Origin of the sequence: Sphingomonas sp. IC081 (assembly GCF_006874585.1) — a bacterium.
Lineage (GTDB): Bacteria > Pseudomonadota > Alphaproteobacteria > Sphingomonadales > Sphingomonadaceae > Novosphingobium.
Window position 1 is genome coordinate 696897 of record NZ_CP029761.1, and the last position, 57671, is coordinate 754567.

The window sequence follows — 57671 nt, forward strand, 5'->3', positions numbered from 1 at the left end:
CCAGGGCAGCCTGCCGGCCTTCGCGCGTGCCAGCGTGCTCCATCGCGGGCGTTTCTGGCGCATCGGCACCGAGCGGCTGGACGAGGTGAAGCGCATGTCGCCTGCGATTGCCCATCTTTTTGCCCGTTATGCCGACTGCGTGATGGCGCAGGTCTTCCAGTCGACCGCCTGCAATGCCGTCCATACCATCGAGCAGCGTGCCGCGCGCTGGTTGGGGATGGCGATCGACCGGATCGGGCGGAACGACGTGACGATGACGCAGGAGCAATTGGCCTCGATGATGGGGATCGGCCGCAGCTACGCCAGCCGCGTGCTCCAGCGCTTCAAGCGCGAAGGCATCCTGCGGACCCGTCGCGGCGGCATCAGCGTGCTGGATCGGCCGGGCCTCGATGCGCGGGCCTGCGGCTGCAACGATGCCGTCAGGGCCCATTTCGATGCGGTTCTCGCCGGGGTCTATCCGCCAGAGGTCTAAGTAGCTGCTTGAAAATAGGCCAAAAGGCGGCGGGTGGGACACGGGGCGGCTCTCCCAATGCCTGGCGGGTGTTTGAGGGGCGGCCGCCGCGAAGGCGCAAATCCGTGGCGCCGCGCGCCGAACGGGTATAAGGGCGCGCGGATGTTACGTCTTTCCGATCTTGCCTTGCCGCTGGACCATGAACCGGCCGACCTGGAGGCCGCCGTCTGCGCGCGCCTCGGTATTGCGCCTGAGGATCTTGAGCGGCTCACCGTCGTGCGCCGGGGCAACGACGCGCGGCGCAAGTCCGCGATCAAGCTGGTCTACACGCTCGATCTGGCGGTGAAGGATGAGGCTGCCGTGCTCGCCGCTCATCCCGGCGACCAGCACGTGCGGCCCACGCCCGACACCAGCTACAAGTTCGTCACCCATGCGCCCGTGACCTACGAAGGGCCACGTCCGGTGGTGATCGGCGCCGGTCCCTGCGGACTGCTGGCCGCGTTGATCCTCGCGCAGATGGGGTTCCGCCCGATCATCATCGAGCGCGGCAAGGCCGTGCGCGAGCGCACCAAGGACACCTGGGGCCTGTGGCGCCGCTCGGTGCTCGATCCCGAGAGCAACGTGCAGTTCGGCGAGGGCGGTGCCGGCACGTTCTCGGACGGCAAGCTCTACAGCCGGATCAAGGACCCGCGCCATTTCGGCCGCAAGGTCCTGACCGAATTCGTAAAGGCCGGTGCGCCCGACGATATTCTCACCGAAGCGCACCCGCATATCGGCACGTTCCGCCTCGTCACCATGGTGATCTCGATGCGCGAGACGATCGAGCAGCTGGGCGGCGAATATCGCTTCGGCACCCGCGTCGATGACTTCGAAGTGGAAGAGGACGCCGACGGCACCCGCCGCCTCAAGGGCATTCACCTCTCGAACGGGGAGTTCCTGCCCGCCAGCCACGTCATCATGGCGGTCGGCCATTCGGCACGCGATACCTTCGAAGTACTCCACAACCGCGGTGTCTATATCGAGGCCAAGCCCTTTGCCATCGGTGTGCGTATCGAGCATCCGCAAAGCTGGATCGACACCGCGCGCTACGGCCCCAATGCGGGCAACAAGATCCTTGGCGCGGCGGCCTATTCGATCGCCCACAAGGCCTCCAACGGGCGCACGGTCTACAGCTTCTGCATGTGCCCGGGCGGGCGCGTGGTGGCCGCCGCGAGCGAGGAAGGCCGCGTCGTCACCAATGGCATGAGCCAGTATTCGCGCGCTGAGTTCAATGCCAATTCGGGCCTTGTCGTCGACATCAATCCCGAAGAGGATTACCCCGGCGATCCGCTGGCGGGCATCGCGTTCCAGCGCAAGTTCGAGGAACTGGCCTTCAAGGCGGGCGGCTCCAACTACAAGGCGCCGGGCCAGAAGCTGGGCGATTTCCTCGCCGACCGGCCTTCGAGCGAATTCGGCGTCGTTACCCCCAGCTATCAGCCCGGTGTGCACCTGACCGACCTGAAGGAATGCCTGCCCGACTTCGTGGTCGAGGCGATCCGCGAGGCGCTGCCGGTATTCGGCCGCCAAGTGCCCGGCTACGACCACCCTGACGTGGTGATGACCGGCGTGGAGACGCGCACCTCCTCGCCCGTGCGCATCACCCGCGGCAAGGATTGCCAAAGCCTCAACACTCGCGGACTCTATCCGGCAGGCGAGGGCGCGGGCTATGCGGGCGGCATTCTCTCCGCCGCTGTCGACGGCATTCGCGTGGCCGAGGCGCTGGCGCTGGAACTGGTTCCCGCCGCACAATGACGTCGCTTCATGGCCATGAGCCTTACGACGCCGTCGTGCTGGGTGCCGGTGCGGCGGGTCTGTTCTGCGCGGCGACGGCGGGGCAGCGCGGCAAGCGCGTGCTGCTGCTCGACCATGCCGAGCAGCCGGGCAAGAAGATCCTGATTTCCGGCGGCGGGCGCTGCAACTTCACCAATGTCGATACCGCGCCCGACCGCTATCTTTCCAGCAACGCCCATTTCGCCAAGTCGGCGTTGAGCCGCTACCGACCAGCCGATTTCATCGCAATGGTGGAAGCCTACGGCATCGCCTGGCACGAGAAGACGCTGGGCCAGTTGTTCTGCGACGGCTCGGCGCGCCAGATCGTCGCGATGTTGCTGGAGGAATGTGCCAAGGGTCAAGTCGAACTGGTCTGCGGCGAGGCGCTGGGCGAGATTGGCCATGATGGTGCGCTCTACCGCGTCGATTTCGGCCAGCGGAGCGCGATGGCAAAGGCGCTGGTGATCGCCACTGGCGGGCCGTCGATCCCGAAGATGGGGGCGTCCGGGTTCGCCTACGATCTGGCCCGCAAGTTCGGCCTCAAGGTCGTCCAGCCGCGCCCGGCGCTGGTGCCGCTGACCCTGCCGGGCGAGGAAGCGCTGTTCCGCGATCTCTCGGGCGTTTCCACCGAAGTGATCGCACGCGTCGGCAAGGCGGCGTTCCGGGAGGCCGCGCTGTTCACCCACCGGGGGCTTTCGGGCCCCTCGATCCTCCAGATCTCGAGCTACTGGAAGCGCGGCGACACCGTCACCACGCAGTTCCTTCCGGATCGCGGCGAGGGCTGGCTGATGGGTTTGAAGCGCGAACGTCCGCGCGCCACTTTGCGCAAGGTCTTGTCCGAAGGCCTGCCGGAGCGGCTGGCCGATGTGCTTTGCGAAAAGCTGGGCCTGGCCGGAGAGCTGGGGGCGATGACCGACAAGGCATTGGCCGCCGCCGAAGCCCGGCTGGCGCGCTGGCCGTTCCTGCCCGATGGCTCGGAAGGGTTTGCCAAGGCGGAAGTCACCGCCGGCGGCATCGACACCGCCGGACTGTCCTCGAAGACGATGGAAGCCCGCAAGGTTCCCGGTCTCTTTGCCATCGGCGAGGCGGTTGACGTGACCGGCTGGCTCGGCGGCTACAATTTCCAGTGGGCCTGGGCGAGCGCGCATGCGGCGGGGCTGGCGATCTAACCCGTGTAAAGCGCGGGGAACTGGGCCTTCAGTTGGGTGAGGCGCGGCTTGTCCCAGCGCTGGATATAGCTGTTGTCGGGGTTCCTGCGCATGAAATCCTGATGCCAGGCTTCGGCGGGGTAAAATGTCCCGTCCTCGATCCTGGTGGCGATGGGGCGGGGGAAGGCACGGGCCTTGCCGAGCTGCACGATATAGGCGGCGGCCAGCTGGCGCTGCGCCGGGTTTTGCGGGAAGATCGCCGAGCGGTAGCTGGGGCCGCGGTCGGGGTACTGGCCGTTGACCTCAGTCGGGTCGTGCGCGGCGGCAAAGAAGATCTGCAGCAACTGGCCGTAGCTGATCCTTGCGGGGTCGTAGACGATGCGCACCGCCTCGGCATGACCGCTGGTCTCGCTGGAGACAGCCGCATAGTTCGCCTTGTCGCGCGGGCCTCCGGCATAACCGGAGGTTACCGAAATTACCCCGCGGACATGCTCGAACACGCCTTCCATGCCCCAGAAGCAGCCGCCCGCCAGAACCGCGACCTGTCGTCCCGCGGGCCGCAGTGCCTCGGCAGGAGGCGCCGGTAGCGGGGCCGCGGCCGCGGGCTCGCTACGCGGCGCTGCGAATGTCAGCGCAAGCGCGGCAAGCGGCAGGGCGATAACGGAAACGAACTGGGCAGGACGAAACGGCATCGCAGCGACTCCCGGCTTCTGCGTCACCGGAATTCGCGTGGCTCGGCCATCCGGTTACAGATGGCCTAAAGCGTCTGGAGGATCTCCCGGCGGTCGCCGCCCTTCCAGTTCATCTCCTTCCAGTCCAGCGTCGCATCGAGCAGGGCGATGGACACCGCGCAGCGATTGGCATTGGTGCCCCGGCCCTGCATCGCGGCGGCCACCTTGGTCTGGGTGAGGCCGGTTGCCTTGATGACCCTGCGGATCAGCTCACCCGGTACCATCGCAGTGCGCTGTCGGGACTTCGCCGGCTGGATGAGCTTGTTTTCCTCGGCCATGCGCGCGGAAAAGACACGCTCGGCCTCGCGCTCGCTGGCGGAAAGCGGCAGGGCGCCGTCGAACCAGCCGGAATCGCCCAGTTGCTGGCAAGTGCTTTCGCCATGCTTCTGGGCCGCACGCAACTGGGCCAGCCGCAAGTGCATGGTCTGCTCGAACAACGGCCCGTCCAGTTCGCGGCCGTTCAGGTAGCCGCGCAGGCGCACGATCGCGACGGTCTTGTCGACGATGGTCGCGGGATCCTCGTCGGCCCGCAGCCCGCTCATCACGTTGGCGGTGAAGGTCTGCGCCAGTTCGGGCTGGGTCTTCCACAGCCAGGCCGGGTCATGACCCGGCCCGAAGGCTTCCTGGACAGAGGACTGCATCACGTTGCGGGCGGGCCCGTCCTGAGGCTCGTTTTCAGCCTCGAGCGGGGTGCTCTGCTGCGCGGGCGAGGCGGAAGGTGAGGGCGACTTGCTGTCGGCAATGGCGACGATGATGGCAAAGGCGATGATGCCCAACAGTACCAGCAGGCCGGTGAGCATCGGATTTCCGCCTTCCCACGAGGCCACGCGTTCCGGTGCGAAGTGCGATTCCAGTTCGGGGAAATGCTTGCGCACGCCGCGCAGCAGGGCGTCGACGTCGCCCTGCGCGGGGCTGCCGAGCATACGCAGCGGGCCTGCCTTGCCGGGGCGGACCAGTTCGTTCCAGGCCTTGTGGAACTTGTGGCCGGGCTGCAGCACGTTCTGCTGGAAGCGGTAGCCGCGCAGCCTTGCGCCGAGGAACTGCACGGCGGGGCGGGCATCGTGGGCGCTCCATTCGCGTTCCCAGCCGAAGGCCTGGTTGGCATCCTCGAGCAGCGGCGCCGAACGCGGCCAGCCCCGGGCGAGGATCTCGGCCAGCCAGTCTTCGATCTGCTGCTGGCGGGTGATATGCGCGTGGGTCGCTTCGTCGAGGATCGCACGCAAGGCGCGGGTGGCCTGGCGGGCCTCCGATTCGCTCAGCGGTTCGCCGGCATCCTCGCGCTCTGGATCGAGCAGGATGGAGAGGCGTTCGGCCGGCGTTTCGCCGGGGCGCAGGCCCAGTGCATCGTCGCCGACGAGGCTTCCCGACAGCAGCGGTGCGGTGAAGGGGTCGATGGTGGTGAGCGGGATGCCGGCGCCGCTGACGCCGCCGTGTCCGGCCTCGCGCGCGGCGGCAGCGGCCCAGGCCATGCGTTCGAGCATCGTCGAGGCATCGGGCCCGGCCGGGCGGGTGGCGAGCGATGCGGCGGGGAAGAACGGATCTTCCTGCCAGGCGCCGGGCAGCTCCGGCGCCGCAAACGTCCAGCGTGCCGGAGCGGCGGTCGCTTCGGGCGCATCGGCTGCGGCTTCCTCAATCCCGTTGTTGTCGTCGTTGCCGGCGGGTCGTGCGTCCCCATCCGGTTCAATCTCCTCCAGCGTGCGCGCCAGCCGCAAGGCGAGGTCGCGGGCCTGGCGCAGCTGCGCGAAGCCGGAAACGTCGGCATCGACGTCCATTGCCTTCAGCTTGTCGGCATAGGCCTTGCGGATCGCGGACGTATCGGCCGTCGGTCCGATGCCGAGCAGGGACCAGGGATGGCGGCCGCTCATAACGGGGTGACGCTTTCGACTTCGTCGAGACGGCTGGCCAGCATCGCCCCGGCATCGGCGATGCGGCGCGGGTCCTGGCTGTCGAGCGCGCCGAGGAACTGGGTGATCCAGTGGCCGATTGCCTGCCGGACATCGCCGATGTGGTCCTCGTAGCAGCGTTCGGCGCGGGCGATCAGGGCGACGTTGGCGGCTTCTTCGCGTGGATGGTGCTTGAGCGCGGCCAGCGCGGCGCGGCGTTTCTCGATTTCCTTGCGGTCAGGCCGGTCTTCCTCGTCAACGATCACGAGATTGCGCGATGCGCCGTTCTCTGGAACGTGGACGTCGATCTCCAGCAGGCCGGAACTGTCGTAGGAGAAGCGCACTTCCACCGAGATCGCGCCGGCCGGACGCGGCGGCACCGGGATGCTCATGTCACCCAGCTTGACGTTGTTGCGCACTTCTCGCGCCTCGCCTTGGTAGATGCCGAATTCCAGCTTCTTCTGGTTGTCCGCCAGCGTCGAATAGGTGTTCACGCGCGAGACCGGCACCGGTGTGTTGCGTTCGATGATCGGTGAGAACAGGCCGCGCTGGAGACCGCCGTGGCCGTCCTGTTCGGCCACTTCGATGCCCAGCGTGAAGGGGCAGACGTCGGTGATGCGGATCTCGTCGAGCGCGGCATCGCGCGCGGCAAGTCCGGCCTGGATCGTCGCCCCGAGCGCCACCGCATGGTCGGGATGGACCGAGGAATTGGGGAAGCGTCCGAAGAGGCGGGTGATCGCGCGGCGCACCACCGGCATGCGGGTGGCACCGCCGACCAGCACGATCTCGGACAGTTCGGCAGCGTCGATCGCGCAGTCGCGCAGGGCCCGCACCACCGGTTCGCGCAGCCGCCGCAGCAGCGGCTCGCAGGCCGTCTCGAACGCGGCCTCGGTTACGCTGGCGGTAAGCCGGCTGTCGCCAACCACCACTGTGAATTCCGCCTCGGCAGCCGTGGTGAGTGCGCGCCGGCAGCTCTCGGCAGCGCGCTTGAGCAGGGTGTCGCGGTGGTCGGCGGGGAGGGTGGCGAGGCGTTCGTCGGGATCGAGTCGCGGCAGGACATGGGCGATCAGCGCTTCGTCGAAATCGTCGCCGCCGAGGCGATTGTCGCCTGCCGAGGCGCGCACTTCGATGATGCCGTCGAACATCTCGACCACCGAGACGTCGAACGTTCCGCCGCCCAGGTCGAACACCAGGAACGGTTCGCGGTCACCCTTGTCCTGCAGGCCGAAGGCGAGTGCGGCGGCGGTCGGCTCGTTGATCAGGCGGCGCACGGTCAGTCCCGCCAGTTCACCGGCGCGGCGGGTGGCCTTGCGCTGGCGGTCATTGAAATAGGCAGGGACGGTGATGACCGCCTCGGTCGGCTTCTCGCCGGTCAGCGCCTCGACATCCTTGACCAGCGCTTCGAGCACCAGTGCCGAGAGATCCTCAGCGCCATAGTCCTTGCCGCCGAGGCGGGTGCTGGCGGCAGTGCCCATTCGGCGCTTGAAGCTGGTGGCGGTATCTTCGGGCGAGGTCGCCAGCCGGTCGAGCGCGGCGCGGCCGATCCACACCTGGCCGTCCCGCGCGATGCTGACGGCGGAAGGGGTCAGGAGATCGCCCAGGGCATTGGGCACCAGCTGCGCTTCGCCGTCGCGCCAGATTGCCACTGCACTGTTGGTCGTCCCGAGATCGATGCCGATCAGCATTGCGCCTCGCCGCCAAGGTCCCGAGTCACGCTCGTCCTTCCCTCTATGTCGTCATTTCCCGGTTGCCTTGCCCGGCACGGCCGCCAAGCCGCAGCGGGGGCGCCCGCCCTCATCCGAAATGCTTAGCGGCAAGGTTGGAGGTTCGAAAGAGGCAAGTGGCGAATTCCTGCAAGCACACTGAAAAGGCGAACGAAAATGACACATTCGACGGGTGCGTAAGCGGCTCTTACCCGCGCGTGCTGGCCCTGCGCACCAGTCGGGGTTCCATGACGAGGCTGTGGGCATCTTCGCCTTCGATCCGGGCCTTGAGCCGTTCGACCATGCGCCGGGCGCCGAGCGCGATTTCCTGCCGGATGGTGGTGAGCGGCGGCATCGTCTGCGCGGCGAGCGGGAGATCGTCGAAGCCGATGATCTGGACATCGTCCGGTACGCTGCGCCCGGTTTCATGCAGCGTGCGCAGCGCCGACATGGCGATAAGGTCGGTAGCGGCGACGATCCCGTCGATGCCAAGGTCCATTTCTGCAAGCGCGGCGCGGATCTGGGGCCCCATCTCCTCGCCCGCCAGCCCAGCCGAGACATGCGATAACGGCACGCCGGCCTTCTGGGCGGCGGCGGCGGCGCCGCGAAAGCGGGTGGCGATTTCGATCCCGGAGGTGTCGCCCAGGAAGATCAATCGCCGTGCGCCAGCCTCGATCAGGTGGCTGGCGGCAAGGCGCCCGCCCGCCTCGTTGTCGGTGCCGACCACGCAGTGGGTCTGGCCCTTGCGGCAGTGCCCCCAGACCACCAGCGGGCGATAGGTGGCGGCGACCTGTTCGATCACATCGAACTGGTTCGACTGGCCGATGATGATGACCCCGTCGACCATGCCAGAACCGGTCATGCGTTCCAGCCAGTCGCTTGTCCCGTCGGGGATCGCGCGGCTCAGCATGAGGTCGTAGCCGCTTTCGGTCAGTTCGTCGGCCAGATGGCCGAGCAGGGTGAGGAAGAACGGATCGGAGATGTGCTGGCGCTTTTCATGGCCGAGCGGGATCACCACGCCGATCACGCCGGTGCGGCGCGAGCGCAGCTTGCTGGCCATCTGATTGGGGCGGAAGCCGTGCTGGCGTGCCAGCGCGCGAATTCGTTCGCGGGTTTCGACATTGACCAGCGACTTGCCGGCCAGCGCACGCGACACCGTGCCCGCGGATACGCCGGCCAGCCGCGCGATGTCGGCCAGAGTGCGCACTTCGCCCCGAGCGCCGGTTTCCGCGCGAGGTGCGTCGTTCCGACGGTCGCGATCGTTGTGTCCTGCCATATCCCCCAATTTTCCGTATAGTTCGATCTTAACAGCTTGAAACGCCGCCCGGAAGAACTTCCGGCGGTTGTTCAGGCCTGGTGTCGTTCGGCTGGATCCGGTTTCGTGCCTACGAAACGCATCGCCAGCGCCCCGGCAAGCAGGAGCAGCCCCGCCAGAACCAGCACCTTGCGAGGATCCCCGCGCAGGACCGGCTCGTAGAGCAGGGGCAGGGTCACTGTCTCCAACAGCATCGGGAGGACAATTAAAATATTGCAAAGACCCATGTAGACCCCGGTCCGCCGGGCCGGGACCGCGGCGGCCAGCAGGACGTAGTTGTTGCCCATCATGCCTGCCCAGCCCAGGCCGATACCCAGCATCGGGGCGATGAGCCACGCCGGGGAGGTGATCGCCGGCAGCGCCAGCATGCCCAATCCCGCAGCGGCCAGGCAGATGGTCTGGACGCCGCGCGCGCCGTAGCGGCCTACCGCGGGGACCATGGCCAGCGCGGCGGCGAAGGCGACCAGATTATACAAGGCGCCGAGTTGCTGGGCGGTCATCACGGCGGCGCGGAAAGCCGGGGAATGCGCATCCGAAGTGCCGTGAAGCGCGCGCGCCAGCGCGAAGGGCACATATTGCCAGTAGGCAAACATCGCATACCATTGAAACAGCATCGCAAGCGCCAGTTGCCGCAGTGCGGGCGGCATCTCGCGCAGGGCGTCGGCGATCTCGGCCAGCAGCGGGCGCCAGGTGGCTTTCATGTCGTTCGGCGGTACCGGCGCCGGCAATTCGGGCACGCGCCATACGGAATAGAGGGCGCTCGTCAGCGAGATCAACGCGCCGAGCCCGAACGCCAGACGAACGGCGGTGGGAACGCCATTGGCATCCAGCAGTGCACGGTCGAGCAGTGCGGAAAGCAGGGACGGGGCGAGATAGGCCAGCGTCTGGGCCAGTCCGGTAAAGGCGCTCTGGGTGAGGAAGCCGAGCGCCTGCTGTTCCGCGTCGAGCCGGTCGGCGACATAGGCGCGGTAGGGCTCCATGGTGATGTTGTTGCCGGCATCGAGCAGCCACAGCAGCCCCGCCGCCATCCATAACGCAGAGCTGTAGGGCATCGCGAAAAGGCAGGCCGAACAGATCGCCGCGCCGAGCAGGAACCAGGGTGCTCGCTTGCCGAGCGGCGAGACCGTACGGTCGCTGAGCGCGCCGACGAGCGGCTGGACAAGCAGGCCGGTTATCGGGCCCGCCAGCCATAGCAGCGGCATCGCCGCCTCGCTGGCGCCGAGATAGGCGTAGATCGGCCCGATGTTGGCCTGTTGCAGCCCGAAACTGAATTGCACGCCGAAGAAGCCCAGGTTCATTTCGAGAATGCGCAAAAGGGGAAGGCGGGGCTTCATCGTGCTTCCCTGCCAGAAAACCGTCAGCAGCGCGCTCCTTGCGTGCTAGGTGGAGATGCGGAAGAGGCGCGGTTTCACGCGCCTGCTCGTAGGGTGGCTTGTGAGCGGGCGCGGACGCTGGCAGGAGCGCGGGCATGACAGGTATCAATGCAGAGCCGGGCCGCGTGGGTCCGGTCGCCGGAATCGAACTGGGTGGCACCAAGACGGTCGTTGTGCTTGGCTGTCCCGGGGCGATCGAACGGCGGATCGAATATCCGACCACTACGCCGGAGGAGACGCTGGGCCGTGCGATCGAGACGATCCGGCCATGGTGCGAGGCGGGGCAGGTTTTTTCCTTGGGCGTCGCCAGTTTCGGGCCGATCCGCGTCACCCGCGAGGCGCGCGACTTCGGTTTCATGCTGGAAACTCCGAAGCCGGGCTGGGCGGGGACGGATATTGCCGGCGTGCTGCAGCGTGCGCTCGGCTGTCCGGTCGGTCTCGATACCGACGTCAATGCCGCGGCGCTGGCGGAGTACCGTTTCGGCGCGGCGCGTGACTGTCCGACGGCAGCCTACATCACCGTGGGCACCGGGGTCGGCGTCGGGGTGCTGGTCAATGGCGCGCCGGTCCACGGACTGCTCCATCCCGAAGTCGGCCATGTGCGCCTGCGCCGTGCAGCGGGCGATGGGTTCGCCGGGGCCTGCCCGTTCCATGGCGACTGCATCGAAGGGCTGCTGAGCGGTCCGGCGCTGGCGGCGCGGTTCGGTCGCCATCCCGGCGCGGTTGGGCCTGACGATCCGGCATGGGCGGCCGCGGCCAGTGACCTGGCGGAGCTTCTGACCATGCTGGTGCTGACGCTTTCCGCGCAGCGCATCGTTGTCGGCGGCGGCGTGGCCAATCGCCAGCCGCATCTCCTGCCTGCGGCCCGGGCGCTGATGCCGGCGCTGCTGGGCGGTTATCTGCGCGATTGCACGGCCGAGGCGCTGGAACGGATCTGCGTGCCGCCGGCACTGGGCGACGATGCCGGGCCGATGGGCGCGCTCATCGTGGGGGCGGCAGCCTGATTCGCCTCGGGGAAGGGGCGAATGGTGTCCAGCGGTGCCAAATATGTCCGTAACGGAGGTTGCCTGGATTTCCGCGCTGGCGGCAGCGCCATGCTGCCGTGCAGCAATCTATGCGGCGGGGCTTGGTTGGAAAGTTGGCTGTTAGCCTCAATTCGGATGAACTGTCGATTGAGTCGTTTCCACGCTTGCCGATAGCTTTTGTGCCTGAGGGCTGAAAAAGCGGAATTCCATTCAGGGATTTACTTGGCGTGTTCAGCCCGTCTTCGGCGGGGGCGGTTCGTTGAAAGCTGTCATTCTTGCAGGCGGACTGGGCACGCGACTGGGGGAGGAAACCGTCGTCAGGCCCAAGCCGATGGTCGAAATCGGCGGCATGCCGATCATCTGGCACATCATGAAAATCTATTCGAGCTTCGGTGTCGATGATTTCATCATATGCCTTGGTTACAAGGGCTATGTGATCAAGGAATTTTTCGCGAATTACTTTCTTCACGCCTCGGATGTGACGATAAACCTCGCGAACAACCATGTGGCCGTGCACCGCAACTGGTGTGAGCCCTGGCGGATTACCTTGGTCGATACCGGCGCCCATACCCAGACCGGCGGCAGGCTGCGTGCCGTGCGCCACTACCTGGAGGATGAGGAACCGTTCTGCTTCACGTATGGTGATGGTGTCTCCGATGTCGATATCGGCGCGCTGATCGATTTTCACCGGACTCATGGACGCCGGGCCACGATCACCGCCGTGGCGCCGCCGGGACGCTTCGGTGCGCTGGAATTCGATGCTGCGCTGGGCAGTGCGCGCGTCACCGGTTTTCGCGAAAAGCCCGAAGGGGACGGCGGGCTGATCAATGGCGGCTTTTTCGTGTTGCAGCCCGAAGTGATCGACCTGATCGATGGCGAGGACACCTTGTGGGAGCGGGAGCCGCTGGAAACGCTCGCCCAGGATGGTGATCTTGCCGCCTATGTCCACCGCGGCTTCTGGCAACCGATGGATACGCTGCGCGACCGTCAGACGCTGGAGGATCACTGGCAGAAAGGTGCCCCATGGAAGCGCTGGTGATGCCATCGGCGTGGCACGGCCGCCGGGTTTTGGTGACCGGGCATACCGGCTTCAAGGGCACCTGGCTGGCGCTCTGGCTCGATGCGATGGGGGCGAAGGTTTCCGGCTTTGCGCTGCCGGCGCAAGGGGACGCGCTGTTCCGGCAGGCGGGGCTGGAAAGTCGGATCGATCATGTCGAGGGTGACCTGCGCGACCGCGAGGCGCTTGGCATGGCCTTGCGCACGGCAGATCCGGAAGTGGTGTTCCATCTCGCCGCGCAGCCCTTGGTGCGCGAAAGCTACCGTACTCCCGTGGAGACATGGGCCACCAATGTGCAGGGCACCGTTCATCTGCTCGACGCGTGCCGTGATCTTCCTTCGCTGCGTGCGGTACTCTGCGTGACGAGCGACAAGTGCTACGAGAACAATGAGTGGCCCTGGCCCTATCGTGAAAACGACGCGATGGGCGGACACGATCCCTATTCCAGCAGCAAGGGCGCCGCCGAACTGGCGATCTCGGCGTGGCGGCGCAGCTTTTTTGGCGGGGAAAGTGCGGCAGGTCTTCAGGTGCTGGTCGCCTCGGCGCGGGCCGGCAATGTAATCGGCGGCGGCGACTGGGCGCAGGACCGGTTGGTGCCGGACATCTTGCGTGCTCTGGCGGCGGGACGGCGGCCGATGATCCGCAACCCGGCGGCGATCCGGCCGTGGCAGCACGTGCTCGATGCGCTGCACGGGTACCTGATCCTTGCCGAAAGGATGCTGGCAGGGGACGCGCAGGTGGCGACGGGATGGAATTTCGGTCCGGCAGAGACCGATGTTCGCCCGGTTGCCTGGGTGGCGGATCGCCTGACCGAGCGCTGGGGGGCGCCGGGCTGGGACACGCCCATAGTAGCGGCGGGCACCACGCCGCACGAGGCGGGGGTGCTCAAGCTCGACTGTGCGCGGGCGCGCAGCGAACTAGGCTGGCATCCCCGGCTCGATCTCGCTGCGGCACTGGATTTCGTGGTGGACTGGCACCGTTTGGTGTGGGGCGGCGGTGATGCCTGCGAGATCATGCTGGGGCAGATCGAGAGCTTTTGCCGCCATTCCGGATTGCCCGAGGGGAAGGTTGCCCCTGTGCCCAGCCTCGAGACTGTTCCCGTAACTGGCCCCGAAACTGGCAGCGTGCCCGAGAGTGCGCACGGCGGGGGCGAAGCGATCGTGGAAGGATACTTGTCATGACCGATCCGCTGACGGAGCCCGTGAACGACCTGGCGCGTAGCGATGGCACAGCGATATCCGGGATGTTTTTTGCCGAAGAAGGGACGCGTTGCGAAGTGACTTCGCGGGATGCGGAGCGTGTCGAGGCGCGTGTTGAGGGGGGGGGCGATGAAGGCAATGACGACGGGGGTGATGGCGGCGGCAATGAAGCGGAACTGCGCGCGCGCATCCTTGCCCTCACTGGCGACTATGCCCGCCGCTTCCATGCGCCGCGTCCGTTCGTTCCCGGACAGAGCCCGGTTCCCGTTTCGGGCAAGGTCTACGGAGCGCAGGAGATGCAGTTCCTTGTCGAATCCGCGCTCGACTTCTGGTTGACGACCGGACGGTTCAACAGCGCCTTCGAGGAACGTCTGGCCAGGCAACTGGGGGTGGCTCATGTGCTCACGACCAATTCGGGCTCCTCGGCCAACCTTCTGGCACTGTCCAGCCTGACCTCGCATTATCTGAGGGACGAGGCACTGAGGCCCGGTGACGAAGTCATCACCGTTGCCACCGGGTTTCCGACCACGGTGAACCCCGCATTGCAATATGGGCTGGTGCCGGTCTTCGTGGACGTTGACGTGCCGACCTACAACGTCCTGTCGGAACGCATCGAGGCGGCGGTCAGCGACCGCACCCGCGCCATCATGCTGGCGCATACGCTGGGCAACCCTTTCGACCTCGATGAAGTCATGCGGGTGGCGCGCAAGTACGGGCTTTTTGTCGTGGAGGACTGCTGCGATGCCCTGGGCGCGACATGGCATGGAGACGGCCTGAAGGAGCAGGGGCGCGGGGTCGGTACCTTCGGCGATATCGGTACACTCAGCTTCTATCCCGCGCACCATATCACCATGGGCGAGGGCGGCGCGGTGTTCACGCAGAAGCCCCGGTTGAAGCGGGTGATCGAATCCATGCGCGACTGGGGACGTGATTGCTGGTGCGCGCCGGGCATGGACAATACCTGCGGCAAGCGCTTCGCGCGCCGGCTTGGCAGCCTGCCGGCGGGATACGACCACAAGTATACCTACAGTCACGCGGGCTACAATCTGAAGATCACCGACATGCAGGCGGCCGTCGGGCTGGCGCAACTGGATCGGCTCGACGATTTCATTGCCGCGCGGCGCGCCAATTTCGCGCTGCTGACCGAAATGCTCACGCCCTTCGAGGATGTCTTCATCCTTCCGCGCGCAACGCCGGGCAGCGACCCTTCGTGGTTCGGCTATCCGATTACCATTCGTCCGGAAAGCGGCGTGGCACGCGATGACCTGGTCAAGCATCTCGACGCGCACCGGATCGGTACGCGGCTGCTGTTCGGCGGCAATCTGCTGCGGCAGCCTTACATGAAGGATCGGAATTACCGGGTCTCGGGCAGCCTGGCGAATGCCGATCTCGTGACCACCAATTGCTTCTGGATCGGCCTCTATCCCGGGCTTGAACCGGCGCACCTCCATTACACCGTCGAGACCATGGCGGCTTTCCTGCGCGGCTGCGGGAAGGTTGCCGGCCCATCGCGACGGGGCCGCCAAGCCCACGACGAGAGGAGAGCACAGTGAACCAGACCGAAAGAGCGATGTTCGAAACCCTCAAGGCGGCGCGCGACTATGGGGTCGTCGCGGTCAAGGCGGAGTTTGAGGCCGAAGGCACCCGCAGTGATGAATTGCTGCGGCTGCTGGAGATCGCACGGCGGGCGGACCTGGGTGTCGGCCTCAAGATCGGCGGCTGCGAAGCGGTGCGCGACCTGATCGAGGCGCGACAGTTCGGCGTCGACTACGTGATCGCTCCCATGGTCGAGACGCCTTATGCGCTGTCCAAGTACATCGCTGCCAAGGACAGGGTCTTCGCGCGCGACGAACAGGCCGACACCCGCTTCCTGTTCAATGTCGAGACCCGCTACGCCTTCGGCCATCTCGACGAGATCGGCGCCAAGGCGGAAGTCGGCCGGGTCGGCATGGTGTTCGGACGGGTCGATTTTGCCGGGTCGATGGGCTTCAAGCGGGACTTCGTGAACAGCGACGAGATGACCCGCTATGTCGTGGAGGTCGCCGAGGAGGCACGGCGGCGCGGGGTGGAACTGGTGGTCGGGGGCGGGGTCAACCCAGAGGCGATCGAGCCGCTGCGCCGGGTCCGCGAGGTTCGGCTGGACCGCTTCGAGACTCGAAAGGTCATCTTTGACGCGGCCGTTCTCGACGGACGCGATGCGGCGCGCGGAATGGAACTGGCGATCGCGTTCGAGCTCGATTGGCTTCGCAACAAGCGGGACTTCTACGGCACGATCGCCGGCGAAGACCTCTCGCGCATCGCCATGATGGAAGCGCGCCAGGCGGCTATCCCGGGCGAACCCCAAGCCGTGCCCGTGGCTGGCCTGCAGACCGGACCGCTGGTTGCTCCTCGTTCCGCGGTGGCCTGAACCATGGGGCAGGTCCGCGTTGCCGATCTGATCGCCCGCCTGCTGGTCGAGCATGGTATCGCCGACATGTTCATGCTCACCGGCGGGGGGGCGATGCACCTCAACGATGCTTTCGGGCGGGCGCCGGGGCTGTCCTTGCATTTCTGCCATCACGAGCAGGCCGCGGCGATCGCGGCGGAAAGCTATTGCCGGCTTTCGGGACGTCCAGCTGCACTGAATGTCACGACCGGCCCGGGCGGGGTCAACGCGCTTAACGGGGTCTATGGCGCTTATGTCGATTCCATCGCGATGGTGGTCGTCTCGGGGCAGGTGAAGCGCGAGACATGTGCGGATCGCTATCCGGTCGCGCTGCGGCAACTGGGCGATCAGGAAGTCGACATCGTTTCGATGGTGCGGCCGATCACCAAGTTCGCGGTGCGGCTCGACGATCCCCTTCAGACCCGCAAGGTCGTGGAAAAGGCGCTGTATCTGGCTCGGCGGGGGCGGCCGGGGCCGGTCTGGATCGATGTGCCGATCGACGTTCAGGCCGCTCCCGTCGATCCCGATGCGCTGGTCGGATACGATCCGGCCGAGCAGGAAGACTGGGGAGAGGCGGCCAATACCGCATCCGAATGCGGTGCCTTGCGTGGGGAACCGCTGGAACGCGAGGTGGAGGCAGTGCTGGAGGAACTGCACGGGGCCGAGCGGCCGGTCGTGCTGGTCGGAAGCGGCGTGCGCATCGCCGGTGTGCACCGGGAATTCCTTGAGTTCGTGGAGCAACGCGGGATGCCGGTGGTGACCGGCTGGAACGCGCATGATGCGGTGCCCGACGACCATCCGTTCTATGTCGGCCGGCCGGGTACGGTGGGAGACCGGGGCGGCAACTTTGCGGTGCAGACGGCAGACTATGTTCTGGTGCTTGGCTGCCGTCTCAACATTCGCCAGATCAGCTACAACTGGAAGGCCTGGGCGCGCCACGCGCGCGTGGCCATGGTCGAGATCGACCGCGCCGAACTGGCCAAGCCCACGCTTTCCCTGCACCGCCCGGTCCACGCCGATCTGCGCGACTTTTTTGCGGCGGCAGCGCGCATCGGCCTGCCGGAGCCGGGCCGTCAAATGGACCGCAGTGCCGAGCGGGCGCGGTTCCTGAGGTGGAGCCGTGAACGGGCCGCGTGCTACCCGGTGGTCTTGCCTGGGTATCGGGACCGGCAAAGCCCGATCAATCCTTACGTCTTCACGCAAACTCTGTTCGAGGAACTGGCCGGGGACGAGATTGTGGTGACTGCCGATGGCACGGCCTGTGTCACCGTGTTCCAGGCCGCGCGGCTGCAGACGGGGCAGAGACTGTATACCAATTCGGGCTGCGCCTCGATGGGCTACGACTTGCCGGCGGCGATCGGCGCCTGCGTCGCCTCCGGTGCGCGGCGGGTGGTCTGTCTGGCCGGAGACGGCTCTATCATGATGAACCTGCAGGAATTGCAGACGATTGGCGGGCTGCGCTTGCCGATCAAGCTCTTCGTGCTCAACAACGAAGGGTATCATTCGATCCGCCAGTCGCAGCAGAACCACTTCCCGGACCGGGTGGTGGGCTGCGGGCCGGACAGCGGCCTGACTTTCCCCGACTTCCCCCGCGTTGCAGAGGCGTTCGGCATCTCCGCGCGGCGGGTGGACAGCCATGGCGCGCTTGCCGGAGCGATCCGTGCGGTGCTGGAGGAGGATGGGCCGCAATTGTGTGAGGTCATGCTCGACAAGCGACAGGACTTTGCGCCGAAATTGTCGTCGCGCCGTCTCGCCGACGGGACGATGGAATCGCCTGCGCTCGAAGACCTCTCGCCGTTCCTCCCGCGCGAGGAACTGGCTCTTGCCATGGGCCTGCATGCGCCGCTGGCGGAGGGCGCGGCATGATCCGCCATGTGATCTTCGACCTGGATGGAACGCTTGTCGATTCCTGCCGCGCCTGCATGACCATCGTCGAGCAGATGCTGGCCGACCGCGGCGTGCCACGCCGCCTCGATGAGCGCCGTGCGCGCACCCTGATCAGTCGTGGCGGCAAGCCGCTGGTGCGGGGGCTGATGGGGGATGCCTGCCTCGACGCCGATGCCGATCTCGCCGAATTCCGCAGCCGCTATGCCGATTCCCGCACGCCGGAAACGGATCTCTATCCGCAGGTTCGGCAAGGGCTGGAGCAACTGGTCCAGGCCGGGCTGTCGTTGGCGATCTGCACCAACAAGCCGCAGAACCTGTGCGATGCGGTCCTGCGCGATACCGGAATAGCGCCGCTGTTCGATTGCGTGGTGGGCGGGCGTGAGGGACTGCGTGCCAAGCCCGAGCCCGACCTGCTGGGGTTGGCGCTCGACCGGCTGGGGGCAAGTGCGTCGCAGTGCCTGTTCGTGGGCGACAGCGAGGTCGATCACGAAGTGGCCCATGCGCTGGCGATGCCGTTCCTGTTTGCCGCCTGGGGGTATGCGCAGGAGGGGTGGAATCCACATCCGAGCCCGCGCTTTGCGACTTTCGGCGATGTGACGCGGGCCATCATCGCACTGCTCGAGCCGGAGGACGCACGGCGCTATGGCTGACTTCGTGCCGGCTCCCCGCGTGTTCCCGGGGCTCGACATGGCCGCGGCCGAAACGCTGCTGGCGAGCGGGCGGCGGATCGTTGTGACAGGGGCGGGCGGATGGCTCGGACTGGCTACGCTGGAACTGCTGGAAGCGGCGCTGGGCGGGGCCTTTGCGGGACGCGTACTGGCCTTCGGCTCGGGCAGGCGCACACTGACATTGCGCAGCGGGCGCAAGGTGACGCAACTGCCCTTGCGCGCTCTGACCACGATTGCCTCGCAGCCCACCTGGTTGCTGCACTATGCCTTCCTCACGCGCGAGCGGGCCGAGGCGATGTCGGCGCAGGATTACCGCGCGGCCTGCCGCAAGATCACCGGGATGGTGCTGGGCAGCCTTGATGCGATCGGCTGCGAAGCGGTGTTCGTGGCAAGTTCCGGTGCGGCCGGTCTGGCTGCCGCCGACGCGGAAGGGGAAAGCCCGCTCGGTCTCTACGGGGCGATGAAGCGGGAGGAAGAGGAGCGCTTCGTGGACTGGGCCTTTGGCCGCGGACCGCAACCGGAGCAGGATGCGCCCCAGCGTCGCCGAGCGGCGATCGCGCGGATCTTCAGTCTTTCCGGGCCCTACATCAACAAGCATGATCGTTACGCGCTTGCGGGGCTGATCGGCGATGCGTTGGCGGGGCGGCCGGTGGTGGTGCGCAGCCCGCGCCTGGTGGTCCGTTCTTATGTCGCTATTCGCGAGCTGCTGTCGCTGGCCATCGCCTTGCTTGGCGACACGCGGGGGGCAGCGGTGACGGTGTTCGAAAGCGGCGGCGAGCCGTGCGAGCTGGAAACGGTGGCGCGTACGGTGGCCTCCGGCTGGCCAGGGGTGACGTACCTGCGCGCGCCGGTCACTGATCCCGCGGTGGATCGCTACCACGGGGATGGGGCCGCCTACACGCATCTTCTGGAGCATTACGGCGTGGCGGTCGTGCCGCTCGCGGAACAGGTGGCCGAAACGGCGGACTGGCTGGCGCGCCATGGCAGCGCGGCCACGCCCGGGGGGAACGTGGCGTTCTCCGGGCACGGACGGTAGCGGGCAAGGGAGGGGAATGGGTCGATGAGCGAGGGTGGCTGGCGAGGGTGCGGCTTGGCCGCAAGCGGCTCCATGCGTCCGCTGCATGGGGACTGGCGAGCAGGCTGCCTGGCGCTGGCGGTGCTGGTTGCGGCGCAACCGACGGTTGCAGCGTGGGCCCAGACTACGCAGGCGGCAACCAGCGTACCATCGGGAAGCCCGCTCGATTCCGATCTTGGGACCTATGGCGTGGGCAGCGGGGCGATCGATACGATGCGCCTGCGCCGAAGCGATATGGTGACGCCGCAGGCCACCGGCGAAGGCCAGCAAAGCCCCCAGTGGCGCCCGGATTCGATTGGCAGCACTTCATTGCGCGCTTACGGGAGCGATGAACTGCTGCGTGCCGAACTCGGCCTTGATGCTGCCCGCCGCATGAAGGCCCCGCCCAAGCCCGGTGAGTTCGAGGATTTCGTGCAGACCCTGGTGGGCCGCAAGCTTGAGCGGTACGGCGCCGACCTGCTCCTGCCATCTTCCCGTGAATTCGCTCTTCCCGCCACCGCCACGGTGCCGCCCGATTATCTGATCAACGTGGGCGACGTGATCGCGATCTCGCTCAAGGGCTCGATCGAGGGCAGTGTCGAGCGGCGGGTGGACAGTTCGGGCAACATCGTGCTGGCGCAGGTCGGTCCGGTCCATCTGGCAGGCGTGCGTTTTGCCGATGTGAAGGACCGGATTTCGGCCGCGATCGGTACGAGTTATCGCGATTACGGGGTCGCGGTCGAGCTCAAGGATATGGCGGGGATCCGTGTCTACGTGACCGGGTTTGCCAACAACCCCGGGCAGTTCACCGTCAACAGCCTGTCGACGATGGCCAGTGCCGTGTTCCAGGCGGGCGGCCCGACTGCCGGCGGCAGCTTCCGCCGTATCGTGCTGTACCGTGACGGCCGCGTCGCCGGCGAGCTTGACCTTTATGACCTGCTGCGCGGCGGCAACCGCGTGGGCGACGCCGTGCTGCGCAACGGGGACGTGCTGTTCATCCCGCCGGCGGGTGAGCAGGTGGCGGTGATCGGCAGCGTCCAGCACGAGGCGATCTATGAAATGAAGCCGGGCGAGACGGTGGAGCAGGCACTTGCAGTGGCGGGAGGGCCCAATACGCTGGCAGACGGCAGCAGGCTTATCCTCTATCGCAATGTTCCCGGCACGCCGCCCGGCCCGCGCGAGGTCTCGCGTCAGGCTGCGGCCACCATGGCGGTGGAACCGGCGGACATCCTGCAGGTGCTGTCTGGCGCCAGCCTGGTCCAGCCGATGGACCGCCAGTCGGTCGTGGTGCGGATCGAAGGGGAGGTTACGCACCCCGGCAATTACTTCGTCGCGCCGGGAACGCCGATGGAGCAGGTGCTGGCGATGGCTGGCGGTCTCACCGCGCGTGCCTTCCCGTTCGGCGCCCGGTTCGAGCGACAATCGGTGCGCCAGCAGCAGCGGCAGGGTTTCGAGGAAGCGGTCGATCAACTGGAGCTGACCATCGCCTCGGCGCCGCTCACTGCCGATGGCATGGGCAGTTCGGATCGCAGCACGGCGGAACTCGCCAGCGCCCGCGCGGTGCTGGACAAGCTGCGCGAGGCTCAGCCTGACGGGCGCGTCGTTCTCGACATCGGCCCGCTGGACTCGGCGCTGCCGGGAGCGATCCAGCTGGAGAACAACGATCGCATCTACATTCCGCCGCGCGCTACGACAGTGGGCGTGTTCGGAGCTGTCTACCGTCCGTCCTCGTTCCTGATCAGCGGTGAGCCGGTACGGGTGAAGGATTATATCCAGCAGGCCGGCGGGCCGCAGCGCGCGGCGGACTTGTCCCACGCGTTTGTCGTGCGCGCCAATGGACAGGTTTTGACCCGCAAGGCCGGTGGAATGGACGAAAGGGCGTTGCCCGGTGACGTGATCTTCGTTCCGGTCAAGACCAGCAATTCCAGCTTCTGGTCGAAGCTGCGCGACATTTCGACCGTAGTGTTCCAACTCGGCATCACCGGTGCCGCCGTCGCGGCGTTGGCCAACTGATGCCCTCGCTGATCGGCATGCTCGCCGCCTCGCGGGTGTTGGCCACGGCCTGGGCGCGTGCGGCGCTGTTCGGGACGCTGTGCCTTGCGGCCGTCTTGCTGGCGCTCTTTCCGCAGCGTTACCTGGCCACGGCTTCACTGACGCCGACCGATCCGGATTCGCTGGGGCTTGGCGGAACGCTGGGACAGCTCGGCGCGATCAACAACGTCTTTGGCAACCAGGCCGCCATCGAGGTGGCCCTAAGGGTGGGGCGCAGCGTATCGGTGCGTGACCGGGTGATCGCCCGGCTGGGCCTGGTCGAGCGGATCGACCTTGGGGATCGCATTGCCGCGCAGCGCTGGCTGGAACGGCGGGTGACGGTGCGTTCGCTGCGGGGGGGGATCATCCTGGTCTCGCTCGACGATGCGGACCCCCGGCTCGCGCAGGACGTGGTGGGGGCCTATGTCACGGCGATCCGTGACGATCTGGCCAAGATCGCCCGTCGGCAGACTGCCTACAAGCGACAGGTCCTGCTCGAACTGGTCGGCGCGGCCAACGATCGGCTGGACAAGGCGCAAGTCGCCTACGACCGCTTTCGCCTTGGCACCCGTGCGGCGATGCCCGACGTGAAGGCTGCGCTGCTTTCCTCGCAAATCGCCGACATCGAGGCGACGATCCAGGCGCGCACGGTTGAACTGCAGACTGCGCGTCAGACCTACACCGACGATCACCTGACCGTGAAGCGCCTGCGGGCAGAGATCGCGGCGCTGCAGGGACAGTTGGGAAGGCTGCGCGCAACTGGCCAGGGGGGGGATGGCACGGTTGGCCAGGTCGTGGCGGAATCAAGCGAACTCTACCGGCGCGAGCGGGAGCTGGCCGTGGCCAAGACCTTGTACGAGGGCTACTTGCGCTATCTCCAGGGCACGGCGGTCGAGGACATGACTTCGACGGCGGCGGTGCGGGTGCTGGAGCCTCCGCATATCGAGACCGCACGGCAGGTCTGGTGGCCGGCGGCGGCGGCGGGGGGCGCGGCGCTGCTGGTTTGGCTGGCCATTGAATTTTACCGCTTGCGTCCGCCGCTCGCACCGCGTTCGCACAAGGCGGGCGAGCAGGAGGCGCACGGTGCATGACGCGCCCTTGTCAGGCTGCGCGGAGGGTGGCCTTGAACGTATTCCCGAAATTTCGGTCGTGATCCCGTGCCGCAACGAGGAAGCCAATGCCGAGGCCATAGCCCAGGCGGTGATCGCCGTTCTGGAGCCGCTCGTCGCCGATTTCGAGATCATCTTCATCGACAATGGTTCGCAGGACCGCACCGCGGCGATCCTGCGCGACCTTTGCCGGCGCGAGCCGCGCGTTAGGCTCATCATCAATACCCGCAATTTCGGGCAGATGCGCTCGCCGACATACGGGATCTTTGCGGCGCGGGGGCGGGCGGTCATCGGCATGTGTGCCGACTTCCAGGATCCGCCCGCCTTGCTTCCGGAATTTGTGGCGCGGTGGAGGGCGGGAACGGCGATCGTGCTGGGTGTGCGCGAGGCGGAGCGTGGCAACCCCCTGCTCGCGGCGGTGCGGGCTCTTGCTTATCGCACGCAGCGTGCCATTGCCGATCATCCGATCGTGCCCGGTGCGACCGGGTTCGGGCTCTACGACCGCCGCGTCGTGGCCGCGATCGCCGCGCTCAACGAGCCGGAGCCGTTCTTCCGCGCGCTGCTGGTGGAGACCGGCCATGACCTGGAGACGATCGGCTATGCGCGTCCCGCGCGCGCCGGCGGGCGTTCGAACAATCACCTCTTTGCGCTGCTCGACTTTGCGCTGAACGGGCTTGCCGCATCGTCCAAACGGCTGCTGCGCGCGCCGCTCTATCTGGCTTTCGCGATTGCCGTGCTGACCCTGTGCTCGCTGGGCGGCGCGGTATGGGCGGGGCTCACCGGGCATTCGGTTCAGCTCTGGCTCTTGGCAGCGGTGCTGGAAGGGCAGTCGGCGCTGCTGTTCCTGTTTCTTGGCTTGATCGGCGTGCAAGTCCAGCTGGTGTCCGATAGGACCCGCAACCAGCCTCTGGTGATCGAGCGTGAGCGGGTCAATTTCCCGCCGGTGCCATGATTTCCATGGACAAAAGGCACGGCTGCGGGCGGGGAGGCCGCATGACCCCTGCCGAGCGTGCTGAGTGGACGATGGCCGCGCTGATCCTGGGCGGCCTTGCCTATTGCGTGTGGCATGTGACGACCTTGGGTTACCTGCCTGCACCGTTTTTCTACGAGCCGAGCGACGTGTTCGCGGACTGGTTCAATCCGGCGATATGGGCCCGTAATCCAGGCACGTATGATGCCTGGTTATCGATCTATCCGCCGCTCTCCTTTGTGCTGCTCAAGCTGTTCGGGATCGATTCCTGCTACGCGATCCGCGGCGAGTGGGATGCCGGATCCGGCCTTGCCGCGCGCGATTGCGACTGGGTGGGGCTGGCGTGCATTTTCGGGCTCTACCTGCTGGATGTCTGGCTATGCTGGAAAAGTTTCGCGAAGATGGAGCCGCGCACCGCGATGCCGCGCACGATCTGCGTGGGGCTGGGCATGCCGATGCTCTGCGGGCTGGAGCGCGGCAACCTCATCCTGCTGGCGTTTCCGGCGATGGTGCTCGCCTTCGGCCCGGTGCTGCGCAATGTCAGGCTCAAGGCGTTTGCGGCGGGTTTCGCCGTCAATCTGAAGGTGTACCTGATCGGGTCGATATTCGGCTTGCTGCTGGTGCGCCGCTGGGCGCGCGCGGAGGCTGCCTTGCTGGCGGCGGTGCTCGTCTATCTTGTCAGTTATGCCATGCTGGGGCGCGGCAGCCCGGTCGAGATCGTTGAGAATGTGCGCAGTTTCGGCAAGCTGCAACCCGCCAATATCCTCGATGTCTGGTATTCGACAACGTACCAGACGTTTGTCGCCTTGCTCGAGGGGGACAACTTCCCGCTGGTCGGCATCCTTGGTTCGCGGGTGGTGGAGGGGCTGGCGATGCTACTGCCGTCACTGCAGCAATTCACCCAGTTGCTGATCGTGCTGGCGGCGGCGGCGACCTGGCTGCGGCCTGAGGCAGTTCCCCCGTTTCGCGCGGTCAACCTCGGCATGACGATGGCCCTGATCAGTTCGGAGCCGGGCGCCTATGCGCAAGTCCTGCTGCTCTATTTCGTGATGCTGGAGGCGCGGCGCGGGGTGGGTCGAAGCTGGGCGATCTTCATGTGTTACCTGCTGGCGGTGCCACTCGACATTCCGCTCGACCGCATGGCCGAAGTGCCCCGCGATTCCTATTTTACCGGCAGCACGGTGATGGTGACCTATCAGGTGGTGCTGGGCTCGTTCGTGCGGCCGCTGATGATCATGACCGTGGCATGGGGGCTTTCGGGCGAGACCATCCGGGCGGCGCTGGCAGACATTCGCGCAGGCGGTTGGGCTCAGCCGCCGCGGTTTGGGTGGCTGCTGTCTCGCGATCGGGCTGGCCGTTCATGAACAGGCCTGCCATGGGCCGCACCGGTGTGGCGGCGCTGACGGCGATCATGGTTCTGGCCTTTGGCCTGCGCCTGCGCGGCATTGCCTTCGGTCTGCCCGCGCTCAACGATCCGGACGAGTTGATCTTTGAGCTTGGTGCGCTGCGAATGCTGCGAACCGGGACGCTCGATCCCGGTTGGTACGGACATCCGGCAACCCTCACGATGTATCTGCTGGCGCTTGTCGATGCGGGGGTGCTGGCGGCCGGGCGGTTAAGCGGGCGCTTTGCCGATGCTGCGGACTTTGCGGGACAAGTCTGGCTCGATCCCGGCATCATCGTGCTGCCGGGACGGGCAGCGATGGCGCTGGTTGGCGGGTGGTCGGTCTGGCTGTGCTGGCAGTTGGGACGGGCGCTGGGCGGTATCGGCGCGGGCCTTGTCGCGGCACTGCTGCTGGCGATCTGTCCGGTCCATGTAACCTGGTCGCAAGTGATCCGCAGCGACGTGATGGCAGCCGCGTTCCTGCAGCTTGTTCTGCTGGCGAGCCTGCGCGTGGCGCAAGGCGGGGGGCGCCGGGATCTTGTCCGGACCACTTTCTGGCTGGCCTGCGCGGCGGCGACCAAGTGGCCCGCCGCGCTGGCGGCGACGGCCATTGCCGGGGCGGTGATTGCCTCCGGCCTGTCTCGCCGGGAAACTTGGGGCGGCATCGTCCGGCGGCTCGCCGGGGCGGGGGGGATGAGCCTGTGCTGCTTTGCACTGGTCGCGCCGGTGCTGGTGCTGGCACCCGCGCGGGTTCTGCGCGATCTCGGCGGCGAGGTGCAGGTGCGTCATCTCGAGGCGACCGGGCATGGGTTTTTCGGCAACCTCTTGTGGTATGCACAAGGCCCGTTGCTGGCGGGCTTCGGTGCGGTGGGGCTGCTGCTGGCATTTGCCGGCCTGGCGGCGCTGGCCGGATCGCAGGCTGGGTCGCTGGGCGATGCTGAGCGGCTGGCGCGCGGCCGGCGCGCATTGGCTGTGCTGGTGCCCTGCATGCTCGCACAAGGGCTGGCGCTGGGGTTTCAGGGACTGGTGTGGGAGCGCTGGGCGATCCCGCTGCTACCGGTGCTGGCCGCGCTGGCCGGACTGGGGACGATGGCGGTGCTGTGGGGATTTCGCGATGCCCCCTCGTTTTCACCCATGCGGCCGACGAACAACCCGACTGCCGTGTGCGCCACCGTGGTGATCCTCATCGCGGCCTGCCTTGCGCCGATGCTGGCGATGACCGAACGGGCGCGTGAGCGGGCGGACGATACGCGCCAGCGCGCCACGGCCTGGGCAATCGCGCATATCCCGCCGGGCCGCACGATCCTCGTCGAGCACTTTGCGTTCGACATGCTGCGCCAGCCCTGGGCCGAGCGGTTTCCGATGGGCGAAGCGGGTTGCATCGACGTGCGAGCGCGGCTCTCGGCGCGGATGGACTACCGTGCGATTGCGGCGGCGCGCGGCGGCCGCAGCAATCTCGATTACGGCACGATGCCGGCGGACCTTCGCGCGACCTGCCGCGCCGACTATGCGATTCTCACCCAGTACGACCGTTACGCCCGGGAATGCGCGCGCTTTGCACAAGCTTGCCGGGCTTATCGGGCCCTTCTGGCACAGGGGCAGGTGGTGGCGACGATCCGGCCGGAGCCGGGCGAAATCGGCGGACCCGTCGTGCGGATCGTGCGGTTGTCGGTGCCGGGATCTGCGGAGCCGGTTGTTGGTGCAAATTATGCAATTTCCTCCCGTTAATCGAATATTGCGCAACTGAGAAACCCCGTTACAACGCTGGGTCTGCGTTTCCGGGCTCGCGACCGGTCGTCCGGAACGCGGCGATGCTGCATTGCATCGTTGAAAGGGCCCAACCTTTCCCTGCGTGAATTTCCGGGGGAAGATGGATGCCGGAAAGCATGACCGGTCCTATATGTCGAAGGCAGGCGCTGCGCGCCCCATCGAGCGCAGACGCCGCAAGCCGTAAGGAATGCGGGAGCACGTTATGAGCGCAGATGAAGTGAAGATCGCAGCACAGGCCCGAACGGACGAAGGGCCCGGAGGGGCGGCACTTCACGCGGCGATCGTATCGCGCATCAGCGATTCCCTGCTACCCGGCGATGCCCCGGTGGACGACCGCGCCTGGGTCGACGAGGCCGCGCGGGTACTCCTGGAAACCGCAGCGACGCGCCAGCCGGGCGAGGCGGTGATCGAGCTGGTCTCGGCCAGCGAGGACCGTCGTTACCTGCGCATTGCGCTCATCAACGACGACATGCCGTTCCTGGTCGATTCGGTGGCCGCCGCCATTGCCGAGGCCGGTCTCGTGATCGACCGTCTGGCCCACCCGGTCGTCACGGTCGAGCGTGACGGCGAAGGGCACCTGGTTGCCCTGCCCGAAAACGGTGTCGAAGGTGCGCTGCGCGAATCGATGATCTACATCGAGACCGCCCGCATCGATGCGCGCCAGCGCGGCGAACTGCAGCGCATGCTGGAAACCACGCTGGCCGACGTGCGTGTTGCCGTCGCCGACTGGCCGCAGATGGTTGCGGCGATGACCGCCGATTCCGCGCTGGTCAGCGACGCGGAAGGTTCCGAACTGCTGCGCTGGTTCGCCGGCGGCATGCTCACCCAGCTTGGCCATGTCACCCAGCACCGCGACGGCAGCCATTCGGGCCTGCTTGGCGTCTGCCGCCGCGATCAGCGCGATCTGCTGTCCGAGGCCAGCTACGCCCTTGCGTTTGCGGCCTTCGATGCCCAGCTGGCCGAAGGCGCGGTGCGCGCGCCGATGGTCATCAAGGCCAACCGCATCGCCACCGTACACCGCCGCGTGCCGCTCGACCTGTTCCTCGTGCCGCTGGTCGAGGATGGCAAGGTCACCGCGCTGTCGGTCCATGCCGGTATCTGGACGAGCGCCGCGCTGGCCGCCACGCCCGACCGGGTTCCCCGCCTGCGCACGGCGATGGCGGGGCTGGCTGGCAAGCTTGGCTTTGACCCCAATGGCCACACCGGCAAGGCACTGGCCCATGCCCTGACCAGCCTGCCGCACGACCTCGTGCTGGGCTTTCCGGACGACGATGTAGAGCGCCTCGCGACGACGATGACCGGCCTGGTCGACCGTCCGCGTCCGCGCCTGATCGTCACCACCTCGCCGCTTTCGCGCCACTTGTTCGCCTTTGTGTGGATCACCCGTGACACCCTTTCCACGCAGATGCGCAAGCGTATCCAGGCGATGATCGAGGAAGCCGCGCAAGGCGTCACGCTGGACTGGGCGCTCAGCGTCGAGGCGGGCAACCTGGCCATGCTGCGCTACACGCTCGACATCCGTGAAGGCGCAGGTTCGCTCGACGAGGCCGCGCTCGACCACCGTCTGCAGGTCATGCTGCGCGGCTGGGGCGAGGCGGTGGAAGCGGCGCTCGCGCAGTCGTTCGAACCGGCCCGCGCGGCCGCGATCGCCTCGCGTTATGCCGATGCCTTTCCGATGGTCTACCGCAGTGATTACGGCCCCGCCGAGGCCGCTGTCGACATCGCTCACATGCGCAAGCTGGTGGTCGAGGAAGCGGGCGGGAACGACCGCACGCAGGCGCTGCGTGATGTGCGCCTCTATGGCAACGACGGCGACGAGGCCGGGCACTTGCGCCTCAAGATCTACCAGGCCGAGGGCAGCCTGCCGCTGTCCGACGCGGTACCCGCGCTGGAGAATTTCGGCTTCCGCGTGATCGCGGAAATGCCGACCCCGCTCGAAAAGGGCCGCATCGGCACGATCCACGACTTCACGCTGGCGCTGCCCGCCGGCCGCGATGCGGGTGACGTGCTCAAGCTGGCGCCGATGATCGAGAATGCGCTGGTCGGTGTGCTCAATGGCCGCAGCGAGGACGATCCGTTCAACCGCCTGGTTCCCGGCCTTGGCTTGTCCAAGCGCGAGGCGAACTGGCTGCGCGCCTGGTATCGTTATCTGCGCCAGGCCGGCATGAACTTCGGCATCGCCACCGCCGTGGACGCCTTGCAGGGCGCGCCGACGGTGACGCTGGGCCTCATTGATCTGTTCCGCGCGATCCATGATCCGGCCTACACCGGCGATCGCGGCAAGGCCCGCGCCGCTGCGCAGGAGGCGATCCGCACCGGCCTCGCCGGGGTCAGCGCGATCAACGACGACCGTCTGCTGCGTGCCTATCGCGATCTGGTCGGGGCGATGCTGCGCACCAATGCCTTTGCCGAGGCAGGGCAGCTGGCGCTTGCCTTCAAATTCGATTCCGCGCTGGTTCCGGGGCTGCCCAAGCCGCTGCCCTGGCGCGAGATCTTTGTCTATTCGCGCCGCGTGGAAGGCATTCACCTGCGCGCTGGTCCGGTCGCGCGTGGCGGCCTTCGCTGGTCTGACCGTCGCGACGACTATCGCACCGAAATCCTTGGCCTGATGAAGGCGCAGCGCGTGAAGAACGCGGTGATCGTGCCGACCGGCGCGAAGGGCGGTTTCTATCCCAAGCAGCTTCCCGACCCCGCGCTCGACCGGGCGGGCTGGGCCGCCGAAGGGCAGGCCAGCTACGAGATCTTCATCGGCACGCTGCTGTCGATCACCGACAACATCGTGGCCGACACGGTTGTCCATCCTGACGGCGTGACGATCCTCGACGGCGAGGATCCGTACTTCGTGGTCGCAGCCGACAAGGGCACGGCCAAGTTCTCCGACGTTGCCAACGGCATCGCCGAATCGCGCGACTTCTGGCTCGACGATGCCTTCGCCAGCGGCGGTTCCAACGGCTACGACCACAAGGCCATGGGCATCACGGCCAAGGGTGCCTGGCTCTCGGTTCAGCGCCACTTCCTGGAACAGGGCGTGGACGTGCAGGTCGATCCGGTTCGTGTGGTCGGTTGCGGCGACATGTCGGGCGACGTGTTCGGCAACGGCATGCTGCTCTCGAAAGCGCTCAAGATCGTCGCTGCCTTCGATCACCGCCATATCTTCCTCGACCCCAATCCCGATCCGGCGGCCAGCTGGGACGAGCGCAAGCGCCTGTTCGACCTGCCGCATTCGAGCTGGGACGACTATGACAAGTCGCTGATCTCCACGGGCGGCGGGGTGTTCTCGCGCAAGTCCAAGTCGATCCCGTTGAGCGCCGAAGTGCGGGAGGCGCTGGGTATCGGCCTTGAGGAAATGGACCCGGACTCGCTGATCTCGGCGATCCTCTGGGCCAAGGTCGACCTGCTGTGGTTCGGCGGCATCGGTACTTATGTGAAGGCGTCGAGCGAGAACAACGCCGATGTCGGCGATCCCGCCAACGACGCGCTGCGTGTCAGCGCCAACGAAGTGGGCGCAAAGGTCATCGGCGAGGGTGCCAACCTTGGTGTTACCCAGGCCGCGCGCATCGAGTTTGCCGCACGCGGCGGGCGCATCAATGCCGACTTCATCGACAATTCGGCTGGCGTCGACTGCTCGGACAACGAGGTCAACATCAAGATCGCGCTGGCTGCCGCCAAGCGGGCCGGTGTGCTGACTGAAGAACAGCGCGTCGAACTGCTGCGCGACATGACCGACGAGGTTGCCCACCTCGTGCTCGAGGACAACCGGGTGCAGGCCCTGGCGCTCTCGATCGCGGAGCGTGGCGGTGCGGCGGCGATCCCGGCGCAAGTGCGCCTGATCGAGACGCTGGAGGAAGGCGGCAATCTCGACCGCAAGACCGAGGGCCTTGCCGACAACGAGGCGCTGGCCCGCCGCGTGCAGGACGGTCGCGGGCTGACCCGTCCCGAACTGGCGGTGCTGCTCTCCAGCGGCAAGCTGGTGCTGCAGGACGCCATCGAGAAGAGCGCGCTTGCCAGCGATGCCAGCCTGCAGGCGCTGCTGCTGGCTTCGTTCCCGCAGCCCATGCAGGAGCGTTTCGCCGCATTCATCGAAGGCCACCGTCTGGCCCCGCAGATCGTCGCGACCAAGCTTGCCAACCGCATCGTCAACCGCCTTGGCATCGTCCATCCCTTCGAACTGGCCGAAGAGGAAGGTGCCGAACTGGCCCATGTCGCAGCGGCCTTCGCGCTGGCTGTGCAACTGTTCGATCTCGACGCGCTCTGGGGCCGTCTCGAAACCGCGCCGATGAGCGAAGAGGCTCGCCTTGCGCTGTTCAGCAAGGCGGCGGGTGCGGTGCGCAGCCACATGGCCGACTTGCTGCGCGCCGGTGCCGGACGCAACACGCCGTCGGAAGTGATCGCCCGCATCGGCGGCCAGGTCGCGGCGCTTTCGGTCGATACCGAGGAACTGCTGGGTGAGCGCGTGGCGCAGCATTCGCAGAAGCTGCGTCAGGGCCTGCTCGAACTGGGCGCGCCGGAAGCGGAAGCGGCGCTGGTGGCCAACCTCTACGATCTCGACGGCGCGGTCGGCATTGCCGATCTCGCGGCGGAGACCGGGCTCGATGCCCGCCGTCTTGTCGGCGCCTTCTCGCGCATCGGTGCGGGGCTTGGCCTCGACTGGGCGCAGGCCAATGCGGCGACGATGAACCCGTCCGATCCCTGGGAGCGCCTGCTCGTTGCCGGGCTCGCGCGGGACTTCCAGCAGATGCGGCTCGACTTCCTCAAGGCGCTTTCGCGCACCGAGGCGGGCAAGGCCGATCCGGCTGCCGCGGCCGAGGAGTGGGCCCGTGCGCACACGGCCGCGATCCGTACTTTCCGCTCCATGGTGCAGCGCGCGGAGAAGACGGTGCCGCTGACGCCGGCGATGCTCGCGCAGATCGCCAGCCAGGCGCGTAACCTGCTCGGCCGCTGATCGGCGTCGCAAGATGATGGGGAGGGGGCCTGCGGGCCCCCTTTCTTGTTGAGGGGCTCAGACCGAGCTGCGTTGGGCTTGCCTCACTGCAGCCTGGTATCAGGCGATCCGGGGCCTTGCGGTCATTCCAGTGGCAGTCCGTGCGCTTCCTTCACCGCTTCCAAAACGATGATCGACTTCACGTCGCGCACGCCGGGAATGCGCAGCAAGGTCTTGAGCGTGATCTGCGAAAGGTGATCTACGTTCCGCGCGACCACGTGGACCAGATAGTCCATGTCGCCCGTCACCGCATTACAGGCGATGACGTAAGGATGCTCGCGGATCGCCTGTTCGAAGCGCTGGATGATCTCGTCGACATGGGCGTTGAGGTTTATCAGCACATAGGCTTCCAGTTCAAAACCCAGCTTGCGCGGGTCGAGCACCGGCACATAGCCGCGGATGACGCCCTCATCCTCCAGCCGCTTGATGCGGCGGCTGACCGGGGTGGCGGAAAGCGCGGTGCGCTCGGCGACTTGCGCTACCGGCATGCGCGCGTCTTCCTGCAGGGCCGCGATGATCTTGCGGTCGAATGCGTCGATCTGCATGAATCCCCTGTCCGTTTTTCAATTCTTAGTGGAAGTCACCAATAGCACGGCAAATGACGGGTGCAATCGCACGGAACTGACGTGCCGGTCGTGCTATTCTTCCTCCACATGAAGACGCCGTCCACCCAGACAACCACGAGCGGCCTTCGGGGAGAGTATGAAGACGCGGGCGACGACTATACCGTCGGCCAGCACTGGCATGCCTATACCCCTGAGATGCACGATCGCTGGCGCCGCCTCTACGAGCGGCAATCGGCACTGGTCGAGACTCACGCCTGCGCGGCTTTCCGTGAGGGCTTGAAGCGGCTCGACTGCGCCGAGGGCATTCCCCGCTTCGAGGATGCCAATGCGATCCTCGAAGCGGCGACGGGCTGGACGCTGGTGGGGGTGCCCGGGTTCATTCCCGATGCGGTGTTTTTCGATCACCTTGCGCATCGCCGCTTTCCGGTGACGCGCTGGCTGCGCGAGGAACACGAACTGGACTATCTGGTCGAGCCGGATGTGTTTCACGACTTCTTCGGCCATGTGCCGATGTTGCTCGATCCCACGATCGCCGATTTCCTGGAGCTTTACGGCAAGGCCGGAGCGCGGGCGATGGCAATGGACGCGCTGCCGATGCTGGCGCGGATCTACTGGTACACGATCGAATTCGGCCTCGTGCGCGAGGATGGCGGTTTGCGTGTGTTTGGCGCGGGGATCATCTCGTCCTCGGGCGAAACCCGCTATTCCCTGGAAGATCGCGACGTGCTGCGCCTGCCTTTCGATGCCGAGCGGGTGATGCGCACCGGCTACATGATCGATGCCTTCCAGAAGACCTATTTTGTCCTCGAAAGCCTGCCGCAGCTGATCGAGGACCTTGTCGGGCTCGATTTCGGCCCGGTCTACGAAAACTGGCGCGCCGAGGCGCCGATCCCCGCCGGAGCGCTGCTGTCCGGTGAAGCCCCCTTCGGAGAAACGACCCCATGACCGAGCCGACTTCCGACCTCTTCGACAACCCCATCGGCCTCGATGGCTTTGAATTCGTCGAGTTCTCCGCCCCCGAAAAGGGCGTGCTGGAGCCCGTGTTCGAAGCGATGGGCTTCACGAAGATCGCCCGTCACCGCTCCAAGGACGTGGAACTGTGGCGTCAGGGCGGGATCAACTTCATCACCAATTACGAGCCGCACAGCCCCGCGTGGTTCTTCAGCCGCGAGCATGGCCCCTCGGCCTGCGGCATGGGTTTCCGGGTGAGGGACGCGCGCGCGGCCTATGCCGAATTGCTCGCCCGTTCGGCCGAGCCGGTGCAAGTGGCGACCGGGCCGATGGAACTGCACCTTCCCGGCATTCGCGGCATCGGCAATTCGATCATCTACCTGATCGACCGCTATGAGCGGAACGGCGACGGTGCCCTGTCGATCTACGACATCGACTTCGACTACCTGCCGGGCGTGGACCGTCACCCGGTGGGCGCGGGCTTCGATCTGATCGATCACCTGACCCACAACGTCTACGGCGGCCGCATGGCCTATTGGGCGGACTATTACGAGAAGCTGTTCAACTTCCGCGAGATCCGCTTCTTCGACATCAAGGGCGAATATACCGGCCTCACCTCCAGGGCGCTGACCGCGCCGGACGGCAAGATCCGCATCCCGCTCAACGAGGAAGCGGAAGGCGGCAAGGGCCAGATCGACGAATTCCTGCGCGCCTTCAACGGTGAGGGCATCCAGCATATCGCGCTGATCTGCAACGATCTCGTCGCCGCCTGGGACAAGCTCAAGGCGCTCGGGGTGCCGTTCATGACCGCGCCGCCGGAAACCTACTACGAGATGCTGGAAGAGCGTCTGCCCGGCCACGGCGAGCCGGCCGAAGAACTGAAGATGCGCGGCATCCTGCTCGACGGCACGACCGAGGGTGGTCAGCCGCGCCTGCTGCTGCAGATCTTCGCCGAAGCGCGCGTGGGGCCGGTGTTCTTCGAATTCATCCAGCGCAAGGGCGACGATGGCTTCGGCAACGGCAACTTCAAGGCGCTGTTCGAAAGCATGGAACGCGACCAGATCCGTCGCGGCGTGCTGAAAATTGAAGAACCCGCCGAGTAACCGAGTTTGGGAGAGACGGGCGGGCCCATGCAGGTCCGCCCGCACCGTCACCGGCAGAAGCTCTTGCCGTCCGCTTCCAGATGGAAGTGGTTGGCATGGGCGGCGTTGTAGTCCGGCCCCAGTGTCGTGCCGAAGCGCTTGCAGGCGCTTTCGTGGACCACGCGCAGGAAGCGGCGTTCGGCGGGAGAGCCGCCGTTCCAGTCATCCAGTACCGAGACGCGGCGGCCGTCCGCCAGCACGAAGCCGGATACGTCGATGGCGTTGGCGGTTGCATGGCCCGAGCGCCGGGCGGTTCCGGCGACGTTGCGGCAGTTGTAGCTGCCGTAGGTCTCGATGCTGATGATCCGGCTGCCGAGGATCTGCTGCGCCGCGCGGTCCACGCCGAAGCGCGCCCATGCTGCGAAAGGCGTTGCCGTCGTGCAGGTCACCGGGCCGAGATTGGTCACGCTGACAGTCGACGAATCGGTATTGAGCGCCGAGAGTTTCACCGTGCCGACCGTCGAGCAGCCGCTGCCGTAGTAGCGATCCGCCACGGGCGAGAACACCGCGTGCTGGCTGCCGAGTGTCGCCATGCATTGGCGTGCTTGGGGCGAGGGCACGGTTATGGCGGGCCGCGCGGCCTCGGTCGGGCGGCGCTGCGGTTTGTCCGGCTCGCCGATGCACCCGGCGATCGCGGCAAGCAGTGGCAGCGTAAGTATCAGTTTGGGGAGGGCTTTCATGGTCCCGCCTAACATCCGATCCTTTGGTGAACGTCAGATTAGCCTTGCGGTAGGTGCCTTCGAAATCGGGCGGTCCGAGTTATCCACCGGCTATTGCTCTTATAGGCGATGCGCGGAACCGGCGGATTTTCGTGTAAAATCGCCAGGCTATGGCCGCGCGGCGCAACGATCTGTCGCAGCGCTGCGGAGAATCGTTTGACAAATTTCTTGGGGACTTTAGACGCGGCTCCGGGCCACGCGGTCCCAACGCCGCGCGTGCTCTCTGTAAGGAGAGTCAGAAATGACTGATATTATTAGCGTCCCCGCGCGCAAGCCTGCGCGTCCGCACTTCTCGTCCGGTCCTTGCGCCAAGCCGCCCGGATATGCCCCCGAAAAGCTGAACACCGAAGCGCTCGGCCGCTCGCACCGCGCCAAGATCGGCAAGACGCGCCTTGCGTATTGCATCGATCTGATGCGCGAAGTTCTGCAGCTGCCCGACACCCATCGCATCGGTATCGTCCCCGGTTCGGACACCGGCGCCTTCGAGATGGCCATGTGGACCATGCTCGGCGCCCGCGGCGTGACTGCGCTGGCCTGGGAAAGCTTCGGTGAGGGCTGGGTTACCGACGCCGTCAAGCAGCTCAAGCTGGAACCCACCGTGTTCCGCGCCGACTACGGCCAGCTGCCCGACCTCGACAAGATCGACTGGTCCGACGACGTGCTCTTCACCTGGAACGGCACCACCTCAGGCGTGCGCGTTCCGGACGCCAACTGGATCCCGGCAGACCGTGAAGGCCTGTCTTTCGCCGACGCCACCTCGGCGGTCTTCGCTTACGACATCGACTGGACCAAGATCGACGTTGCCACCTTCTCCTGGCAGAAGGTCCTGGGCGGCGAGGGCGGCCACGGCGTGCTGATCCTCGGCCCCCGCGCGGTCGAACGTCTGGAAAACTACACCCCGGCATGGCCGCTTCCCAAGGTGTTCCGCCTTGTCTCGAAGGGCAAGCTGGCAGAGGGCGTGTTCAAGGGCGAAACCATCAACACCCCCTCGATGCTCGCCGTCGAGGATGCGATCTTCGCTCTGGAATGGGCCAAGGGCCTCGGCGGTCTCGAAGGGCTCAAGGCCCGTTCGAACGCCAATGCCCACGCGCTGGACAAGATCGTCGCCGAGCGTGACTGGCTGAGCCATCTGGCAATCGACAGCGGCACCCGTTCGAAGACCTCGGTCTGCCTCTCGGTCGAGGGCGCCGATGCCGACTTCATCAAGAAGTTCGCGGCCCTGCTCGAAAAGGAAGGCGCGGCCTACGACGTCGCCGGATACCGCGATGCCCCTGCGGGCCTGCGCATCTGGTGCGGAGCGACTGTCGACACCGCCGATATCGAGGCGCTGGGACCGTGGCTCGACTGGGCCTACGCCACCGTCAAGGCTGGCTGAACCAGACCGAAATACCATAAATGGCGTCGCCCCCGCATAGGCGGGGGCCCCGCTTTCCTTCCTTCCGCCCGGCGCCAGAGCTGCGTTCGACGAGCGGCCCCCCGCACAATCCGCGGGGATGACGATAAGGGAACAAGATCATGACCAAGCCCCGCGTCCTCATTTCGGACAAGATGGACCCCAATGCCGCCCGTATCTTCGAGATTCGTGGCTGCGACGTAGACGTCATCACCGGCGAAACGCCCGAGCAGCTGATCGCCCGCATCGGCGATTATGACGGCCTCGCGATCCGTTCGTCGACCAAGGTCACCAAGGAAATCCTCGCCGCCGCGAAGAACCTGAAGGTGATCGGCCGCGCCGGTATCGGCGTCGACAACGTCGACATCCCGGCCGCTTCGGCCCAGGGCGTGGTTGTCATGAACACCCCGTTCGGCAACTCGATCACCACCGCCGAACACGCCATCGCCATGATCTTCGCCCTCGCGCGTCAGATCCCCGAAGCCAACGCCCAGACCCAGCAGGGCCTGTGGCCGAAGAACGGCTTCATGGGCGTTGAAGTCACCGGCAAGACGCTGGGCCTGATCGGTGCCGGCAACATCGGCTCGATCGTCGCCAGCCGCGCGCTCGGCCTGAAGATGAAGGTCGTTGCGTTCGACCCGTTCTTGACCCCGGAACGCGCCGTGGAAATGGGCGTGGAGAAGGCCGATCTCGACACCCTGCTCGAAAAGGCGGACTTCATCACGCTGCACACGCCGCTGACCGACCAGACCCGCAACATCCTCTCGGCCGAGAACCTGGCCAAGACCAAGAAGGGTGTGCGCATCGTCAACTGCGCCCGCGGCGGCCTGATCGACGAAGCCGCGCTGAAGACCATGCTCGACAACGGCCACGTCGCCGGTGCCGCGCTCGACGTGTTCCAGACCGAGCCCGCCAAGGACTCGCCGCTGTTCGGCACGCCGAACTTCATCTGCACCCCGCACCTTGGCGCATCGACCACCGAAGCGCAGGTAAACGTGGCGCTTCAGGTTGCCGAGCAGCTGGCCGACTTCCTGGTCAACGGCGGCGTCACCAACGCGCTCAACATGCCCTCGCTCTCGGCCGAGGAAGCGCCGAAGCTGAAGCCCTACATGAAGCTGGCTGAAATGCTGGGTTCGATGGTCGGCCAGCTGACCCGCGATTCGGTTCCCCGCATCTCGATCCACGTCGAGGGCGCGGCTGCTGAACTGAACCAGAAGCCGATCACCGCCGCCGTGCTGGCCGGTTTCATGCGCGTCCAGTCGGACACCGTGAACATGGTCAATGCGCCGTTCCTCGCCAAGGAGCGCGGCCTTGAAGTGCGCGAAGTGAAGACCGAGCGCGAGGGCGACTACCACACGCTGGTGCGCGTTTCGGTGAAGACCGAAGCGGGCGAGCGCTCGGTGGCCGGCACGCTGTTCAACAATGGCGAACCGCGTCTGGTCGAACTGTTCGGCATCAAGGTCGAGGCGGAACTCGCTGGTGACATGATGTACATCGTCAACGAGGACGCGCCGGGCTTCATCGGCCGCATCGGCACCCTGCTGGGCGAAAACGCGATCAACATCGGCACCTTCAACCTCGGTCGCCGCGATGCCGGCGGCGAGGCCGTGCTGCTGCTTTCGGTCGACAGCGCCGTGCCGGAGGACGTCCTCAAGGCGGCCACCGCGCTTCCGGGCGTGAAGACGGTCAAGGCGCTCAAGTTCATCTGACCGGGCGGATTATAGCTCCAAACGGAAGGGGCCGGTGTCTTCGGATGCCGGCCCCTTTTCCGTTTTCGAGGGATTGCCGTGCCTCCCGTGCGGCCTGACGCATAGCTGCAACATGCCGCAATTTGCCCACTACATACGGTCGGCATGGTCACAGCCATGCCACAAGTCCGTCAAAGCAGTACCGGAACGACCGGAGTGAACAAGCTGGTGGCCCACGCGTTCGGCGTGCGGCTGGTGAGCGATGTGCCGGAGCGGCTGTGCCGCTGGGGCATCGCGCCGCGCCTCGACGCCAAGCGGCGGGAGCGGCTCTCGCGCATTCGCGAGCGCGGGGTGCTGTTCGTTCACGTGCCCAAGAATGCGGGCACATCGGTGTCGCACATGCTCTACGGCACGCAGGTCAAGCATGCGACGGCGCGCTATTACGCCAAGGTGGCGCCTGGCATGCTGGACCTGCCGAGCTTCGCAGTCGTCCGCGATCCGGTGGAGCGCTTCCTTTCGGCCTTTGCTTATGCCCGCACCGGCGGCACGCGCGACCGCATCGTCTCGGAGCCGTTCCGGGGGCGCTACGAGGCATTTCGCGATGTCGATTGCGCGATCGCCCATCTGCAGCGGGCACGTTCGCCGTTTCATCTCGACCACATTTTCCGCCCACAGGCATGGTATCTGCAAGGCCCGGACGGCGCGCTGGCGGTGGATCGGCTGGTGCCCTACGATCGGCTGGACGAGATTGCCGACATGCCGGGGCTGGAGCGCCTCGGTGGCATTCCGCGTCTGAACACCTCGAAGCGGCGGCCTTGCGGACTGAGCGAGCGGCAGGAAGCATTCGTGCGTGATTTTTATGCGGCAGATTGCGATCTGTTCGCGTGGGCGTGTGCAGGTTGATATTTGGTTGAAAATCCGCCGCAGGCGGATTTTGCGGCACCGGCCCACTCCCCCACCCGACCTCCCACGAGTGTATCCTGATGGGTGGTCGGGTGGGGGAGTGGGCCGGTGCCGCTCTAAAAATGCCCTCGGGCATTTTTCAATCGAACTCTAAGCGCATTCGACATTCGGGGCGGGGCGGGCTAAGGGCGCCCTCGCTATGCAGGATAACGACCGCGATCTCTTGCCCGAAGGACTGGGCGACCGTCTTCAGCAGCAGGCCTGGGCCTCGCAAACCGTGCGCCGCGCCGCGCATGACGTGCTGGCCAGCCATGGCTACGAGCGCGTCGAGACGCCGCTGATCGAATTCGAGAAGGCGCTCGCGCACCGCATGGCGGGCGTGCAGGTGCGCCGCATGTTCCGTTTCGTCGATCCGGTTTCCTTGCGGATGCTGGCGCTACGCTCGGACATGACCGCGCAAGTCGCGCGCATCGCCGCCACCGGCCTTGCCGAAGTGCCGCGTCCGCTGCGTCTGTCCTATTCGGGACAGGTCTGCACCATCAAGGGGGACGGCCTCGACCCGCGCCGCGAGCGGCTGCAGCTTGGCGCCGAACTGATCGGCACCGATTCGGTGGCCGCCGCTGCCGAGATCGTCGAACTCGCCATCGAGACGCTCACTGCTGCCGGGGCCACCGGCATTTCGGTCGATTTCACGCTGCCCGATCTGGTCGATACGCTTTCGGCCGAAGCGCTGCCGCTGCCTGCTGGCCGGATCGAGGCGGTGCGCCAGATGCTCGACGCCAAGGACGCGGGCGGTCTGGTCGATGTGGGCGGCGAGGGCTACCTGCCGCTGCTCTATGCCGTCGGCCCGTTCGAGAGCGCGATCGAGCGCCTTGCCGCGTTCGACGCCAGCGGCGCGCTGGCAGGCCGCATCGCCGGTCTTCGCGAGATTGCCGCGCGTGTCGGCGGCAAGGCGCGCCTGACGCTGGATCCTTCGGAACGTCATGGTTTCGAGTACCAGTCGTGGTTCGGCTTCACGATCTATGCCGAGGGCATTGCCGGAAGCCTTGGCCGCGGCGGCACCTACCGCATTCTCGGCCAGACCGGCCACCATCCCGAATCGGCAACCGGCTTCTCGCTCTATCCCGACCTGCTGGTGGACCTGCTGGCCGCCAAGGCCGAAGCGCCGCAGCGCCTGTTCCTGCCGCTTGGCCACGATGCGGCGCTGGCCGCGCGTCAGCGTGCGGTGGGCTGGGTGACGGTGGCGGCGCTGTCCGAAAGCGACGATGCGATTGCGCTCGGCTGCTCGCACATCCTGCAAGGCGGCGAGGCGGTCGCGGTGTGATCGGGGCGGGAAGGGATCAACCCTTCCCGAATACCTGCCTCAGCCAGGCATCGACCGGGGCGGTCGCCGGATAGGCCGGATCGCCCAGTTCCCGGTTGATCTCCATGTGCCCGCGCAGCCCTTCGCCGGAAAAGCCCTTGCGCTCCACCCGGGTGCCGCCCTTGCGCAGCGCCGCTTCGAGCGCTTCGGCCTGGCGCACGCCGTCCGGTCGCTGCACATGGAGCAGCAGGAAGGCCGGCGCATTGGAGGCGGCCGCCTGATCGGTGGGGGAGAGGGCGCGCTGGCGGGCAGGCTCGGTGCCGAAGGCCTGTGCGTAGGTGCGCTGCATGATGCGCGGACCGTCCGTCATCTGCGAAGGCACGTCGTAAGCGGCGCCGTCGATGGGAATGACGCCCGCGACATCGGCATAGGAAAGCCCGGCCTTGCGCAGATATTGCGGATCGGTGCCGACCAGTGCGACCAGTTGCGCGCCGGCGCTGTGCCCCATCAGCACGACCTTGCCGCGCGCGATACCCAGCGCATCGGCGCGTTTGAGCAGCGCGGCGAGCCCATCGGCAATGTCCTGTGCCTGCTGTTCCACTGTCGCGTCCGGCACGAGACGATAGTTGAGACTGGCAAAGGCGTAACCCTCGCCGGTGTAGTGCGCCACTTTGTATTGGCCGGTGGCATTGTCCTTGTCGCCGCGTTTCCAGCCGCCGCCATGGACAAAGAGAACCAGCGGGGCTGGTCCGCTGGTCGCAGCGGGCCAGAAATCGAGGGTCTGCAGGGCCTCGGTGCCGTAGCTGATGCCGGTTTCCTGCGGCCCGGCAGGCGCGGTGGCCGCCGTGGTCAGCAGGAGCACGGCGCAGAGGGACAAGCAAGGCAGGGGCAGCTTCATCATGGTCGCAAACTCCGTTGGTCCTGAATCGCGGCGAGATGAAACGGCACTGTAATGTTCCGTCATGAACACACCACATCAAGACCGTACACGCGCGCGCCACGCAGTGCTTGACTAGGCCCCCGCCTTCCTCTTAGGGCGCCCACGAAAAGCCGGGGCGCGATTGCCTCACCACAAATCCATATCGCCGAGTCCTGTCGAAGGGCGTTATTGGATCCACCGTGGCAGGGTGGAGGAGTATATCCATGGCCAACGTAACCGTGATCGGTGCCCAGTGGGGCGATGAGGGCAAGGGCAAGATCGTCGACTGGCTGGCAAGCCGCGCCGACGCCGTTGTCCGTTTCCAGGGCGGCCACAATGCCGGCCACACGCTGGTCGTCGGCGACCAGGTCTACAAGCTGAGCCTGCTGCCTTCGGGCATCGTCACCGGCACGCTGTCGATCGTCGGCAACGGCGTGGTGCTGGATCCCTGGCACCTCAAGTCGGAAGTCGAGAAGCTGCGCGGCCAGGGCGTCGAGATCAATCCCGAGAACTTCGCGATTGCCGACAACTGCCCGCTGATCCTGCCGCTCCACCGCGACCTTGACGGCCTGCGCGAGACGGCGGCCGGTTCGGGCAAGATCGGCACCACCGGCCGCGGCATCGGCCCGGCCTATGAAGACAAGGTCGGCCGCCGCGCCATCCGCGTCTGCGACCTCGCCCACCTCGATGCGCTGGAGCCGCAGCTTGACCGTCTCTGCGCCCACCACGATGCGCTGCGTGCCGGTTTCAACCAGCCGCCGGTCGACCGCGAGGCACTGATCAACGAACTGCGCGAGATCGCGCCTTTCGTTCTCCAGTTCGCCCAGCCGGTGTGGAAGCGCCTCAACAAGGTCCGCAAGGCCGGCGCCCGCATCTTGTTCGAAGGCGCGCAGGGCGTGCTGCTCGACGTCGACCACGGCACTTATCCCTTCGTCACCAGCTCGAACACGGTTTCGGGCACGGCGGCTTCGGGTTCGGGCCTTGGCCCCTCGGCCACCGGCTTCGTGCTCGGCATCGTCAAGGCCTACACCACCCGCGTCGGTTCGGGCCCGTTCCCGACCGAGCTGGAAGACGAGACCGGCCAGCGTCTGGGCGAGCGTGGTCATGAATTCGGCACCGTCACCGGCCGCAAGCGCCGCTGCGGCTGGTTCGATGCGGTGCTGACCCGCCAGTCCTGCGCAATCTCCGGCGTGACCGGCATTGCGCTGACCAAGCTCGACGTTCTCGACGGCTTCGAGAAGGTGAAGATCTGCACCGGCTACCGCCTCAACGGCAAGGTGCTGGACTACTTCCCCAGCCACGCCGCCGATCAGGCCAAGGTCGAGCCGATCTACGAGGAAATGGACGGCTGGCAGGGCACCACTGCCGGCGCCCGTTCCTGGGCCGACCTGCCCGCGCAGGCGATCAAGTACATCCAGCGCGTGCAGGAACTGATCGAGACCCCGGTGGCCCTGGTTTCGACCAGCCCCGAGCGCGAGGATACCATCCTCGTTCGCGATCCTTTCCAGGACTGATGCCGTGGGTTCGTTGAGGGAAACCCGGCGAACCCTGACCCGGCCGGCGCGGCGTTTGAGCGCTGCCTTGCGGGGATGCCTCGGCATCTTCGCGCAAGTCGAAAAGCGGCGCGGGATCATTCTCGCGCCGCTTTTGCTTTTGCTGGGGGCATCGGCGGTGCGGGCCGAACCGCTTCCGCCGATCGACCTGATCCGCGTCGACAAGTCGGAGCGGCGCATGGAACTCTGGTCCGGCGGCCGCGTGGTCCGCGTGATCGAGCATATCCAGCTGGGTGACCAGCCCCTTGGCCCCAAGCGTTTCGAAGGCGATGAGCGCACACCCGAAGGTCGCTACCAGATCGACTGGGGCAACCCGGACAGTGCCTATCACCTCTCGCTCCACATCTCGTACCCCAATACGGCGGACCGCGACTATGCGGCCGGGCAGGGGCGTTCGCCGGGCGGGATGATCATGATCCATGGCCAGCCGAACGGGTCGGATCGCCGTCCTGCGGGCGATTGGACCGATGGCTGCATCGCGGTATCCAACGCCCAGATCGAGATGCTCTGGCAGTCGGTGGGCGATGGCACGCCGATCGAGATCCTGCCCTGATCCATCTCGGTATCGGCTGAAATTCCCGTCATCGCTCTGGGTGTTTTCACGAATTTGAGGATGTTCAAGGGGAGCAACGGAGGCTGTTCGATTTCCAGTGAGCCGGGGCGGGGAGGCGACCGGGACTGGCCCGCTCCATGCGGCCAAGCGCGGCGGGCGGAACCGCTGCGAATTGCTGAATTGAAAGAAGCGGGCAGGTTCAAGCCTGCCCGCTCCTGGGTTCAGTTGAACTGGAAGGCCGAGATCGCCGTGCCTAGCACGAGATCGGAGTAGACTTTCTCGCCCGCCGCTTCCGATGCCCCGGCGGCCACCATCAGCGGCAAGAGATGTTCCTCGCGGGGGTGCGAGAAGCGGCCGCCCGGTGCCTCGGCCCACCCGGTGAGCGCTGCGGCGCGGGTTTCGGCATCGCTCGTCGCGGCGGCGGTGAGCCAGGCGTCGAACGTCTGCGAGGGCGCGGTGGAGGCGGGATTGCCGTAGCCGCGCATGTTGTGGAAGCTCATGCCCGAACCCACGATAAGCACGCCCTGATCGCGCAGCGGCGCAAGCGCCTTGCCGGCGGCGAGGTGCAGTGCCGGATCGAGCGAACGGTCGAGCGACATTTCGACGACCGGCACTTCGGCCTCGGGCCAGGAAACCTTGAGCGGGACAAAAACGCCGTGGTCGTAGCCGCGCTGGCTGTCGAGACCGGCGGTGAAGCCTGCCTCGCGCAGCAGCCGTGCCGCTTCGCTCGCCAGATCGGGCGCGCCGGGGGCGTCGAAGCGCAGCTCGTAAGTGTGCTGCGGGAAGCCGTAATAGTCGAACAGCAGCGCCGGGGTTTCGGCGCCGGTGAAGGCGAAGCCCTCGGTTTCCCAGTGACCTGAAACCACCAGGATGGCCTTGGGCGGCTCAGGCAGGCGGGCGGGCAGCGAGCGCAGGAACTCGGCCATCGAGGTCCAGTTGCCCTGCGGATCGGGCATGAAGAAGCAGGGGCCGCCGCCGTGGGGAATGTAGAAGCTGGGTTGGCGGGTCATGGGACAGGATCCTTTGCGGGACGGTGGTTCAGGCCTTGCGGAGCGTGGGCGAGAGCGCAAAGGCGCCGTCGCCGATCAGGGCCTGGACAAGGAGAGCGATCGACCAGAAGGCGGGGTATTCCCAGCCGCCGCCGGGGGCGTTGAAGAAGAAGCCGTTGGCGCCGTGTACGGTGATGATCGTGCCGACCAGCAGCGGGATCAGTGCCAGGGCAACGGCGCGGGCCTTGAAGCCGGTGATGAGCGCCAGGCCGCCCAGGAATTCGGCGGCCATCGTCACATAGGCGAGCGCAGGCGGCAGGCCGAGGCTGCCGAAATAGGCGGCGGTTCCGGCAGGAGTGAAGACAAACAGCTTCAGCGCGAAGTGCGCGAGGAACGTGACGCCAAGGGTGACGCGCAGGACAAAGGCGCCGTAAGGGGCGGTCGAGGCGGAAATGGCAGCGGAAGAAGGTGAGGTCATGGGGGCTTCCTTTCGCGTGAAGATCTAGACCTTTGCCTCATTGGTGATAATACTGCCATTCGTTGAATGAATTTATACCGGTGGTGTCAAATAGGGGCATGGCATGGACCGTCTGAAGGGCATCGAGGTATTTGTGCGGGCGATCCGGCTGGGCGGCCTTTCCGCCGCTGCGCGTGAATTGTCGATGTCTCCGGCGATGGCGGCCAAGCACCTGAACGCGCTTGAACAGCGCCTTGGCGTGACCCTGGTGAACCGCACCACGCGCCGTCTGGCCCTGACCGAGGCCGGGGCGGCCTATCTCGACCGGGCCGAGCGGGTGCTTGCCGAACTGGAGGAAGCCGATGCCGAGACGATGGCGCGTTCCGCCTCGGTGGAAGGGCTTCTTCGGGTCTCGGGGCCGGCCGCTTTCGGCAGCGCCTATCTGGTTGATCTCGTCACCGAGTTTCATGCGCTCTATCCGGCGGTGACGATCGAACTGGGCCTCAATGACCGCGTGGTCGACCTGCTGGAAGAACGCTGGGACGTGGCGGTGCGCATCGGCAAGCTGGCGGACAGCAACCTTGTCGCCCGCCGGATCGCGCCGGTGCGACTGTGCATCTGCGCATCGCCGGCCTATCTCGAGCGGCACGGCACGCCGCAATCGATCGAGGATCTCGCCGCGCATGAGTGCCTGGGTTATACCCTGAGCGGGGAGGCCGGGACGACCCGCTGGGGGTTTGGTGCCGATGGCAGCCGAGCCGTGGCGGTGCGCGGCTCGTTCCATGCCAACAACGGGCAGGTCCTGGCGCAGGCGGCGATAGCGGGAATGGGGCTGGTCTACGGACCGCGTTTTTTCGTGGACCGGGCGATTGCCGATGGACGCTTGGTCGAACTCGACCTTGGCGCCGAACTGATCGACCTCGGTGCCGTCCATGCCGTCACCCATCGTTCCCGCCGGCCTGCGGCCAAGACACGGGCATGGATCGACTTCCTGGTCAGGCGCCTGCCGTCCATGGCGCGCGACTGGTGATCCCGGCGCGCGCGTCTATTCAGAAATCCACGGCAATCCCGTTGCGGACCCAGTCGCCGTAGCGGGTGGGCGAAATGCCGTCGGGATCGGCGTCCTCATCCGGCTTCGCCGCGTCCTGCGAAGAAGGCTGGGGCGCGGGCTCGTTCGTCCAGTGGGCGGGCTTGGCGAAGCCTTCGGGACGTTTTGTGGCGCGTTCGGTCATGGCAGCCATGTGGTGTGGGTGGCGTCAAAACGCAATCGTCTATAAGGGGGCGGCGATGGATATTCCCGGCCTTCCGGCGCGCCGTGCCGCGCTCAACCTTATCGATGCCGTGCTGCGGCGTGGCGAAACGCTCGACCAGGCGGCCGGTTCGGCGCTTGCCCGCGTGAGCGGCGACGCGGACCGGGCGCTCGCCCGCGCCATTGCCGGCGAAGTGCTGCGCTGGCGGGCCGACCTTGACGATCTGATCGATTCCGCCACCCGCCTGCCGCTGGCCGACGATGCCAAGGCCCGCGCCGTGCTGGAGATCATGCTGGCGCAGGTCCTGCGTCTGGAAACCCCGGCCCATGCGGTCATAGCCACCGGCTTGCCGCTGCTCATGGGCGGCCCGCGCCGTCTTGCGCACGGCGTGTTCTCGGCTGTGACCCGGCGTGAAGCCGTGCTGCCCGCCGTGCCGACGCTGCCCGAAGCCGCGATCGAGCGCTGGTCCGCCGCGTGGGGCGAGCGTGTGGTCGACATCGCTGGCGGTCTGGCCGCGCCGCCGCCGCTCGATCTCGCGCTGCGCGATCCGGCGGAAACGGCTGCGTGGGCGGAGCGACTGGGCGGCATCTCGCTCATGCCCGGCCATGTCCGCCTGTCGCGCGGTACGGCGGTCGAGCATCTTGAAGGTTTCCGCGATGGCGCCTGGTGGGTGCAGGATCTGGCCGCCAGCCTTCCCGCCCGCCTGCTGGGGGCTGGGGAGGGGCGCAAGGTGCTCGATCTCTGTGCTGCGCCCGGCGGCAAGACGCTGCAACTGGCTGCCGCCGGTTGGCAGGTTACCGCGCTCGATTTGTCGAAACGCCGCCTCGAACGTCTCGGCGACAACCTCAAGCGCACCGGTCTTGCTGCCGAGATCGTCCAGGCCGATGCGCTCAAGTGGGCGCCGGAAGAGAAGTTCGATGCGATCCTGCTCGACGCGCCGTGCACTGCCACCGGCACCGCACGCCGCCATCCCGACGTGCTGCACCGCATCGCCGCACGCCAGATCGGCGAGATGGTGGAGATCCAGTCAGCCATGCTCGAACGCGCGGCAGGCTGGCTGAAGCCCGGTGGCACGCTGGTCTACGCGGTCTGCTCGATGGAGCCGGAAGAAGGCGAGGAGCAGGCCTCCAGGGTTGCGCTGACCCCGGCGCCGGTCACGACCGGGGAACTTCCCGAGGGTCTCGTGCCGACGGCGGAAGGCTGGTTGCGCACCGATCCGGGCATGCTGGCGGATGCGGGCGGTCTCGACGGCTTCTTCGTGGCGCGCTGGATCCGCGCGTAATACCAAGCAGCAGTGATGCTGACGCATCAGCAGCTTGGAACGCTCTGGCGCCGCGCGGGCTTACCAACCTGCGATGAGGCAAGCTCAGCACAGGTTGCTATAAGATCGGCTTTGGGATGTGGGCGGGCCGGGAAAAACGGTCCGTCCCATGCCTTTAACCGCTGCCGGAGCAGGCGTGCCGTGCCTCCGGTAAACTACGTATGTTTTGCATTGCAACGACTCGCAAGTCTCAGGCATCCTTGGCCTCAAGGGTGATGCGAGCATGGCTGGTTCCGCGCTGCAATAAAATGCCGCGCGGGCTGCTGCTCTCTTTGAGGAAGCAGTCGCGATGGTGCGGTTTTTACCCCAGTTTGTGCAATGCCGGCTAGGCCGCCATGAGCCTGACCGCAAACACGTGACGTGGGACGGTGGCCATTTTGTCGGCAATTGCAGTTCGTGCGGGATGGCGGTCCGGCGCGAGAAGCACGGTGTCTGGCGCCGGGACTGGCTGATGGACTCCGGGCAGGTGACGTCCCCTGACGAGAAAATGCTCTAAAATTTTGGTTCTACGCGTTGTCCGCGCCGCCTGATCACCTGGTGGCGCGGAAACTGCTTCAGGCGCTGGTCACGAGGCTTTTGCGGCCCGTTCGATCAGGTCCGCGTGCGGCAGGCGATCGAGCCCGAAGCGCGTCCACGATGGTTCCTGCACGACGGCCTTGCACAGTGCCGCCCAGAACGCCGTCTTGCCCTCCACCGGCTTGTCGGCCTGCTCCCGGTCGCGGGGCCAACTGCGGTCCAGAAGGTCACGCGCCTGATCGGCGTGGCCGGTCAGCATCATCTCGACGAGGGCCGTGGCAGCGACGGGCGTACCGCCGCCTGCTTCCGGCGGATAGAGGCGCCTTGCAGGGTATGCCTTGTCCTGCCAGGCCGCGAGTTCCGCGCCGACGGCAAGGACGCGGAAGTCGAACTCGCTGGCCGAGTAGGTCCGGCTCGTCAGCCGGGCAAGGTCGACCGCAAAGTCGTCGCCCGTCCAGATCACCGGCAGCGGCACGACGATGGCACCGGCATGCGGGGCGCCGTTGAAGAACTCCACGTCGAAGGGAAGGTTGAGATGCAAGGGGCCGGGGGCCTTGCTGACGGTGACGCTGTCGAAGCGTTCCCCGCCGATCCGGCGATAGGCGAGCTGCGGCGCGAACGTCACGGCGTAGAGATCCGCCTTGCCGCCCGAACCGCCGTAGCCACCCAGGACAAGGGCGTTCGGTTCGCCCGAACTGGCCGTTTGCGACCACAGCAGCGAGACCTGCATGTAGCCGCTGCCCATGGTTACAGGCCCGTCCGGGCCGCTGGCGGCGATGGCGCGGCAGGTCTCGTCGTGATCGCCGCCGGGCGGGCACCCGGTGATGACGATCGCTCCGCCGGGGCCCTGCAGGAGCGGCCCGAGCGGCTGCGGCGCGGCGGCGGCAAATGCCGGCAGTCCGGCCAGAATAAGCGAAAGAATAGCGTGGCTTGCGCGCACGGGCAGCGACTCCGGAAGAGGCCTGCCAATATTGCACCGACAGCGGCCGTCCAGGCAATCTGGCGGCCGCTGCTGGCGCAAATATTTATGCGCGAACCGTGGTTTCCTAGCGGACCTTCAGGCCGTGCGGCTGCGGCGGCGCCAGAACAGCAGTGCACCGAGGCCGAGCGCGAAGAGAGTCATCATGCCCGGTTCCGGCACGTCGGTGCTGCCGCCCGAGCTCGAGGGCGGATTGGAGCCGCTCGGCGGGGTGTAGCCTCCGGTATAGGTGCCTACGTGCATCTCGCCGTTCTGGACGAGGCTGCCGAACACGGCCGAACCCTGGATGTAGTTCGAGGTCGTTGCCGCCGCGCCGGGCGCCAGCACCGAACCGCCCCATGCCGTGGTGAGCGACAGGTCGTCGGCTTCGTAGAAGTTCCAGACGACATGTTCGCCGAGGTTGTTGGTGCCGCCGAGGAAATTGTCGTCGAGCTTGATCGAGCTGCCCGAGACATTGACGATGGCGGTATCCGCGCCGTTCAGGTTGAACTTGATCTCGCCGATCTTGTCGAGGTCGGCCGCCGAGATGTTGAACACGGCGACGCCGCTCGCGTCGGGCTGCGCGTTGAACGTGCCGGTATTGCCGCTGATCGAGAGCTGGCTGTTTGCCGTCTCCGTGCTCATGGAGTGGCTGAGGCTCTCCATCGAGGTGGTGATCAGGCTCTTCTGCTGGTTGAGGTCCTGCACGAATTGCGGGTCGCTGGCGGCAAGGCCCGAGGTGACGGTGTTGTTGTTGACGTTGGTGTTGCTGATCGTGCCGCCCACCAGCACCGTCTGCGCCGCGCCGTTGAGGTTGAGGCCGCTGTTGACGCTGCCGCCGACGATCGCGCCAGACCCGTTGTTGAGGTTCTTGTAGCCGCCGTTGACATCGCCCACCACGGTCAGGCCCGGGGTGTCGGTGCTGGACGCGGGCAGGGCGGTGATCTGGTAGTTCGAGGCATTGCCGTCGAGATTGCCGCCGACAAACGTGCGTCCTTCCACTTCCGAGGAGGAGGTGAGATCGCCCAGCACCACGAGGTTCCAGGTCTTCAGAACGTCGATCCCGGCGATGTCGGAGGAGGCCAGTACGGGCGTGGCCGTCAGTGCCAGCGCAGCGACAGTGACGGACAGCGAGAACTTGCCGATTTTGGTGCGCACACGGGTCATGGGTGGATTCGCCAAGTTAAAAACTACTTCATAGAATTCACTATCTATACTTGGCGTTTTGGGAAATGGCGGTTTCGCCATGTCTCGAAATGAGACATGGCGACCGGTAATGTTTGCGCGCGGATCGAGGGCCGGAAGAACGACCGGAACCTGCGAGCCGGGCGGCGTTCAGTCCTTGACCTTGTTCTGGAAGCTCTTGCGCAGCTTCATCAGCTTGGGCGGGATCACCGCGAGGCAATAAGGGTTACGCTGGCCTTCGCCGTCCCAGTATTCCTGGTGGTAGTCTTCGGCCGGATACCATGCCTCGTTCTGCTTGCCGTCTGCAAAGCCTTCGATGGTGGTGACGACCTTGCCGCTGTTGTCCTCGTTCGAACGGGCGACGGCCGCTTCGGCCTCGGCGGCCTGGGCATCGTCCAGCGGAAAGATCGCGGAGCGGTACTGCGTGCCGACGTCGTTGCCCTGGCGGTTGAGCTGCGTCGGGTCATGGGTGCCCATGAACACGTCGAGCAGGTCGCCGTAGGACAGGACCGAGGGATCGTAGTTCACGCGGATCGCTTCGGCGTGGCCGGTGGTGCCTTCGCAGACCTGCTTGTAGGTGGGGTTGGCGACAGTGCCGCCGATATAGCCGCTTTCGACCGAGTCCACGCCGATGACATCGCGGAACACCGCTTCGGTGCACCAGAAGCACCCGCCTGCAACGATTGCCGTTTCCATTGGTAGCTTGATCCTCATGAGGGGAAGTTGGGCCGCTAGATAGGTATGCTTGAACGCGTTGTCATTGGGCGCCTTGTTATTGTGCGAGAGACAACTACCTTCGCCGCATCGACAGCCTCGTTACCGGAGACTCGCCATGCGCCGCGCCCTGATCGCCCTTTCGACGTTCCTCGGCGTGCTCGCCGCACCGATTTGCGCGACTGCGACGGAAGAAAAGACCGAAGCGCAGGCCTGCAAGGGCTGCGAGGCGCTGCTGGAACTCGCCGCCGCCAATCCGTTGCGAGAGGCAGACCGCGCCCGCGACCAGTATCGCCATCCGGTGGAAACGCTCAGCTTCTTCCGTGTCGGCCCCACCATGAAGGTCGGCGAATATGCGCCGGGCGGGGAGTGGTATTCGCGCCTGCTGGGGCTCTACCTTGGCCAGCAGGGCCATCTGGTGGGGCTCTACTACAATCCCGACAGTCCGGCTTTCAAGCCGGAGACGCAGGCCAACATTCGCAAGAACGCTGCTGAATACCCGGCCGACGTGGCGAAGTTCACCGGCCTGCCGGCGGATCGCTTTGCGGCCTATACCACCGGCGCGATCCCGGCGGGTGAGAAGGGCACCTTCGATGTCATCATCGTGCCGCGCATGCTGCACAACCTGCTGCGCTGGAACATCGCCGCGAGCGAATTCGCGGCGATGCGCGATCTGCTCAAGCCCGGCGGCCTGATCGGCATCGAACAGCACCGCGCCAAGGCCGATGCGCCCGATGCCTATGCCGATGGATCGAAGGGCTATCTCAAGCAGGCGGACGTCATCAGGTTCATGCAGGCGCAGGGCTTCGACCTCGTCGGCCAGTCCGAGATCAGTGCCAATCCCAAGGACAGCGCCGACTGGCCGGGCGGTGTCTGGACGCTGCCGCCCACGCTGGCGCTGAAGGACCAGGACCGCGCCAAGTACCTCTCCATCGGCGAGAGCGACCGGATGACGCTTCTGTTCCGCAAGCGGGGCTGATAGGGGGCGCCCCGTCTTCATTTGGATTACCGCATGACCCAGATCACCGTTGCCGCGCTCCAGCTCGCGCTCAATTCCGCCGACGAGGGCGAGAACATCGCCGCCGTCTCCGCGCTGGTGGAGGAAGCCGCCGCCAAGGGCGCGCAGATCGTGCTGCCGCCCGAACTGTTCTCCGGTCCCTACTTCTGCAAGACCGAGGAAGAGGAACTCTTCGCGATCGCCCGCCCGACTGCCGAGCATCCCTCGGTCATCGCGATGAAGGCGCTGGCGGCGAAGCTGAAGGTGGTGATCCCCACCAGCTTCTTCGAGCGCGACGGCCACCACTATTATAATACGCTGGCGATGATCGGCACTGATGGCGAGATCATCGGCACCTATCGCAAGAGCCACATCCCCGATGGCCCCGGCTACGAGGAGAAGTACTACTTCCGCCCCGGAAACGACGGGTTCAAGGTGTGGGACGTTCTCGGCACCAAGGTCGGCATCGGTGTGTGCTGGGACCAGTGGTACCCGGAATGTGCGCGCGTCATGGCGCTGATGGGGGCGGAACTGCTGTTCTATCCCACTGCCATCGGCTCGGAGCCCTATGACGCTGCGCTGGACACCAGCCGCATGTGGCGCCGGGCGATGGTGGGCCACTCGGTATCGAACTGCATGCCGGTGATCGCCGCCAACCGCATCGGCATCGAATCGGAATGCGGGACGGAGCAGACCTTCTACGGCCACTCCTTCATCACCGACGAATGGGGCGATTACGTCGCCGAGTTCGGACGGGATGAAACGGGCGTGCTGGTTTCCACGCTGGACCTTGCGCGCGCCGCCAGGCACCGGGCCGGCATGGGCTTTTTCCGTGACCGGCGCCCGCAACTCTACACGCGTATCGCGCAGGACATTTAAGCCGCCACATCCGAACAACACGCGGGGGAGCCGGGTACCTTGGCGAAGCACACCTATCTGATCGCGCTCGGCTCCAACATGCGTCATCCGCGCCATGGTGCCCCGCGCAAGGTGCTCGCCGCTGCACTGGATTCGCTGGATAATGGCAAGTACGAGGTGCTGGTCGCCTCTCCGGTGATCGACAGCGCGCCGCTCGGCCCGTCCCGGCGCTGCTATGCAAACGGCGTGGCGCTGATCCGCACCAGGCGCGAGCCTGACGAGGTTTTGCACAAGTTACAGAAGGTCGAGCACAAGTTCGGTCGTCGGCGCCGCGGCGCGGCTTGGGGCTCGCGGGTGCTCGATCTCGATATCGTGCTGTGGAACGGCGGTCCCTGGGCGGCGGGTGAGGGCGATCAGAGTCTGGTTATCCCCCATCCGGCCTTCCGTTCGCGCGACTTCGTGCTGGGCCCCGCGCGCAGGATTGCGGGCACCTGGCGCGATCCATTGACGGGTCTGACGATAAACCAGCTTCATGCCCGCTTGACCAAGGCTCTCCCTACCCCTAGGTGACCCCTTCCGCAGCCGTTCACGGCCGCGCCCGGCAACGGGGGCCCTTAGCTCAGTCGGTAGAGCAACTGACTTTTAATCAGTAGGTCGCTGGTTCGAACCCAGCAGGGCTCACCATCCCCCCAGAACTCCCTGAAATCCTTGAGAAATCGTCACCCAGACGGTCTCAAGCGCGTCCTGTCTACGAAAGTGGTCTACAAAACGCACACGCTGATATCAGTGTAACCCATTGGAATTCTTCGAGAAATCGACATAATCGCGTCTACAAAAAGCGTCTACAAAACCGGCCCAGTTTGCTCGTCGAGAAGCGGGGCATTTTCCATGTGAGAAAATGTGTTCCCCCTGCGCTTCGCGGCGTTCTCGGCAAAACTGAAATCTGGCGCTCATTGGAGACTGACAGCCCCCGCATGGCGTTGAGAAGGTCTCACGCGATCATCGGTGAGATCGAGGGGCTGCTCGAATCTGCCCGACTGGAATTGGGTGAGATCGTCGATGTGGCGCTGCTTCAACCGTCCGGGACCGAAGTGGGGGAGGTTGTGCAGGGCATGTCGTTGAGAGCGTCGGTCGCCAAAGTCGAGGCCGCACCTATCGCGCCGCGCTATACTCTCGATGAGGTCTACGGTCGCTTCATGGACGATCCGACGCGCGAATGGTCGGCGCGAACCCGGCTTGCATATGAAACAGCGCGGCGGCTGGCCCTATCGATCATGGGGGCTGATACCCCCATGGAAAATCTCAACCGGGCAGCGTGTCGAGATTTCATGGAGACGCTGCGCTTTCTCCCCAAGAGTGCATCGAAGCGTTACCCCGACCTGACACCTCGGGAAGCGGCGGAGCGGGCGAGGGCAGAGGGGTGGTCCGATCTCATCAGCCCTGCGAACATAAACATCTACCTTAACTGTGGAGCGGCGTGCAAAATTGACCCCCTTAGCGGGGTGATCGGCGTCTAAAATTGACCCCCTTCATCTCATTGTGAGAAGCGCCGCCGTTTCGGTTCCGGACGGCGGGTACAGGGATGTTGGTTGTGGAGACGATTACGAGGATCCGTCGGGAGCACCGGGACGGTAAGCCGATCAAGGCGATAGCGCGGGATTTGCGGCTGTCGCGCAACACGGTGCGCAAGGCGATCCGGGCGCCGAACGCGGATGCCAGTTACGAGCGCAAGGAACAGCATCGGCCGCAGACCGGCCCTTTCAGCACTCGCCTGGAAGAACTGCTTGAAGAGAACGAAGGGCTGCCCCGGCGTGACCGGCTTCGCATGACGCGGATCCATGATCTGCTTCAGCGCGAAGGGTTTGGCGGCTCTTATGACGCTGTGCGGCGCTATGCTGCACGCTGGAAGCGTGAGCGTCGCGTTGACGCCGGCGATATGACCAAGGCGTTCATCCCGTTGATGTACCGGCCCGGCGAGGCTTACCAGTTCGACTGGAGCCATGAGGACGTCGAGATCGCCGGCAAGCCAATGCGCGTGAAGGTCGCGCATATGCGGTTTTGCTGGTCACGGGCACCATTTGTCCGTGCCTATCCTCGCGAGACGCAAGAGATGGTGTTCGACGCACATGCCCGCGCCTTTGCCTTCTTCGGTGGGATTCCGACGCGCGGCATCTACGACAATATGAAGACGGCGGTGACGACGGTGTTCACCGGCAAGGAACGCCTGTTCAACCGGCGGTTTCTGATCATGACGGACCACTATCGCGTTGAGCCGGTGGCCTGTAGTCCTGCCGCAGGGTGGGAGAAGGGTCAGGTCGAGAACCAGGTTCAGACCAGTAGGGAGCGCCTGTTCAAGCCGCGCCTGCGCTTTGCCAGCCTCGAGGAACTGAACATCTGGCTGGAAGCCGAGTGCCGGCGCTGGGCGGAACGCAACCAGCATCCTGACCAGGAAGGCATGACGATCGCGCAGGCGCTGGAGGTGGAGCGGCCGATGCTGCAACCGCTACCGGTTCCCTTCGACGGGTTCTTCGAGAGCGAACACGTAGCCAGTTCGACGTGCCTCGTGAGCTTCGATCGCAATCGGTACTCGGTGATGGCAAAGGCGGCCCATCAGGCTGTGCAGGTGCGGGCCTATGCAACGCGCATCGTGATCCGCTGCGACGGCGCTGTCGTGGCCGAACACGAACGGGTCTTCGGCCGGAACCAGACAATCTTCGATCCATGGCACTACCTGCCCATCCTCGCCCGCAAGCCCGGTGCGTTGCGCAATGGTGCTCCCTTCCAGGACTGGGCTCTCCCACCTGCACTGGCCCAATTGCGGCGTAAGTTGGGCAAGGGCGACGATGCCGACCGGCGCTTTGTACGCGTCCTCGCCGCTGTCCCCGAAGATGGCCTGGAGGCTGTCGAGGCCGCAGTGCGCGAGGCACTCAGCGCCGGTACTATCAGCGACGAGATCATCCTCAACATCCTGTCCCGTCGCCGCGAGCCTCATGATGCCCAGGCTATGGACGTCGTCGTCAACCTGAAGCTCAAGCATCCGCCAGAGGCGAACTGCGGCCGCTACGATACCGTGCGAGACCTCGATGCAGCGGCATGAGATCATGGCCGCCCTCAAGGGGCTGGGGCTCAAGGGCATGGTGGCGGCCTTCGATGATGCCGTCACCAACGGCATCCGCCGAGACAGAACGGTCATGGAGATGTTGGGCGACCTGTTGCGTGCGGAGACGGCGCACCGGGATGCGGCATCGATCCGTTATCGCATGACCGCAGCCAAGCTTCCGGCGATCAAGGACCTGGATGGGTTCATGTTCGATGGCACGCCGATCAACGAAGGACTGATCCGCTCGCTTCATACGGGCTCGTTCCTGCCGGAACGGCGCAATATCGTGCTGATCGGCGGAACAGGCACGGGCAAGACTCATCTGGCTCTCGCCATCACCGCCGCAGTGGTGCGCGCCGGTGCCAGAGGCCGATACTTCAATACGGTCGATCTGGTGAACCGGCTTGAGGAAGAGGCTCGCCTGGGCAAGGCCGGCAGCCTTGCCACCCAACTCTCGCGGCTTGATCTCGTGGTGCTTGACGAGCTCGGCTACCTGCCGTTCGCCCGGTCCGGTGGCCAGATGCTCTTCCACCTGATCAGCAAGCTCTACGAAAAGACCTCGGTCATTATCACGACCAATCTCGCCTTCGGCGAATGGCCGAGCGTCTTCCACGACCCCAAGATGACCACCGCTCTTCTCGATCGCATCACGCACCACTGCGACATCATCGAGACGGGCAATGACAGCTGGCGGTTCAAAAACCGGAACTGAGCCGAAAACCCCTTCCCCCGGACCCCCATCCCCGGCGGTTAACCCGGTGGGTCAACAGGGACCTCCCACGGACGCCGCCGCCAGCACACCTGACGGTGCGCGTCGTCGTCCGTGGGCCCCTCCTATCGACTACCGGGATAACCGCCAGACTACCGAAAGGTGGGGTCAATATTGGGCGCCGATAGGGGGTCAGTTTTGCGCGCCGGTTGACACGGTCAGATCGGCAAATCCGAACAGTCCTGAAGGCGGAAGCTGCAGGCGCGGCCTTTTGGACCATGCGCACGAAGGGAAGGAGTGGAACAAGTCCCTGTTCCGATCCTTCCTGGCGCAGCAATGGGTTTTTTGCGCAGTCCCTGCGCGGCTCGCTATTGACCGCCATCCCGAACCAAAGCGCCTCTGGGCGGACAATCTGCCGGCCCAGAGGCGCTTTGGTTCGATCGGTTGGTCATTTGGGCGCCAGATAGGGCGCGCCTAGAGGTATTCCGGTTCCACTTGCAGCATGCCCTTGCAGAGCAGATGCGCGATCATGTGGGTGCGGTTGCGCGTTCGAGTCTTCAGTCGGACGTTTTCGACGTGCCGGGCAACCGTACAGGCTGCGATTTCGAGCTCTATGGCGATTTCCTTCGCCGATAAACCTCGTGCAACCAATTGGAGTACTTCGATTTCGCGTGAAGTTAGATGTTCACAATCATCCCACAAGGATTCCATGTCGCTCCCTCCCTACACAAAACTAAGCGACTCGATTTTCGACTCCCCTCGATGGTGCCTTGTATGCTGATTGGCGTTTACGTGTAACCTGAGAGCCCGATTCAAAAGTGTCTCAAGCGTAGCAATATCTTGCGGTTCTGCGGATGAGCATGCGGATAGAAGCGATCGTGGCCCAGGCGGTAGACGAGGCGATGGTCGCCTCCCAGTCCTTTGCGAGGCGGCGGCACCGCCCCAGCCAGGCGA

The 57671-nt window shown here is 65.9% G+C and carries 49 protein-coding genes and 1 tRNA gene (2 of these 50 cut by a window edge); 34 read left to right on the forward strand and 16 right to left on the reverse strand.

Annotation, left to right across the window (positions count from 1 at the left end):
* From DM450_RS03465 to DM450_RS03475, 3 genes are all read left to right on the forward strand, one after another.
* Nucleotides 1-472: the 3' portion of a Crp/Fnr family transcriptional regulator gene (locus tag DM450_RS03465; protein ID WP_142632613.1), read on the forward strand. 257 nt of this gene lie to the left of the window's left edge; the window shows 472 of its 729 coding nt (coding positions 258-729); its start codon lies beyond the left edge, outside the window; its stop codon occupies nt 470-472.
* A 141-nt stretch (nt 473-613) separates the two neighbouring features.
* Nucleotides 614-2242 carry an NAD(P)/FAD-dependent oxidoreductase gene (locus tag DM450_RS03470; RefSeq protein ID WP_142632614.1) on the forward strand — a complete coding sequence of 543 codons (1629 nt, stop codon included), beginning with the start codon at nt 614-616 and terminating at the stop codon, nt 2240-2242.
* Nucleotides 2239-3429 (forward strand): NAD(P)/FAD-dependent oxidoreductase, encoded by a 1191-nt coding sequence (locus tag DM450_RS03475; protein WP_142632615.1) that lies wholly within the window; start codon nt 2239-2241, stop codon nt 3427-3429. Before DM450_RS03470 ends, DM450_RS03475 begins: the two co-directional genes overlap by 4 nt.
* On the opposite strand, the gene msrA (DM450_RS03480) is transcribed toward DM450_RS03475, so the two are convergent.
* From msrA (DM450_RS03480) to DM450_RS03500, 5 genes are all read right to left on the reverse strand, one after another.
* Complete coding sequence (gene msrA, locus DM450_RS03480; protein WP_142632616.1) at nt 3426-4100, reverse strand: peptide-methionine (S)-S-oxide reductase MsrA; 675 nt, start codon at nt 4098-4100, stop codon at nt 3426-3428. The two genes, DM450_RS03475 and msrA (DM450_RS03480), sit on opposite strands and share 4 nt — an antisense overlap.
* 65 nt (nt 4101-4165) lie before the next feature.
* Nucleotides 4166-6004, reverse strand: coding sequence for a hypothetical protein (locus DM450_RS03485; RefSeq protein WP_142632617.1), 1839 nt, complete (start codon nt 6002-6004; stop codon nt 4166-4168).
* Nucleotides 6001-7707 (reverse strand): Hsp70 family protein, encoded by a 1707-nt coding sequence (locus DM450_RS03490; protein WP_142632618.1) that lies wholly within the window; start codon nt 7705-7707, stop codon nt 6001-6003. The genes DM450_RS03485 and DM450_RS03490 overlap by 4 nt, the downstream gene beginning before the upstream one ends.
* 226 nt (nt 7708-7933) lie before the next feature.
* Nucleotides 7934-9001, reverse strand: a complete 1068-nt coding sequence (locus DM450_RS03495; RefSeq protein ID WP_142632619.1) for a LacI family DNA-binding transcriptional regulator — start codon at nt 8999-9001, stop codon at nt 7934-7936.
* Nucleotides 9002-9072: 71 nt separating this feature from the next.
* Nucleotides 9073-10374 carry an MFS transporter gene (locus tag DM450_RS03500; protein WP_142632620.1) on the reverse strand — a complete coding sequence of 434 codons (1302 nt, stop codon included), beginning with the start codon at nt 10372-10374 and terminating at the stop codon, nt 9073-9075.
* A 134-nt stretch (nt 10375-10508) separates the two neighbouring features.
* Between DM450_RS03500 and DM450_RS03505 the strand changes: the two genes are divergently transcribed.
* From DM450_RS03505 to DM450_RS03570, 14 genes are all read left to right on the forward strand, one after another.
* Nucleotides 10509-11417 carry an ROK family protein gene (locus DM450_RS03505; protein ID WP_242526217.1) on the forward strand — a complete coding sequence of 303 codons (909 nt, stop codon included), beginning with the start codon at nt 10509-10511 and terminating at the stop codon, nt 11415-11417.
* A 280-nt stretch (nt 11418-11697) separates the two neighbouring features.
* Entirely contained in the window at nt 11698-12477 is a 780-nt protein-coding gene (gene rfbF / locus DM450_RS03510; protein ID WP_142632621.1) for a glucose-1-phosphate cytidylyltransferase, read from the forward strand.
* Nucleotides 12462-13676: a CDP-glucose 4,6-dehydratase gene (gene rfbG / locus DM450_RS03515; protein WP_142632622.1), complete on the forward strand. Its 1215-nt coding sequence runs from the start codon at nt 12462-12464 to the stop codon at nt 13674-13676. The genes rfbF and rfbG overlap by 16 nt, the downstream gene beginning before the upstream one ends.
* Nucleotides 13673-15247: a lipopolysaccharide biosynthesis protein RfbH gene (rfbH, locus tag DM450_RS03520; RefSeq protein ID WP_260610143.1), complete on the forward strand. Its 1575-nt coding sequence runs from the start codon at nt 13673-13675 to the stop codon at nt 15245-15247. The genes rfbG and rfbH overlap by 4 nt, the downstream gene beginning before the upstream one ends.
* Complete coding sequence (locus tag DM450_RS03525; RefSeq protein ID WP_185928696.1) at nt 15244-16101, forward strand: aldolase/citrate lyase family protein; 858 nt, start codon at nt 15244-15246, stop codon at nt 16099-16101. The genes rfbH and DM450_RS03525 overlap by 4 nt, the downstream gene beginning before the upstream one ends.
* 3 nt (nt 16102-16104) lie before the next feature.
* Nucleotides 16105-17985: a thiamine pyrophosphate-binding protein gene (locus DM450_RS03530; RefSeq protein ID WP_142632623.1), complete on the forward strand. Its 1881-nt coding sequence runs from the start codon at nt 16105-16107 to the stop codon at nt 17983-17985.
* A complete protein-coding gene (locus DM450_RS03535) occupies nt 17982-18656 on the forward strand; it encodes an HAD family hydrolase (RefSeq protein ID WP_142632624.1) in 675 nt (224 codons plus the stop codon). The genes DM450_RS03530 and DM450_RS03535 overlap by 4 nt, the downstream gene beginning before the upstream one ends.
* Nucleotides 18649-19710 carry an NAD-dependent epimerase/dehydratase family protein gene (locus DM450_RS03540; RefSeq protein WP_142632625.1) on the forward strand — a complete coding sequence of 354 codons (1062 nt, stop codon included), beginning with the start codon at nt 18649-18651 and terminating at the stop codon, nt 19708-19710. The genes DM450_RS03535 and DM450_RS03540 overlap by 8 nt, the downstream gene beginning before the upstream one ends.
* A 72-nt stretch (nt 19711-19782) precedes the next feature.
* The gene (locus DM450_RS03545; protein WP_185928697.1) at nt 19783-21741 is read left to right on the forward strand and encodes an SLBB domain-containing protein; all 1959 of its coding nucleotides are present in this window, start codon (nt 19783-19785) and stop codon (nt 21739-21741) included.
* The gene (locus tag DM450_RS03550) at nt 21741-22850 is read left to right on the forward strand and encodes a hypothetical protein (protein ID WP_142632627.1); all 1110 of its coding nucleotides are present in this window, start codon (nt 21741-21743) and stop codon (nt 22848-22850) included. The genes DM450_RS03545 and DM450_RS03550 overlap by 1 nt, the downstream gene beginning before the upstream one ends.
* Entirely contained in the window at nt 22843-23820 is a 978-nt protein-coding gene (locus DM450_RS03555) for a glycosyltransferase family 2 protein (RefSeq protein WP_142632628.1), read from the forward strand. Before DM450_RS03550 ends, DM450_RS03555 begins: the two co-directional genes overlap by 8 nt.
* A gap of 41 nt (nt 23821-23861) precedes the next feature.
* Complete coding sequence (locus DM450_RS03560) at nt 23862-25202, forward strand: hypothetical protein (RefSeq protein ID WP_142632629.1); 1341 nt, start codon at nt 23862-23864, stop codon at nt 25200-25202.
* Nucleotides 25199-26950 carry a glycosyltransferase family 39 protein gene (locus DM450_RS03565; protein ID WP_185928698.1) on the forward strand — a complete coding sequence of 584 codons (1752 nt, stop codon included), beginning with the start codon at nt 25199-25201 and terminating at the stop codon, nt 26948-26950. Before DM450_RS03560 ends, DM450_RS03565 begins: the two co-directional genes overlap by 4 nt.
* Nucleotides 26951-27194: 244 nt before the next feature.
* Nucleotides 27195-31934, forward strand: a complete 4740-nt coding sequence (locus DM450_RS03570) for an NAD-glutamate dehydrogenase domain-containing protein (protein ID WP_142632631.1) — start codon at nt 27195-27197, stop codon at nt 31932-31934.
* Between the two features lie 122 nt (nt 31935-32056).
* On the opposite strand, the gene DM450_RS03575 is transcribed toward DM450_RS03570, so the two are convergent.
* Nucleotides 32057-32518 carry an Lrp/AsnC family transcriptional regulator gene (locus DM450_RS03575; RefSeq protein ID WP_142632632.1) on the reverse strand — a complete coding sequence of 154 codons (462 nt, stop codon included), beginning with the start codon at nt 32516-32518 and terminating at the stop codon, nt 32057-32059.
* 81 nt (nt 32519-32599) lie between these two features.
* Between DM450_RS03575 and phhA the strand changes: the two genes are divergently transcribed.
* On the forward strand, nt 32600-33484 hold the full coding sequence (gene phhA, locus DM450_RS03580) for a phenylalanine 4-monooxygenase (RefSeq protein ID WP_260610146.1): 885 nt from the start codon (nt 32600-32602) through the stop codon (nt 33482-33484).
* On the forward strand, nt 33481-34593 hold the full coding sequence (hppD, locus tag DM450_RS03585) for a 4-hydroxyphenylpyruvate dioxygenase (RefSeq protein WP_142632633.1): 1113 nt from the start codon (nt 33481-33483) through the stop codon (nt 34591-34593). Before phhA ends, hppD begins: the two co-directional genes overlap by 4 nt.
* 47 nt (nt 34594-34640) lie before the next feature.
* Here hppD and DM450_RS03590 read toward each other — a convergent pair whose 3' ends face one another.
* Nucleotides 34641-35312 carry an extensin family protein gene (locus tag DM450_RS03590; RefSeq protein ID WP_142632634.1) on the reverse strand — a complete coding sequence of 224 codons (672 nt, stop codon included), beginning with the start codon at nt 35310-35312 and terminating at the stop codon, nt 34641-34643.
* 280 nt (nt 35313-35592) lie between these two features.
* On the opposite strand from DM450_RS03590, the gene DM450_RS03595 reads away from it, so the two are divergent.
* The 4 genes from DM450_RS03595 (at nt 35593) to DM450_RS03610 (ending at nt 40659) form a co-directional block, all read left to right on the forward strand.
* Complete coding sequence (locus DM450_RS03595) at nt 35593-36726, forward strand: phosphoserine transaminase (protein ID WP_142632635.1); 1134 nt, start codon at nt 35593-35595, stop codon at nt 36724-36726.
* A gap of 140 nt (nt 36727-36866) precedes the next feature.
* Nucleotides 36867-38453, forward strand: coding sequence for a phosphoglycerate dehydrogenase (serA, locus tag DM450_RS03600; RefSeq protein ID WP_142632636.1), 1587 nt, complete (start codon nt 36867-36869; stop codon nt 38451-38453).
* A 195-nt stretch (nt 38454-38648) separates the two neighbouring features.
* Entirely contained in the window at nt 38649-39335 is a 687-nt protein-coding gene (locus tag DM450_RS03605; RefSeq protein ID WP_260610148.1) for a sulfotransferase family protein, read from the forward strand.
* A 199-nt stretch (nt 39336-39534) separates the two neighbouring features.
* On the forward strand, nt 39535-40659 hold the full coding sequence (locus DM450_RS03610; RefSeq protein WP_142632638.1) for an ATP phosphoribosyltransferase regulatory subunit: 1125 nt from the start codon (nt 39535-39537) through the stop codon (nt 40657-40659).
* 16 nt (nt 40660-40675) lie between these two features.
* Here DM450_RS03610 and DM450_RS03615 read toward each other — a convergent pair whose 3' ends face one another.
* Complete coding sequence (locus DM450_RS03615) at nt 40676-41536, reverse strand: alpha/beta hydrolase (protein ID WP_142637452.1); 861 nt, start codon at nt 41534-41536, stop codon at nt 40676-40678.
* Between the two features lie 245 nt (nt 41537-41781).
* Between DM450_RS03615 and DM450_RS03620 the strand changes: the two genes are divergently transcribed.
* Together DM450_RS03620 and DM450_RS03625 are read left to right on the forward strand one after the other, a co-directional pair.
* The gene (locus tag DM450_RS03620; protein ID WP_142632639.1) at nt 41782-43071 is read left to right on the forward strand and encodes an adenylosuccinate synthase; all 1290 of its coding nucleotides are present in this window, start codon (nt 41782-41784) and stop codon (nt 43069-43071) included.
* Between the two features lie 115 nt (nt 43072-43186).
* On the forward strand, nt 43187-43663 hold the full coding sequence (locus tag DM450_RS03625) for a murein L,D-transpeptidase family protein (protein WP_409529359.1): 477 nt from the start codon (nt 43187-43189) through the stop codon (nt 43661-43663).
* A gap of 221 nt (nt 43664-43884) precedes the next feature.
* On the opposite strand, the gene DM450_RS03630 is transcribed toward DM450_RS03625, so the two are convergent.
* Complete coding sequence (locus DM450_RS03630) at nt 43885-44673, reverse strand: DODA-type extradiol aromatic ring-opening family dioxygenase (RefSeq protein WP_142632640.1); 789 nt, start codon at nt 44671-44673, stop codon at nt 43885-43887.
* A 28-nt stretch (nt 44674-44701) separates the two neighbouring features.
* Complete coding sequence (locus tag DM450_RS03635; protein WP_142632641.1) at nt 44702-45130, reverse strand: DoxX family protein; 429 nt, start codon at nt 45128-45130, stop codon at nt 44702-44704.
* A gap of 103 nt (nt 45131-45233) precedes the next feature.
* Here DM450_RS03635 and DM450_RS03640 point away from each other — a divergent pair, with 103 nt between their 5' ends.
* On the forward strand, nt 45234-46139 hold the full coding sequence (locus tag DM450_RS03640; RefSeq protein ID WP_142632642.1) for a LysR family transcriptional regulator: 906 nt from the start codon (nt 45234-45236) through the stop codon (nt 46137-46139).
* Nucleotides 46140-46158: 19 nt separating this feature from the next.
* On the opposite strand, the gene DM450_RS03645 is transcribed toward DM450_RS03640, so the two are convergent.
* On the reverse strand, nt 46159-46350 hold the full coding sequence (locus DM450_RS03645) for a DUF1674 domain-containing protein (RefSeq protein WP_142632643.1): 192 nt from the start codon (nt 46348-46350) through the stop codon (nt 46159-46161).
* 46 nt (nt 46351-46396) lie between these two features.
* Between DM450_RS03645 and DM450_RS03650 the strand changes: the two genes are divergently transcribed.
* Nucleotides 46397-47641 (forward strand): RsmB/NOP family class I SAM-dependent RNA methyltransferase, encoded by a 1245-nt coding sequence (locus DM450_RS03650; protein ID WP_142632644.1) that lies wholly within the window; start codon nt 46397-46399, stop codon nt 47639-47641.
* A gap of 604 nt (nt 47642-48245) precedes the next feature.
* Here the strand turns inward: DM450_RS03650 and DM450_RS03655 are convergent.
* The 3 genes from DM450_RS03655 to msrA (DM450_RS03665) form a co-directional block, all read right to left on the reverse strand.
* The gene (locus DM450_RS03655) at nt 48246-49136 is read right to left on the reverse strand and encodes a hypothetical protein (protein WP_142632645.1); all 891 of its coding nucleotides are present in this window, start codon (nt 49134-49136) and stop codon (nt 48246-48248) included.
* A 117-nt stretch (nt 49137-49253) separates the two neighbouring features.
* Complete coding sequence (locus DM450_RS03660; RefSeq protein WP_142632646.1) at nt 49254-50321, reverse strand: choice-of-anchor A family protein; 1068 nt, start codon at nt 50319-50321, stop codon at nt 49254-49256.
* A 168-nt stretch (nt 50322-50489) separates the two neighbouring features.
* Nucleotides 50490-51035: a peptide-methionine (S)-S-oxide reductase MsrA gene (gene msrA, locus DM450_RS03665; RefSeq protein ID WP_142632647.1), complete on the reverse strand. Its 546-nt coding sequence runs from the start codon at nt 51033-51035 to the stop codon at nt 50490-50492.
* 136 nt (nt 51036-51171) lie between these two features.
* Here msrA (DM450_RS03665) and DM450_RS03670 point away from each other — a divergent pair, with 136 nt between their 5' ends.
* The 7 genes from DM450_RS03670 to istB all read left to right on the forward strand — a co-directional run bounded on the left by DM450_RS03670 (nt 51172) and on the right by istB (nt 56720).
* On the forward strand, nt 51172-52032 hold the full coding sequence (locus tag DM450_RS03670; protein ID WP_142632648.1) for a class I SAM-dependent methyltransferase: 861 nt from the start codon (nt 51172-51174) through the stop codon (nt 52030-52032).
* Between the two features lie 33 nt (nt 52033-52065).
* Complete coding sequence (aguB, locus tag DM450_RS03675; protein WP_142632649.1) at nt 52066-52929, forward strand: N-carbamoylputrescine amidase; 864 nt, start codon at nt 52066-52068, stop codon at nt 52927-52929.
* Nucleotides 52930-52968: 39 nt separating this feature from the next.
* Nucleotides 52969-53478, forward strand: coding sequence for a 2-amino-4-hydroxy-6-hydroxymethyldihydropteridine diphosphokinase (folK, locus tag DM450_RS03680; protein WP_142632650.1), 510 nt, complete (start codon nt 52969-52971; stop codon nt 53476-53478).
* A gap of 38 nt (nt 53479-53516) precedes the next feature.
* A tRNA-Lys gene (locus DM450_RS03685) sits at nt 53517-53592 on the forward strand.
* A 176-nt stretch (nt 53593-53768) separates the two neighbouring features.
* A complete protein-coding gene (locus tag DM450_RS03690) occupies nt 53769-54425 on the forward strand; it encodes a DUF6538 domain-containing protein (protein ID WP_142632651.1) in 657 nt (218 codons plus the stop codon).
* A gap of 65 nt (nt 54426-54490) precedes the next feature.
* Entirely contained in the window at nt 54491-56005 is a 1515-nt protein-coding gene (istA, locus tag DM450_RS03695; protein ID WP_142632652.1) for an IS21 family transposase, read from the forward strand.
* Nucleotides 55992-56720: an IS21-like element ISSsp4 family helper ATPase IstB gene (gene istB / locus DM450_RS03700; RefSeq protein WP_013831348.1), complete on the forward strand. Its 729-nt coding sequence runs from the start codon at nt 55992-55994 to the stop codon at nt 56718-56720. The genes istA and istB overlap by 14 nt, the downstream gene beginning before the upstream one ends.
* Nucleotides 56721-57191: 471 nt before the next feature.
* Here the strand turns inward: istB and DM450_RS03705 are convergent, their stop codons facing one another.
* Nucleotides 57192-57428 (reverse strand): response regulator transcription factor, encoded by a 237-nt coding sequence (locus DM450_RS03705; protein ID WP_142632653.1) that lies wholly within the window; start codon nt 57426-57428, stop codon nt 57192-57194.
* Nucleotides 57429-57540: 112 nt separating this feature from the next.
* On the reverse strand, nt 57541-57671 hold the final stretch of the coding sequence (locus DM450_RS03710; RefSeq protein WP_142632654.1) for an IS5 family transposase. It continues 703 nt past the right edge of the window; only the last 131 of its 834 coding nucleotides appear in the window; its start codon lies off the right edge, out of view — the gene reads right to left on this strand; it ends in the stop codon at nt 57541-57543.

Bases quoted from the DNA above. Each gene is read 5' to 3' on its own strand.
- DM450_RS03590 (WP_142632634.1), bottom strand. From the start codon at position 35,312: ATGAAAGCCCTCCCCAAACTGATACTTACGCTGCCACTGCTTGCCGCG.
- DM450_RS03610 (WP_142632638.1), top strand. From the start codon at position 39,535: ATGCAGGATAACGACCGCGATCTCTTGCCCGAAGGACTGGGCGACCGT.
- DM450_RS03635 (WP_142632641.1), bottom strand. From the start codon at position 45,130: ATGACCTCACCTTCTTCCGCTGCCATTTCCGCCTCGACCGCCCCTTAC.
- DM450_RS03620 (WP_142632639.1), top strand. From the start codon at position 41,782: ATGGCCAACGTAACCGTGATCGGTGCCCAGTGGGGCGATGAGGGCAAG.
- serA (WP_142632636.1), top strand. From the start codon at position 36,867: ATGACCAAGCCCCGCGTCCTCATTTCGGACAAGATGGACCCCAATGCC.
- DM450_RS03595 (WP_142632635.1), top strand. From the start codon at position 35,593: ATGACTGATATTATTAGCGTCCCCGCGCGCAAGCCTGCGCGTCCGCAC.
- istA (WP_142632652.1), top strand. From the start codon at position 54,491: ATGTTGGTTGTGGAGACGATTACGAGGATCCGTCGGGAGCACCGGGAC.
- DM450_RS03570 (WP_142632631.1), top strand. From the start codon at position 27,195: ATGAGCGCAGATGAAGTGAAGATCGCAGCACAGGCCCGAACGGACGAA.
- DM450_RS03615 (WP_142637452.1), bottom strand. From the start codon at position 41,536: ATGAAGCTGCCCCTGCCTTGCTTGTCCCTCTGCGCCGTGCTCCTGCTG.
- DM450_RS03575 (WP_142632632.1), bottom strand. From the start codon at position 32,518: ATGCAGATCGACGCATTCGACCGCAAGATCATCGCGGCCCTGCAGGAA.
- DM450_RS03485 (WP_142632617.1), bottom strand. From the start codon at position 6,004: ATGAGCGGCCGCCATCCCTGGTCCCTGCTCGGCATCGGACCGACGGCC.
- DM450_RS03505 (WP_242526217.1), top strand. From the start codon at position 10,509: ATGACAGGTATCAATGCAGAGCCGGGCCGCGTGGGTCCGGTCGCCGGA.
- aguB (WP_142632649.1), top strand. From the start codon at position 52,066: ATGACCCAGATCACCGTTGCCGCGCTCCAGCTCGCGCTCAATTCCGCC.
- DM450_RS03630 (WP_142632640.1), bottom strand. From the start codon at position 44,673: ATGACCCGCCAACCCAGCTTCTACATTCCCCACGGCGGCGGCCCCTGC.
- DM450_RS03545 (WP_185928697.1), top strand. From the start codon at position 19,783: ATGCGTCCGCTGCATGGGGACTGGCGAGCAGGCTGCCTGGCGCTGGCG.
- DM450_RS03565 (WP_185928698.1), top strand. From the start codon at position 25,199: ATGAACAGGCCTGCCATGGGCCGCACCGGTGTGGCGGCGCTGACGGCG.
- msrA (WP_142632647.1), bottom strand. From the start codon at position 51,035: ATGGAAACGGCAATCGTTGCAGGCGGGTGCTTCTGGTGCACCGAAGCG.
- DM450_RS03490 (WP_142632618.1), bottom strand. From the start codon at position 7,707: ATGCTGATCGGCATCGATCTCGGGACGACCAACAGTGCAGTGGCAATC.
- rfbG (WP_142632622.1), top strand. From the start codon at position 12,462: ATGGAAGCGCTGGTGATGCCATCGGCGTGGCACGGCCGCCGGGTTTTG.
- DM450_RS03705 (WP_142632653.1), bottom strand. From the start codon at position 57,428: ATGGAATCCTTGTGGGATGATTGTGAACATCTAACTTCACGCGAAATC.
- istB (WP_013831348.1), top strand. From the start codon at position 55,992: ATGCAGCGGCATGAGATCATGGCCGCCCTCAAGGGGCTGGGGCTCAAG.
- DM450_RS03640 (WP_142632642.1), top strand. From the start codon at position 45,234: ATGGACCGTCTGAAGGGCATCGAGGTATTTGTGCGGGCGATCCGGCTG.
- DM450_RS03535 (WP_142632624.1), top strand. From the start codon at position 17,982: ATGATCCGCCATGTGATCTTCGACCTGGATGGAACGCTTGTCGATTCC.
- msrA (WP_142632616.1), bottom strand. From the start codon at position 4,100: ATGCCGTTTCGTCCTGCCCAGTTCGTTTCCGTTATCGCCCTGCCGCTT.
- DM450_RS03650 (WP_142632644.1), top strand. From the start codon at position 46,397: ATGGATATTCCCGGCCTTCCGGCGCGCCGTGCCGCGCTCAACCTTATC.
- hppD (WP_142632633.1), top strand. From the start codon at position 33,481: ATGACCGAGCCGACTTCCGACCTCTTCGACAACCCCATCGGCCTCGAT.
- DM450_RS03475 (WP_142632615.1), top strand. From the start codon at position 2,239: ATGACGTCGCTTCATGGCCATGAGCCTTACGACGCCGTCGTGCTGGGT.
- DM450_RS03670 (WP_142632648.1), top strand. From the start codon at position 51,172: ATGCGCCGCGCCCTGATCGCCCTTTCGACGTTCCTCGGCGTGCTCGCC.
- DM450_RS03645 (WP_142632643.1), bottom strand. From the start codon at position 46,350: ATGGCTGCCATGACCGAACGCGCCACAAAACGTCCCGAAGGCTTCGCC.
- DM450_RS03540 (WP_142632625.1), top strand. From the start codon at position 18,649: ATGGCTGACTTCGTGCCGGCTCCCCGCGTGTTCCCGGGGCTCGACATG.
- DM450_RS03550 (WP_142632627.1), top strand. From the start codon at position 21,741: ATGCCCTCGCTGATCGGCATGCTCGCCGCCTCGCGGGTGTTGGCCACG.
- DM450_RS03530 (WP_142632623.1), top strand. From the start codon at position 16,105: ATGGGGCAGGTCCGCGTTGCCGATCTGATCGCCCGCCTGCTGGTCGAG.
- DM450_RS03560 (WP_142632629.1), top strand. From the start codon at position 23,862: ATGACCCCTGCCGAGCGTGCTGAGTGGACGATGGCCGCGCTGATCCTG.
- DM450_RS03660 (WP_142632646.1), bottom strand. From the start codon at position 50,321: ATGACCCGTGTGCGCACCAAAATCGGCAAGTTCTCGCTGTCCGTCACT.
- DM450_RS03495 (WP_142632619.1), bottom strand. From the start codon at position 9,001: ATGGCAGGACACAACGATCGCGACCGTCGGAACGACGCACCTCGCGCG.
- DM450_RS03470 (WP_142632614.1), top strand. From the start codon at position 614: ATGTTACGTCTTTCCGATCTTGCCTTGCCGCTGGACCATGAACCGGCC.
- DM450_RS03500 (WP_142632620.1), bottom strand. From the start codon at position 10,374: ATGAAGCCCCGCCTTCCCCTTTTGCGCATTCTCGAAATGAACCTGGGC.
- rfbH (WP_260610143.1), top strand. From the start codon at position 13,673: ATGACCGATCCGCTGACGGAGCCCGTGAACGACCTGGCGCGTAGCGAT.